Source organism: Neoroseomonas eburnea (genome assembly GCF_018129005.1).
In the GTDB taxonomy this organism is placed as follows: domain Bacteria; phylum Pseudomonadota; class Alphaproteobacteria; order Acetobacterales; family Acetobacteraceae; genus Neoroseomonas; species Neoroseomonas eburnea.
The window spans coordinates 1-54,298 of record NZ_JAAEDL010000032.1; the positions used below are offsets into that span (position 1 = coordinate 1).

The following is a 54,298-nucleotide window of genomic DNA, read 5'->3' on the forward strand; positions in this document are numbered from 1 at the left end:
AGCCGCCCGCCGCCGGCCCGAGCCGCGCCACCTCGGACGCGCCCGCCAGCGCCGCTGCCGTCAGCCCGAGCCCGCCGAGCAGACCGCAAAGCGCGAGGCCGCAGGCCATGGCCGCCTGGCGCCCCGGCACGAAGCCCGCCGCCACCGCCGCCGCGCCGGCGGGCATGAGCCAGGCCCATGCCGCGGCATCGCCGATCGTCACCACGCGCGGCGGCACGATGCGGTTCGGCGCGAACACCGCGAAGCCGAGCACCACCGGCGCCAGCACCGCGACGAGCAGCAGCGCAGCCTCCAGCGGCCCGGCGCGCAGGCGGGCCACAGTCCTCAGCGGACCAGCCCCGCCGCCACGAGATGCGCCCGCGCGACCGCCCGCGCCGGCTGCCCCTCCACCGCGATGCGCGCGTTGAGCCGTTGCAGCACCGTCAGTTCGAGCGTCCGGAAGGCCGGGGCGAGGATCTCGGCGATGCGCGGTTCGGCGCGCAGCACGGCGCCGCGGATGACCGGTGCAGGCGCATAGACCGGCTGCGCGCCCTTGGTGTCTTCGAGCACCACCAGGTCGAGCGCGGCGATGCCGCCATCCGTGCCGTAGGCCATCGCCGCGTTCACGCCGTTCAACTGCTGCGCCGCGGCGCGCATCGTCACCGCCGTGTCGCCGCCCGGCAGCACGAGCAGCCGCTCGGGCGTCAGGGTGAAGCCGTAGGCGCGCTGGAAGGCCGGCAGCGCCGCGGGGCTTTCGACGAACTCCGCCGAGCCGGCCAGCTTGAAGGGCCGCCCGGCGGCGAGGTGCGTCGCCAGGTCCTCCAGCGTGCGCAGCCGATGCGTGCGCGCGAGGTCGGCGCGCACCGCGATCGCCCAGGTGTTGTTGGCCGGTGCGGGTTGCAACCAGACGATGTCGTTGCGCTGCGCGTCGAGGTCGCGGACCTTCTCGAAGCCCGCGCCCGCATCCTTCCAGGCGGGATCCGCCTCCATCTGGAAGAAGAAGGCACCATTGCCGGTGTATTCGGGATAGAGGTCGATCTCGCCGGCGAGGATCGCGGTGCGCACGATGCGGGTCGGCCCGAGCGGCACGCGGTTCTCGACGCGCAGCCCGTTCGCTTCCAGCAGCAGCGCGATCATCTGCCCGAGCAGCCCGCCCTCGGTATCGATCTTGCTCGCCACCACGATGGGCCGGGGCTGCGCCGCCGCGCGCGCGGCGAGCAGGGTGGCGGCACCGGCAATGAGGCTCCGGCGGCCGGCTGTGCCGTTCGACACCGTCATCGCAAGCCTCCTTCATCCCTCATGCCGCGGAGACTGCCATGCCGGCGGCGCATCGCGCGACCATTTGCTCCGGCGAGGTCGCGATTCATCGCCCCGCCGGACGGCGAGCCGGGCTATGTTGCGCGCCTCCCCCTGGTGCGGCGCAGTCCGCTCTTGCCGATCGAAGCCCGACCGCCCGAGTGCCGCGCCGCGCCGACGCACCGGAGCAATGGACCATGAAGGACCGCCCCCTGATCGAGGTCGCACCGCATCGCGAGGTGGTGTGCCTGCCGCCGGACACCCCGGTGCAGGCGGCCTGCGCGCGGATGCGGGAAGCCCAGGCGAGCGCGGCGCTGGTGATCGACGCCGAGGCGCATCTCCTCGGCATCTTCACCGGGCGCGATGCCATCTGCCGGATGCTCGCCAAGGGCCGCGACGCCGCCGCGACCACGCTGGGCGAGGTGATGACGGCGCATGTCGAGGCGCTGGGCCCGCGCGACCACGCCATCGACGCGCTGCACCTGATGCATGACGGCGGCTTCCGCCACGTGCCCGTGGTCGAGCACGGACGCGTGTGCGGCCTGGTGCTGCGCAGCGATTTCCGCGCCCTCGAGCGCGCGCAGGTGGAGGTCGAGGACGAGTATTTCCAGCTCCTGCGATAGAAGCCGCCGCGCCACGCAGGTCGGGGGGGCAGCCTAGGCACCCACGCCGACGCGCCCTAGTGTCCGGGGGTCCGAGGAGGTCCCCATGCCGGAAAGCCCCACCGACCCGCGCCGCGCGACGGCGGCCACGCTGCCGCTGTCGGGCATCGTCGTGCTCGACCTGACGCTCGCCCGCGCCGGGCCGACCTGCGTGCGGCACCTGGCCGACTGGGGCGCCGAGGTCATTCGCGTCGAGCCTCCGGCCTTCAATGACGGGCTCGGCGGATCGCGCGAGGGCTACGACTTCCAGAACCTGCACCGCAACAAGCGGAGCATCGCGCTCGACCTGAAGACCGAGGAGGGCAGGAAGGCCTTCTTCAGGCTGGCCGAGACGGCCGATGTGCTGGTCGAGAACATGCGCGTGCGGGTGAAGCACCGCCTCGGCATCGCGCCGGAGCAGGTGCAGGCGGTCAATCCGCGCCTCGTCTATGCGTCCATCTCCGGCTTCGGCCAGACCGGGCCGTACAGCGAGCGCGCCGGCGTCGACCAGATCGCCCAGGGCATGGGCGGGATGATGACGATCACCGGCGAGCCGGGCCGCGGGCCGATGCGCGCCGGCATCCCCTTCGTGGACCTGACGGCGGGCAACCTGCTGGCGCTCGCGGTGATGATGGCGCTGTTCGAGCGCGAGCGCACCGGCAAGGGCCGCTACGTCCACACCTCGCTGCTGGAGAGCATGGTCTTCATGCTCGACCTGCAGGCGGCGCGCTACCTGATGGACGGCGAGGTGCCCGGCCAGGCCGGCAACGACCATCCGGTGAACATCCCGATGGGCGCCTTCCCGACCGCCGACAAGCCCGTGAACATCGCGGCGAGCAGCCCGAAGATGTGGGCGCAGTTCGCCGAGGCCGTGGGCCATCCCGAATGGCTCGAGGTCGAGCAGTGGAAGACGCTGAAGGGCCGCAGCGACGACCGCGCCAACGTCAACGCGGCGATCGCCGAGGTATTCAGGGCGAAGCCCTCGGAATACTGGATCGACCTGCTCGAGCGCATCGGCATCCCCTGCGGGCCGATCAACAAGGTGGACGAGGTCTTCGCCGACCCGCAGGTGCAGCACCTGCGCATGGCGATGCCGATCGCGCATCCGACGCGCGGCGCGACGCATCTCGTCTCCAGCGCCATCAACATGGAGGGGATCGAGAGCGAGGTGCGCCGCGTGCCGCCGCGCCTCGGCGAGCATTCGGCCGAGATCCTCAGGCAGGCCGGCTACAGCGATGACGACGTCGCGCGCCTGCGCGGCCTCGGCGTCATCAGCGAAGGGTAGGACACGCGACATGGAATTCGCCGACGGCAAGATCCTCGCCGAGATCACGGGCGGGGTCGGGCGTATCACCTTCAACCAGCCCGAGAAGCGCAACGCCATGTCGGTGACGATGTGGGCGGGCATGGGCGAGGCGCTCGACATCTTCGAGAAGGACGCCTCGGTCCGCTGCATCGTGCTGACCGGCGCGGGCGACAAGGCCTTCGTCTCCGGCGCCGACATCAGCCAGTTCGACAAGCTGCGCTCGGACGCCGACGCGCAGCGGGAGTACAGCAAGCAGACGGCCGGCGGGCGGCTGAAGCTCGCCACCTTCCCCAAGCCGGTGATCGCCGAGATCCGCGGCTTCTGCATGGGCGGCGGCCTCGGCATCGCCATGTCCTGCGACATCCGCATCGCCGCCGAGGGCAGCCAGTTCGGCATCCCGGCGGCGAAGCTCGGCATCGCCTACGGCTTCGACATGGTGCGCCACCTGGTGGACCTGGTCGGCCCGGCGCATGCCCACATGATCCTGATGACGGGCGAGCGCTTCGACGCCAGGGAAGCCGAGCGCGTCGGCCTGATCAACAAGGTCGTGCCGGCGGACCAGCTCTCGGCCGAGGTCACGAAGCTGACCGCGACGCTGGCGGCGAATGCGCCGCTCTCGCTCTACGCGAACAAGCGCACGGTGCAGGCGGTGCTGCAGGACCGTGCCGATCGCGACATGGCCGCGATCAACACCGCCATGGCGGCCTGCTTCGACAGCGAGGACTACCGGGAAGGCCGCCGCGCCTTCCTCGAGAAGCGCAAGCCGGCCTTCCAGGGCTGCTGAGGGATGCACTGAGAAGGCCGGCACCGGCCCGCGCGCCCGCGGCGGCGGCCACCCGGCGATACCATCCGGGGCGGCGGTCCGGGCCGTCACCGGCATGGGGAGTGCGCCGTTCGGCGCCTTCCGGGACGGGCACGCAGCGTTACAATGCATCGATTGCCGAAAAGACATGCGGGCAACCCTTCCCGCGACCGGCCGCCCGCGTGCTAATTGTGGCACTTGGCGGAGCGCCCGTCGGACGGGTGCCTGCCAACCCGGTCAACCGGGCTTCACAGGGACTTCGATGCACCACACGGCCAGTCTGTCCACCAGCCCGGCCGCGCGCCAAGCGCGCGCGATCCCGATCCGGTCCGCCGCCGCGGCCCGGCCCGTGCGCGGCCACGCCTGAATGCGCGACGGGCCGCTCGTGGACGACGCCATCCTTCCCGAGACGCATGCCTCGGCACCCATTTCGCGGCTGGTGGCCGAGGTCGCGGCGCAATGCCCCGGGGAACGCATCACCCTCGGCGAGATGGCGGAAGCCTTCGGGGACCGCGCCTTCGGCCTGCTGATCCTGCTGCTCTGCCTGCCCGGGTTGCTGCCCGGCATGGCGAGCGTCTTCGGCACGCCGATGCTGATCCTCGGGGTGCAGATGGGCCTGGGCTTCCATATGCCGAAGCTGCCGCGCTTCATCGCGCGCCAGTCGCTGCGGCGGACGGACCTGCTGCGGCTGTCCTCCGGGTCCTCGAAATGGATGAACCGCATCGAGCGCTGGGTGCGGCCGCGCCCCGGCCCTTTCACCAGCCCCGCCGCCGACAGGGTGGTGGGGTGGCTCACCGCCTATGCGGCGCTGATGCTGATCCTCCCCGGACCCGGCACCAACGGCCCGCCCGCCTTCGGCACCATCGTCATGGCGCTCGGCGTGGTGGAGAACGACAGCAAGGTGGTCGGCCTCGGCATGGCGCTGACCTTGATCGGCAATGTCTTCGCCACCGTGGTGCTCGGTGCGCTTCTTTGGTTCGGGATGGAGGCGCTCGGGTACGTCTTCTGATGTCCTCGAGCGCCGTGCGGCGGCGGTACGGCCGCGGCGGCGCCGCGCAGGCCTGCCGCGCCAGCGGCGGCTGATCGTCACGTGCGGTCGCGCTGCGCGCTCCCGGCCCCCGGCAGGGCCCCGGGACGAGGTGCGGCGTGCCGTCGGGCGGCGGGTCCCGGCCGGCCTCGCCGGCCGCAATGTGCCACGTCCCGTGAGGCCCGCCGGTTGCCCAGGATGGACGAGCGACACCTCCCTGGCCTAGGTTCCGGCCATGCGCCGGTGGCCCGGAAGGGCTGAAACGGGAACGCGCGACGCGGCGATGATCGCCGCCCAACCGCGGCTGCCCCCGCAACTGTAGGCGACGAGCCCGGTCCCCGAGGCCATTGCGCGACCAGCGCGAGAAGGCGGGACCGGCGGTGGGGGCGACAAGCCCTCGCCCCGTCGTGAGCCAGGAGACCGGCCGGCGCAGAGTTGTCTCGCGCGTGCCGGGCGGGGTGCACCGGCGCAACGGACCCAGGTCGCGTCCCGCTCCCCGCGGGGCGCCCCTCCGTCATGCGAGCACGACGCAAGCCCGCCCCGGGGCCGCGAGGCATCAGGGCGACACGCGGAACGTGCAAACGGAGGGACCCCCGGATGAACCGCCGGCTCCTCGCCCTATTCGTCCTCACCCCGCTGGCGCCGGCCGCCGCGCAGCAGCCTGCCAGCCTGCCCGACGTCGTGGTTTCCGCGACGCGCGTGCCGACGCCGCAGGATCGCATCCCGGCGGCGACGACCATCATCGACCGGCAGGAGATGGAGGAGCGCGGCTACGTCACGCTTGCCGATGCGCTCGCCGCCGTGCCGGGGCTGCGCGTCGTCCAGTCGGGCGGCCCCGGCCAGCAGGCCTCGGGCTTCGTGCGCGGCACCAATTCGCGCCACGTGCTGGTGCTGCGCGACGGCGTGCCGCTCAACGATTCCTCCGAGCCGAACGGCGCCTTCAACTTCGGCAACGAGCTGCTCGGCGACGTCGAGCGCATCGAGGTGGTGCGCGGGCCCGTCTCCGCCGTCTACGGCACGGCGGCGATCGGCGGCGTGGTGAACCTGATCACCCGCCGCGCCCCCGCCGACCGAGCCTTCGCGCCCTATGGCGAGATCGCCGGCGGCACGCAGCGGACGCTGCGCGGATACCTCGGCGCCGGCGGCACGGTCGGGGCCTTCGACTACGGCATCACCGGCCAGTCGCTCTCGACCGAGGGATACAACGCGACCGCCCCGCGCATCTGGACCAACCGCGGCGAGCGCGACGGGCTGCGTGCCGCGGCCGTCACCGCCCGCGCCGGCGTGACGCTGGGCGAGACGACGCCGGAAGCGATCCTCGGCGCGACCCGCATCGAAGGGCTGGTCCGCTGGCGGGAGAACACCTTCGGCCTCGACAACGTGCCGCAGGACGACCCGAACTACACGGGCGACGACCGCAACTGGTTCGGCTACCTGCGGACCGAGACCGCGCTGTTCGGCGGCGCCTGGACGACCGGGCTGCGGCTGTCCGGCAGCCAGGACCGGCGCCGCTACGTCAACCTGCCCGACGCCGACAGCGCGGCAACGGCGGACGACCTCTACCGTGGCGACCGCACCGGCCTTGCCTGGGACAACACGCTGCGCCTGCCCAGCGGCGGCATCGTCACCGACGCGAGCCTCACCTTCGGCGGCGGCTGGGAGCGGGAGGCGGCGGAAAGCGCCTCCGGCTCCCCCTTCTTCCGCACCACCGTCGATGCGCGGCAGGAGGGCACCTATGGCTATCTCGGCGCCCAGGCGCGCTTCTTCGAGCGCCTGGACGTGACCGCCGCGCTGCGCTTCGATGACGCGGAGGACTACGGCACCGAGGCGACCTGGCGGCTCGGCGCGGTGCTGGCGCTGCCGGAGATCTCCTCCCGCCTGCGCGCCTCGGGCGGCACGGCGTTCAAGGCGCCTTCGCTGTATCAGCGCTTCGGGGTCATCGGCTCCTTCTTCCGCGGCAACCCGGACCTGGAGGCGGAGCACGCGACCTCCTGGGAGGCGGGGATCGAGACCGATATCGGGCGCTGGGCGACCGTCTCGGCGCTCTATTTCGACAACCGCGTCCGCGACCTGATCAACTACGATCCGACCTTCTCGACGCTGGTCAACGTCGATCGCGCGCGCATCCGCGGGGGCGAGTTCACTCTGGTGGTGCGGCCGACCGACTGGCTGTCCGTGACCGGCGCCTGGACGGTGACCGAGGCGCGCGACACCGAAACCGACACGCCGCTGCCGCGGCGCCCGCGCAACGTCGCCAGCCTGAACGCGCGCATCGCGCCGGAGGTCGGCTGGTTCGACGTGCCGCGCTCGCGCCTGATCATCGCACCGGAGATCCTCTATGTCGGCGCCTCGCCGGAAGGCGCCTTCGCGCGCTACAGCGACGACGGGCAGGCGATCCCGACCGCCGGGAAGAACCCGGACGGGTGGCTGTTCAACCTGACGGCGTCGCTGCCGGTGACGACGCAGCTCACCGCCTTCGTCGAGGTGCGCAACATCGGCAATACGCGCTACGAGCCGGCGAACGCCTTCGTGGTGCCGGGGCGCAGCGCGATCGTGGGGATGCGGGGGGCGTTCTGAAGGAAGGTCGGGGGAGGAGAACCTCCCCCGAACCCCCTCCCTTCTTTGGTGACCTGGTGCCGGCCTCGACTGTCATACCAGCGGCACGAGTCATTGACTCGTGCCGAGTCCGCGAATGCGGCCCGCCGGCAGCCCGGCGTCCGAGGGCAGGAAAAGCCGGATACCAGCGGTCGCGCATAGCGGCCGCTGGTATCGGTCCCCAGGTTCCAAAGAAGGTTGAGGGGGGTTCGGGGGGAGAAGTTCTCTTCTCCCCCCGCCTTTCACCTCGTCGCCCCCGGCACCCACATCACATCGCCCCCGGCCGCCGCGTTGAACCGCCGCGACAGTACGAAAAGGTGATCCGACAGCCGGTTGAGGTAGCGGATCACCGCCGGGTTCACCTCCTCCACCGCTGCCAGCGCCACCACCACGCGTTCCGCGCGACGAACGATGGTGCGCGCGAGATGCGCATGCGCCGCCGCCGCGCTGCCGGCGGGCAGCACGAAGGAGGTCAGCGGCGCCAGCGCCGCGTTCATCTCCTTGATCTCGGCTTCGAGCCGGGCCGACTGCGTATCCGCCACCCGCAGCCTGGCGCCTGCCTCCCCGGGCACGCAGAGGTCGGCGCCGACATCGAACAGCTCGTTCTGGATGCGCGAAAGCATGGCGTCCTCCGCGCCATGCAACCGCACCAGGCCGAGCGCGGCGTTGGCCTCGTCCACGGCGCCGATGGCTTCGATGCGCAGCGCATCCTTGCGCACGCGGCGCCCGTCGCCGAGGGAGGTCTCCCCCCCGTCGCCGCCGCGCGTCGTGATGATGTCGAGCTTCACCACGGCGGGACCTCCTGGAATGGTGGCGGGCCTGCCGCCGCGGAGGCGGTCGGGAAGGCCCGCCGGGTTATCGTGGGTCGCCCCGTGTATGGCGCGGTGCCGGACCCGGAAACGTGCCGCGAGGCGCGCTTCCAAACGGGCTCTCAGCGCCGGCGCTCATCGGTCAGGCGGAAATGGACAGCGGTGGTGAGCGTGGCGGCGACGCTGAGCCCGCCCTGCATCGCCGGACGGAAGCGCCAGCGCCGCGTCGCCTCCTGCGCCGCGCGGTCCAGCGCCGGGTAGCCGGACGATTCCAGGACCTCCACGCCTTCGACGCGGCCGTCGCTGCCGATGCGCAGCGACAGGCGGACGACCCCTTCCTCGCCACGGCGCCGGCTCTCCGCGGGGTATTCGGGCGGCGCGTTGCGTTCGCCCGGGGCGACGGAGGGCGGCACGACGGCGCCCATGGCGCGCGCGCCGCTGGAGGGGTCCGGCAATGCGGCGCTGCCGGCATGCAGCCGGATGCCATCGGTGGCGGGGCGCGCCGGCGATGGGCGCGGTGCGGGCGCCGGGGCCGGGTCGGGCGGCAGCGGAGGAAGCGGCAGCGCCTGCGCCGTCTCGGTCGCCGGCTGCGGTTCGGGTTGCGGTTCGGGTTGCGGCTCGGGCTGCGTCGGCACCGGCGCAGTCTCGGCGATGGGCGGGGCAGGTCCGGGCTCGACGGCGGGCGCGTCGGAGGGCGCCGGCGGGGCGGATGGATCGGCCTGTGCGACAGGCGCGGGGGGGCCAGGTGGCGGCGAAGGATCAGCCTGCGGCGGCAAGGCGGGGGGCGCCGCCGTGACGTCTGGCGTGGCCGGCATCGCCTGCTGCGATACGGCGGGCGGCGCAGCCGCGGCGTTCGGTGCGGCCGGCGGTGGCGGTGGTGCGACCGGTGCCGGCGGCGGCGCGGGCGGCTCGGCCATTTCGGCCGGCAGTGGCGACGGCGTGGGCGGGGCGGCCGCCGGCCCACCGCCGCGCGCCTCCGAATCCTCGAAGACCAGCGCCACGCCTTCCGGCTCGCCCGGCTCCTGCGGAGCTTCCCGCGTCGGCCAGAGCAGCAGGGCGGCCAGAGCGGCCGCGTGCAGCGCGGCAGACCCGCCCAGCGCGACGACCCAGAGGCCGGACCGCGCCGGGGCGCGGCAGGCCGGGTGCCGGGGCGGCGCCCTCACAGCACGGGGACACCCTTGTGCTTGGCCTTGCCCTCGGGCTCCACATGGATCGTGATGACGGCGTTCTGCAATTCGGCCTTGAGCCCCGCTTCGATGCGGTCGCAGATGTCGTGCGATTCGCGCACCGTCATCGCGCCCGGCACCACCAGGTGGAATTCGAGGAAGGTGAAGCGGCCGGCATGGCGGGAACGCAGGTCATGGGCCTCGATCGCACCCTCGGCCTCGCTCGCGACGATGCGGCGGATGCGTTCCAGCGTCGGCGGCGGCACCGCCTCGTCCATCAGCCCGCCGACGCTCTCGCGCAGCAGGCGGCCACCGGAGAACAGGATGTTCGCCGCCGTCAGCGCGGCGAGCAGCGGGTCCAGCCACAGGATGCCGGTCAGCGCCACCAGGCCGACACCGACCAGCACGCCGACCGAGGTGACGACATCCGACCACAGGTGGCGGGCATCCGCGACCAGCGCGGGGGATCGAAGGGCCTTGCCGCGCCGCATCAGCAGCGTCGCCCAGGCGGCGTTCACGGCGCTCGCCACCGCGGAGATGGCGAGGCCGAGCCGCGCCTGCTCCGGGGCGTGCGGATTGGCCAGCGCGCCCCAGGCCTCGTTGAGGATCAGCAGCGCCGCGACGATGATCAGCGCGCCTTCCAGCACGGCGGAAAAGTACTCCGCCTTGGCATGGCCATAGGGGTGGTTGGCGTCCGCCGGCATCGACGAATAGCGGATGGCGACGAGCGCGGCCGTCGCGGCGGCCACGTTCACGATGCTCTCCAGCGCATCCGCCATCAGCGCGACGCTGCCCGTCAGCCGCCAGGCGACCGCCTTCAGCGCCAGCACCGCGAGCGCCACCGCCACGCTGCCGATCGCCAGCGTCGTCGCGCTGCCTGTCCTGCCTTCCGTCATGGCCGGGGTTTAGCCGGCCGGACCTAGACGGAGAAGTACTTCGCCCGCCTGTGGTGCAGCACGATGGCGCTGGTGGATTGTTCCGGATGGAGCTGCCACTCGTCGCTGATCGAGACGCCGATGCGCTCGGCGCCGAGCAGGCGCAGCAGCGGCACCTGGTCCTCCAGCCGCGGGCAGGCCGGGTAGCCGAAGGAATAGCGGCCGCCCCGGTAGCCCTGCTGCAGCATGCGGTCGATGTCGCGATCGTCCTCGGCAGCGAAGCCCCATTCGGCGCGGATGCGCTTGTGGACGTATTCCGCCATCGCCTCCGCCATCTCGACGCTGAGGCCGTGCAGGTAGAGATAGTCCTGGTAGCGGTTCTCCTCGAACCATTCCCGCGCGACGTCGGAGGCCTTCTGCCCGACGGTGACCACCTGCAACCCGATCACGTCGCGCCTCTCCGGCCCGTCGCCGATGTCGCGCACGAAATCGGCGATGCACTCGCCGTCCTCCTTGGGCTGGCGCGGCAGGGTGAAGCGGCAGGCCTCGGTGACGCCGTCCTCCTCGAACAGGATGAGGTCGTTCCCCTGCCCGGCGCATTTCCAGTAGCCGTAGATCGCCTGCGGCTTGAGGATGTCCTGCTCGCCCGTGAGGCGCAGCATGCGCTGGAGCACCGGGCGCAGTTCCTGCTTCGCCCAGCCGAGGAAATCATCGAGCGATCGGCCCTGCTTCCGGAAGCCCCACTGGAACTGATAGAGGCTGCGCTCGTTGATGAAGGGCACGATCGCCTTGGGCGCGGCCTCCATCACGCGCGGGCCCCAGAAGGGCGGAATGGGCGTGGGTTCGTCCGCCGTCACGCGGCGGCGGCGGGCCTCGGCATAGTTCACGTCCACCGGCGCGAAGCCGCGCGGGTCGGCCTGGCCGAGCACGCGCTTCTCGTTGCGCGCCTTGCCGGCGCGCTTCGCCTGCATCGCGGCCAGGTAGTCGTCGAAGCCGTTGCCGACCACCTTGTCCATCAGGTGCAGCCCGTCGAAGGCATCCCGCGCATAGGCCACGCGGCCGCAGGCATAGGCGCGGACGCAGTCATCCTCCACGTAGTTGCGCGTCAGCGCCGCGCCGCCGAGCATCACCGGAATGTCGAGGCTCTGGCGCGCCATCTCCTCGAGGTTCTCGCGCATCACCACGGTGGACTTCACCAGCAGCCCGGACATGCCGATCGCGTGCGCGCGGTGCTCCTTCGCCGCGGCGATCATGTCCGCCAGCGGCACCTTGATGCCGAGGTTGACGACGCGATAGCCGTTGTTGGTCAGGATGATGTCGACCAGGTTCTTGCCGATGTCGTGCACGTCGCCCTTCACGGTGGCGAGCACGATGGTCCCCTTCTCCTGCCCCTCGATCCGCTCCATGTGCGGTTCGAGGTAGGCGACGGCGGCCTTCATCGTCTCCGCGGATTGCAGCACGAAGGGAAGCTGCATCTTGCCCGCGCCGAACAGCTCGCCGACCACCTTCATGCCATCCAGCAGGATGTCGTTGATGATGCTCAGCGGGGCGATGCCCTTCGCCAGCGCGTCGGCCAGTTCCTCGTCCAGCCCCTTGCGGTCGCCGTCCACGATGCGGTCCTTGAGCCGGCCCTCGACCGTGTCCGCCTTCTTCTTGGCGGCGGTGTCGGCGGCCTTACGGCCGGCGAAGATCTCCAGCATCTTCTGCAGCGGGTCGTAGCCTTCCGCGCGGCGGTCGAAGATCAGGTCCTCGGCGACCTTCACTTCCTCGGCCGGGATCAGGTGCAGCGGCTTGATCTTGCTGACATGCACGATCGCGCCCGTCATGCCGGCCTTCACCGCGTGATCGAGGAAGACCGAATTCAGCACGTGCCGAGCGGCCGGGTTCAGGCCGAAGGAGATGTTGGAGAGCCCGAGGATGATCTGGATCTCCGGGAATTCCTCCCGGATCATGCGGATGCCTTCCAGCGTCCAGAGGCCGAGCTTGCGGTCGTCCTCGTTGCCCGTGGCGATGGTGAAGGTGAGCGGGTCGATCATCAGGTCCGACTGCGGCAGCCCGTGGCGGTTGCAGGCGAAGTCCACCAGCCGCCGCGCGATGCGCAGCTTGTCCTCCGCCGTCTTGGCCATGCCGACCTCGTCGATGGTCAGCGCGATGACCGCGGTGCCGAACTTCTTCGCGAGCCTCATGCGGTCCGTCGCGTGGCCCTCGCCGTCCTCGAAGTTGATCGAGTTGATGATCGGCTTGCCGCCATGCAGCTTCAGCGCGGCCTCGATCACCGGCGTCTCGGTGGAGTCGATGACGAGCGGCGCGTTCACGCTGGAGGTGAAGCGCGTGATGACCTCGTTCATCTCGGCCATCTCGTCGCGGCCGACGAAGGCGGTGCAGATGTCGAGGGAATTCGATCCCTCCCCAACCTGCTCCCGCCCCATGGCGACGCAGCCATCCCAATCATGCGCCGCCTGGCGTTCGCGCCAGGCCTTGGAGCCGTTCGCGTTGCAGCGCTCGCCGATGGAGAAGTAGGCGTTCTCCTGCCGCAGCGGCACGGAGGTGTAGAGCGAGGCCACCGACGGTACCCAGACCGGCCTGCGCGGCACCGGCGCGGGCCGGTGGTTCGCCCCGCCCAGCCTGCGCAGCATCGCGTCCAGCGCCTGGATATGCGGCGTCGACGTGCCGCAGCAGCCGCCGATCAGGTTCAGCCCGTCCTCGGTGACGAAGCGCTCCATCCAGGTCGCGAGCTCCGCCGCGCCCAGGGGGTAGTGCGTCTTGCCGTCGACCAGCTCGGGCAGGCCGGCATTGGGCTGGCAGGAGATCAACCCGGGCCAGTTCTGCGCCAGCCAGCGCACGTGCTCCGCCATTTCCTGCGGACCCGTGGCGCAGTTCAGCCCCATCAGCGGCACGTCGAGCGAATGGATCACCGCCGCCGCCGCGCCGATATCGGGGCCGACCAGCAGCGTGCCGGTGGTCTCGACCGTCACCTGCACGAAGACGGGGATGTCGGATTTCGCCTCGGCGCGCGCGATCTTCGCCGCATTCACCGCGGCCTTGATGAACAGCGTGTCCTGGTTGGTCTCGGTCAGCAGCGCATCGGCGCCGCCGGCGATCAGGCCGCGGCACTGCGTGACCAACGCCGCTTCCAGCGCGTCATAGGCGATGTTGCCGAGCGAAGGCAGCTTGGTCCCGGGCCCGATGTCGCCGATCACCCAGCGATGGCGGCCGTCGGCGAAGGATTCCGCCGCCTCTCGCGCGATCTCCACCGCCGCCTTGTTCAGCTCGAAGGCGCGGTCCTCGAGTTCGAACTCCCCGAGCGTCACCGGCGATCCGCCGAAGGAATTGGTCAGCACCATGTCGGCGCCGGCCTCGTAGTAGCCGCGATGGATCTCCCGCACGACGTCCGGGCGCGACAGGCACAGCACGTCGGTGCAGTTCTCCTTGCCCCAGAAGTCGCGCTCCACGTCGAGGTCCATCACCTGCACGCGGCTGCCCATGCCACCGTCGCACAGCAGGACCCGGTCACGGAGGGCGTCGAGGAGATGCGGGCGGGACATGGCCGTAGCTTTCAGAAGGTCAGGACGGAGACAGGCCGGGTCTTGCGTTCGGCGACCCAGAGGCGGACGGGCAATGCGCCCGGGATGGTTTCGCTGCGCGCGGCGGCGCAGCCTGTGGCGCCGAGCCAGCCGGCGATCTCGGCATCGTCGAAGCCCGGCCAGCGATGCGCATGCGCGCCGAGCAGGTCGGCCCGCTGATGCGGCGCGAGATCGACGATCAGCAGCACACCGCCCGGCTTCAGCACGCGCCCGGCCTCGGCGAGCGCCGCGGCGGGATCCTCGGCGTAATGCAGCACCATCTGCAGCGTGACGGCGTCGAAGGAGGCATCGGCCAGCGGCAGCCGGTACATGTCCGCCTGCCGCACCGCGATGTGCGACAGCCCGCGCTCGGCGAGCCTGGTCCGCGCCAGCGCCAGCATGTCGCGGGAGGCATCGACGCCGACCCCTTCCTCGATGCGCGAGGCGAGCCGTTCCAGCAGCCCGCCCGTGCCGCAGCCGATATCGAGCAGCCGCCCGACCCGCGCCGGCAGGGCGCCGAGCAGCGCCGCCTCGATCTCCGCCCCCGGCAGGCCGAGGGCGCGTATCTCGTCCCAGTCCGCGCCATGGCGGCGGAAGGAGTCCGAGGCCACGCGGGCGCGCTCGGCCGCCAGCCGCGCGGCGGCGCGCCGGTCGGCGGCGAGCAGCGGGTCGTCCTCCGGCAGGCGGGCGAGGATCTGGCGCGCGAGGTCGGCCTCGGTCGGCACCTGGAACCAGGCATTGGCCCCTTCGGGCGTGCGCAGCAGCAGCCCGGCCTCGACCAGCAGCTTCAGGTGGCGCGACAGCCGCGGCTGTGACTGGCCGAGGATCGCCACCAGGTCCGACACGCACCACGCCCCGCGCGCGCAGAGCGCGAGCAGGCGCAGCCGCGTGGGCTCGGCGGCGGCCCGGAGTTGGGTGAGGAGTTCGTCCATGGGCTGGACATAGTCATAAAGATATCCTTATGTCCAGCACGCGATGCCCTCCGACGCCCGCATTCCGGTGACCATCCTCGCCGACTCGGACAACTTGGCAGCTTGGCTCGGCGCCGGCGGCCCGGCGGCGCTGCTGACCGATGCGCCGCAGCTCGGCCCGGGTTTCGTCGCGACGGAACGCCTTGCGCCCCGCCCCGCGCACCGTTTCGGCTGCGCCTGCTGTGCCGGGCGTTCGGCGGCGGCGATGGCGCTCGACCGGCTGTTCCAGGGACGGGCGCGGAACCGGACCGGGTGGTTCGACCGCGTGGCGGTGGTGGCGGTTTCGGCAACAGCGCGCGAGGAGGTCGCCGCCGCGCTGCGGGAAGACGCCCTCGCGCTCGCCCGCTTCCGGCCGGGCTGACCGGGCCGGCGGCGCTCAGGCCTTCGGCGTGACCGCGGCGCGCGGCAGCCCGTGCTGCTTGCTGGGCCCGGTCCGGTCAAGATCGAGCGGCCCGGCGAGTTGCTGCAAGGCGAGGGTAATGCGCCGCAGCAGCGTCTCATCGCCGCCGGGCATGCCCTCCTCGATCGCCACGGCCACGTCGGCGGCATCATATTCCCAGCGCCGCAGGATCTCGATCTTCTCCTCCGGCGTGAGCGCGGGGTGGGCGAGGACCGCCTCGGGGGTACCGAACACCGCCGGCGGGTCGAGAAGAGCCCGTTCAAGGTCGGGGCGGGTCGTCGGGTCGCCTGCAGTCATGGCTGCGCCTTCCCTCGGTTCCGCGGCGGCCCCCGGACGGGCCGCCTGACATCCATGACCGGGCAGATGGGGCGCGACGCCGCACAGCGCAACGCCTCATGCCGGCCAGGCCCTCGGCTGACCCGGCCTGAGGGTCCTGGTCCGGCGCGCGGCCGCCACACGCACCCTGCGCGCGATACCGTTCGCCTTGCCGTTGACGACGTCATCAGCAAGGCTCGGCGGCATCAATCCGGCAGCGTGCGCTCCCCCGCCCCCAGCGCGCGCTGCATTTGCACGACATCGACCCAGCGGCCGAACTTCATCCCCACTGCCTTCAGCACGCCGGCCTGCCTGAAGCCGAGCGAGATGTGCAGCCCGATCGAGCCGACATTCTCCGAATCCCCGATCACCGCGATCATCTGGCGGATCCCCTTCGCCTCGGCCCGTGCCAGCAGTTCCGCCACCAGCGCCTTGCCCACGCCCTGGCCGCGGATGTCATTGCGGACATAAACCGAATCCTCGGCGGTGAAGCGATAGGCGGAACGCGGCCGGAACGGCGCGAAATAGCCGTAGCCGAGCACTTCGCCCCGATCGTCCTCGGCCACCAGCCAGGCGCAGCCTTCGCCCTGCACCCTGGCCATGCGGGCCGCCATCTCGGCCTCGGTGGGCGGCTCCTCCTCGAAGGTGCCGGTGCCGTGCAGCACATGGTGGCCGTAGATGGCGGTGATGGCCGGAAGGTCGCCAGGGCCGGCGTCGCGGATCGTGATCATCAGACCGGCAGCCCCGCCATGGCAGCGACACGTTCGGCAAGTTCCAGCAGCGCGCGGTCTCGGCCCGGCGCCGCCACCAGGGAAAGCCCGACCGGCGCGCCGCCGACACGCCCCGCCGGGATGGTCACCTCCGCCAGGCCGCAGAGCCCGGCGATCGCCGTCACGCCCATGCTCCTCTCACGCACCGCGTTCTGTTCCGACAGGGACGCCGTCAGCAGCGGCGCCGGCGCCGGGGAGGTCGGGTAGACCAGCACCGCGCCGCCGCCGAGCAGCCCGCGCAGCCGCGCCTGGACGACGCGGCGGAAGGCGCGGCCGGCCTCGCCCTTGGCCGGGTCCATCGCCTTGGCCGCGGCGAAGCGTTCCTTCACCCCCGGGCCGAAGGACGGGTCGGTCGCCTCGATCCAGGGGCCGAGGCTGGTCCAGGCCTCGACCGCCTGGGCGCAGCGGAAATGCTCGTAGAAGGCGCCGAGCCCTTCCGGGGAGACCTGGGCGGACAGCGCCTTGCCCAGCACCGATTCCGTCGCCGCCAAGCCGTCGGAAAGCGCCGCGGCCGTCGCCGGGTCGGCATTCACCCAGGCCTCCTGCACCTTCAGCAGCGGGCCGAGCGGCCCCTCCCCGCCCGGCGGCAGGAGAATCTCTCCCGCGCGGCGCAGCAGGGAGGCGCGGGCGGCGAACCACCCGGCCGTATCGTAGGCCGGACCGAGCGGGCAGGCCCCCGTCAGGCTCACCGATCCCCAAGAAGGCCGGATGCCGTAGATGCCGCAATAGGAGGCCGGGATGCGCACCGATCCGCCCGTGTCCGAACCCATGGCGATGTCGCAGAGCCCCGCCGCCACCGCGGCCGCCGACCCGCAGGAGGATCCGCCCGGGAAACGGTCCGGCGCCGCGGGGTTGATTGGCGTGCCGTACCAGACGTTCTCGCCGGTCAGGCCGTAGGCGAGCTCGACCGTCTTGGTCTTGCCGACCAGCCGCGCGCCGGCCTCGAGCAGCGCCGTCACCACGGCGGCGTCGGAGGTCGCCGGCGGATGGCTGCGCGCCCAATCGGGGTTGCCGTAGCCGGTGACGATTCCGGCGACGTCGTAGAGATCCTTCACCGCGAAGGTCAGGCCGGCGAGCGGGCCCTCGCCAGCGCCGGCGCGTTCAACCCGCGCCCCTGGCACAAAGGCCCCTACTCGATCCTCGGCCATCTCGTCCGCTCCGGCTCCGTGAGCGGCCAAGGTTGGACCCGCGGCGGCGGCGTGACAACCACGCGCGCCGCCGCAGGCGGGCTCAACGCGCCCGCAGGAACTCCGGCACGCGCAGCAGCATGAGCTCGTTGTCGTCCGCCCGCGTCAGGTGGCGCCCGGCGCTGAAGGGCAGGTTGTTGTCGTTGCCGACGATGATGTGATCGGCATCGACCATCGCCACGTCCTCGATGGTGAAGAAGGGGAAGGTGAAGTGGTCGTTCGGCGCGCCCTGCGGCCGGTCGCCGCGCTGGCGGGCGACGCCGTTGGGATCGCGGATCGCCATCAGGTCGATATGGCCGATCTTGCGCACGAAGCCTTCCGCATCGGCGGCGCCGAGGTCGATCAGGTAGATGCGCTTGAAGCGGGCGGGCAGCGGGAAGCAGGGGCGCTCGGCCGTGCTCTGCTGCCCTTGCGCGCAGGCGAGGCCGGGGTCGCCCTCGCCGTTGTCGCGCTCGATCACCAGGGCGCGGCGGTCGTCGATCATGTTGAAGTCGCCGATCGCGGTGGCCCCTTCCTCCAGCCGGTAGCGCAGGACACGGCCGGTCCACTCGGCACGCGCGGTATCGAATTCCAGGATGCGCAGGTAGCGGCCCTCGGCCTGGTCCGAATTCGGTGCGAACAGCGGCTGCTCGAGCAGCGCGTAGAGGCGCGATCCGTCCGGCGCCGCGGCCATGCCCTCATAGCCGCCCGAGCGGCGCACGCGGTAGGCGACCGTGCCCGTAGGCGTCGCCGGCACGGCATGGGCGGGGTTGTCGGGGGACATCAGCACCTGGCCGTCCATCCGCGTCTCGACCACGCGCTGCACGCGGCCCTGCGCGTCGACATGGATCAGGAAGGGCCCGAACTCGTCGCCGATCCAGAAGGAGCCGTCCGGCATCGGCTGGATGCTCTCGATGTCGAAATCCGCCCCGGTCAGGAAGCGCGTCGGCGAGGGGTCGGTCGCGATCACGAAGGGCACGCGCCGCTCAGGGTCGGAGAGGAAGATCGTCTGCAGCACCGCCACCTGGCCGGTGGCGAAATCCGGCCGCACCTTGTGCACCATCAGCAGCGCGTCGTGGCTGTTGCGGCGGTTGCCGAAGCCGTTGTCGGTCAGCACCCAATAGGCGCCGGGCTCGCCGGCGACCGGCTTGATGCCGGAGAAGCCCTGCACCGGCTGGCCGCGGAAGGGCAGCGAGAGGCCGGTCGGACGGCGCCCGTGCATCGCGCCGGTGTCGCCCGGCATGCTGCCGACCTGCTCGTTGCGCAGGTTGCCCGGGCCGGTGAAGCGGCCGGAGACGGCGAAACCCGGCGGGGCGCCCTCGGGCGGCGCGACGAAGGTCGCGGCCGGCAGGATGGCGTGGCCGGCGAGCGTCGCCTCGAAGCGCTGGTCGGCGAATGCCGGGCTGGCGGCGATCAGGGCGGTGGCGAGCAGAAGACGGCGCATGGAACCCCCGTTCGGAATGGAACGGGCGCGCTCTACAGGTGCCGCGTTGCATGCGCGTGACGGCGCCGTGGCGCCTGGGCGACAGCTCCCCGGTCAGTGACCGATTGAGGATGCTGGCGCCGGCCTGCACGCCACCTGGCCACCCAACGACAGCATCCTGGATGGGTGGCCCGGTGGGTGTGCCGGCCGGTGCCGGCATCGAGAATGCGCCATCCGGCGCATGCCCGAAGGGTCTCTCACCCCCGGAATGCCGAGAGGCTCCGCTTCGGCCGGCCATCCGGCCCCCAGTTGGCGTCGTCCAGCCAGGCGGCGATGGCATCGCGCCTGCCCGGCCATTCATCCTCGAGGATCGAGAACCACGCGGTGTCCCGCCGCCTTCCCTTCACCACCAGCACGTTGCGCAGCGTGCCCTCATAGGTGAAGCCGAGCCGCTCCGCCGCCCGGCGGGAGGGCATGTTGAGCGCGTTGCACTTCCAGGTCAGACGCCGGTAGCCGAGCTCGTCCATGGCGTGGCGCATCAGCAGGAACATCGCCTCGCTCGCCGCGCGCGTGCGCTGCATGCGCGGCGAGAACCAGATGTGGCCGATCTCGATGTGCGCGTGCGCCGGATGGATCTCCATGAGCGTCAGCCAGCCATCGGCCGTGCCGGTGGCGTGCGGGCGGACCGCCCAGGCCATCGGGTCGTGGGTGGCGGCGAAGGCGCCGACATGGGCGCGCATCGCGGCTTCCGAGGCGAAGGGCCCGTAGCCGAGATAGGCCCAGGATGCCTCCGCCGGCTGGCCCTGCGCGGCGCGCCAGAGTTCGGGCGCGTGGCGGACATGCAGCGGCTCGAGGTCCACGGCGCGGCCGCGGTGCGGGATGCGGGCGGGCAATGGCCGCGGCGTGGCATCCACCCGCGGGCCCACCGGCGGGTCGGTCTCGGGGTCGAAGGGAACACCCTGGGGCAGGTCGGTCATGCGCGCAGGAGAGACCGTGGGCCGTAGAAGCGCAAGGACAGCGGTGCTTTCCTGTTGCACCCGCTGCGGCAGCGCAGCACAAGGCTTGCCGCCATGAACGACGCCCCTGCCCCCGCCGCCCCCGTGATCCCCGCCGCCTATTTCGGCGAGCGCGTGACCTGGGTCCATCACTGGACCGATCGGCTGTTCTCCTTCCGCTGCACGCGGGATGCGACCTTCCGCTTCCGCGCCGGGGAATTCGCCATGATCGGGCTGATGGTGAACGGCAAGCCGCTGGTGCGCGCCTATTCCATGGCCAGCCCGCCCTGGGAGGAGGAGCTCGAATTCCTCTCGATCAAGGTGCAGGACGGCCCGCTGACCTCACGCCTGCAGCACATCAGGGCGGGCGACACGGTGCTGATCGGCAGGAAGCCGACCGGCACGCTGGTGACGGACAATCTGAAGCCCGGGCGGACGCTGTGGCTGCTGGCGACCGGCACCGGCCTCGCCCCCTTCCTCAGCCTGACGCGCGAACCCGAGGTCTATGACCGCTTCGAGCACGTGGTGGTGGCGCATACCGTCCGCGAGGTCGCGGAGCTTGCCCATCGGGAGCTGTTCGAGAGGGACCTGCCGGCGCACGATTTCCTCGGCGAGATGGTCCGCGGCAAGCTGCTCTACTACCCCTCCGTCACGCGGGAGCCGTTCCGCACCCAGGGCCGCATCACCGCGCTGATCGAAAGCGGCAGGATCTTCGCCGATCTCGGCCTGCCGGAACTGAGCCCCGAGCATGACCGCGTGATGCTCTGCGGCTCCGAGGCGATGAACCGGGACTGCAAGGAAATGCTGGAGGCGCGCGGCTTCGAGGAGGGCGCCAACAACGCCCCCGGAACCTATGTGGTCGAAAAGGCGTTCGTGACGAAGTAGTTCGGGCGCGAAGCACCGATACACCTTCGAAAGTATTTCGCGTTCGATAGAACCATTGCAGGATGCCGCACCGTCACATATTTGGATTTCCAGGGTTAACGTGCCGGAATCGGCCACTGCCGAATCGGCAACCCGGGAGGAACGAATGACGGACGAGAAGGCGCCGCGGCCAGCGCGGCGAGGTTTCCTGAAGGCCGCCGCGGCGGGCGGCGTCGGCGCCGCGGTGCTGGCGAAGCCGAATGTCAGCCGGGCGCAGACCGTGACGCTGCGCTTCCAGTCCACTTGGCCGCAACGCGACATCTTCCACGAATTCGCCGGCGATTTCGTCAAGCGCGTGAACGAGATGGGCGGCGGACGGCTGCGGCTCGAACTGCTCGCCGCCGGCGCCGTGGTGCCGGCCTTCCAGCTTCTGGACGCGGTTTCGGCCGGCACGCTCGATGGCGGTCACGGGGTGCCCGCCTACTGGTTCGGCAAGAACAAGGCCTTCAGCCTGTTCGGCACCTCGCCGCCCTGGTTCGGCGACGCCAACCAGCTCCTCGGCTGGTACCACTACGGCGGCGGCGAGGCGCTCTACACCGAGCTGCTGAACGACATCGTCAAGGTCAACGTCGTCGCCTTCATGACCGGGCCGATGCCGACCCAGCCGCTCGGCTGGTTCAAGAACCCGATCGAGCGCGCCGACCAACTCCGCGGCCTGAAGTACCGCACCGTCGGCCTGGCGGCGGATCTCTTCGCGGAACTCGGCGCCGCTGTCGTCTCCCTGCCCGGCGGCGAGATCGTGCCGGCGCTGGAGCGCGGCGTGATCGACGGCGCCGAGTTCAACAACCCCTCCTCCGACCGTGTCCTCGGCTTCCCGGACGTGGCGAAGGTCTACATGATCCAGTCCTTCCACCAGCGGACGGAAAGCTTCGAGGTCCTGTTCAACAAGGCCAAGTTCGAGGCCCTGCCGGCCGAGTTGAAGGCGGTGATCAAATACGCCTCGGAAAGCGCCTCGGCGGACATGTCCTGGAAGCAGCAGGACCGCTACTCGAAGGACCTCGCCGAGATGGTCGCGCGCCAAGGCGTGCAGGTGCGCCAGACGCCGCGGCCGGTGCTCGACGCCCAGCTCCAGGCCTGGAACCGCGTGGTGGCGCGGCTGGAGGGCGACGCTTCCTCCCCCGCCGCCGGCGCCTTCTTCAAGAAGGTCTGCGACAGCCAGCGCGAATGGTGCCGCCGCGTCGGCAGCTTCTACCTGCGCTACGAGGCGAGCCCGGTGATCGCCTACAACCACTTCTTCGCGCGCCAGGGCTGACCTGACGCAGCGAGGCCGCCGCCCCGAACCTTGCGGGGCGGCGGCTTTTTCATGGCCCGCCGTCACGGGACACGACCCATGCAGCGCCTGCTTCTCGGCATCGACCGGTTGAGCACCGTCATCGGCCAGGTCTTCGCCTGGTCGGTCGTCGTGCTCACCTTCGCCGTGGTCTACGAGGTCGTCGCCCGCTACGCCTTCCGCGCGCCGACCTCCTGGGCCTACGACGTCTCCTACATGCTCTACGGCACGCTGTTCATGATGGCGGGCGCCTACACGCTGAGCCGCAACGGCCATGTGCGCGGGGATTTCCTCTACCGCAACTTCCGCCCGACGCTGCAGGCGAAGTTCGACCTGGTGCTGTACCTGCTGTTCTTCTTCCCCGGCATCATCGCCTTCATGATCTCCGGCTGGACCTTCGCCATGCAGTCCTACGGGCAGCACGAGCGCAGCATGTTCAGCCCGACCGGTCCGGTGATCTGGCCCTTCAAGTTCCTCATCCCGATCGTCGGCTTCCTGCTGCTGCTGCAGGGCCTGGTGGAAGTCGTGCGCTGCATCCGCTGCATCCGCGAAGGCGAATGGCCGCAACGGCTCTCCGACGTGGAGGAGCTCGAACAGCAGATCCTCGCCGCCGCGGCGGAACACGACCCCGAAGAACTGGCGCGCGAGCTCGCCGCCGGCCACATCCCCGGCGAGCACGCCGGGGACGAGACCTCCGGACGCTGAAGGCGGCATCGCAATGAGTGACGGCGCGCTGGGGCTGCTGCAGCTCTTCCTCTTCCTCTTCTTCATCATGCTGGGCTTCCCGATCGCCTTCACGCTGATGGCGATGGGGCTGTTCTTCGGCTACCTCGGCATGGGGGACCGCATCTTCGACCTGCTGGTGCAGCGCACCTATTCGGTGATGTCGAACGACGTGCTGATCTCCGTCCCGCTCTTCGTGCTGATGGGCTACATCATCGAGCGGGCGAACATCCTCGACCGGCTGTTCCGCTCGCTGCAGATGGCCTCGGGCAATATCCCCGGATCGCTCGCCGTCGCCACGCTCGCCACCTGCGCGCTGTTCGCCACCGCCACGGGCATCGTCGGCGCGGTGGTCACGCTGATGGGGCTGCTCGCCTTCCCGGCCATGCTGCGCGCCGGCTACGACGTGAAGCTCGCCTCCGGCGTGGTGGCGGCGGGCGGCTGCCTCGGCATCCTCATCCCGCCGTCCATCATGCTGATCCTCTACGGCGCGACGGCCGGCGTCTCGGTGGTGCAGCTCTACGCCGCGGCCTTCATTCCGGGTGTGATGCTGGCGGGGCTCTATATCGTCTATGCGATGGGCATCGCCATCGTGAAGCCCTCCGTCGCGCCGCGCCTGCCGCCGGGGGAGGCGAAAGTCCCCTTCGGCAGGATCCTGGTGGCGCTCGTCACCTCCTTCTTTCCGCTGGCGCTGCTCATCGCCGCGGTGCTCGGCGCCATCCTGATGGGCCTCGCGACCCCCTCGGAGGCGGCGGCGATGGGCAGCCTCGGCTCCATCGTCCTCGCCATCGCCTACCGCTCCTTCTCCATCGCCAAGCTGAAGGAGAGCGTGTTCCTCACCGCCCGCACCTCGGCCATGGTGTGCTGGCTGTTCGTCGGCTCGGCGATCTTCTCCTCGGTCTTCGGCTATCTCGGCGGGCAGGAACTGGTGGAGCAGTTCTTCAAGTCTCTGCCGCTCAACACCTTCACCTTCATGCTGCTGGCCCAGGCGCTGATCTTCGTGCTCGGCTGGCCGCTCGAATGGACCGAGATCATCGTCATCTTCGTGCCGATCTTCCTGCCGCTGCTGGATGATTTCGGCGTCGACCCGCTGTTCTTCGGCATCCTGATCGCGCTGAACCTGCAGACCTCCTTCCTCTCCCCGCCCGTCGCCATGGCCGCCTTCTACCTCAAGGGCGTGGCGCCGAAGCACGTGAAGCTCGAGGACATCTTCCGCGGCTGCATGCCCTTCATCTACATCGTCGTCTTCACGATGTTCTGCGTCTATTTCTTCCCCGGCATCGTCACCTGGCTGCCCGAGCAGCTCTACGGCGGCGGCGGGGACGCCGGCGCCCCCGTGCAGATGGAAGGCACACCGCCGGGCGGCTTCCAGGAGGAGGAGACGATCCGCGTCGACTGATGCGGCACCGCCCATGGACCACGAAGCAATCGCACGCGCCGCCGCCTACCTGGCGGAGGCCTTCGAGAAGGGCAATCCGCTCGCCCCGCTGCCCGACTGGCTGCGCCCGGAGGATCCCGGGACGGGCGCGGAGATCGCCGGCGCCGTGCTCGAGGCCCTCGGCGTCGCCCCCTGTGGCCTGCGGCTCGCGCCTGGGCCGCTCGGGGAGCCCGTGGCCGGTCCGATGCTGGAGGCCAGACTGCTGCGCAGCGGCACGCCCATCGCGCTCGGCACCCTACGCCATGGCAGGCTGAGCGCGGCGGCAATCGGCGTGCTGGCCGAGGCGCTGGAGCCCGGCACGGCCGGCGCGCCCGTGCTGGCGGCGGTGCATGCCGCGCTGGATGTCTCCGCCAGCCGCTTCCGCGATGGCCCGGTGGACGGCAATGCCTGCGCCGCCGACCTCGCCGGGCTCGGCCTGGTCGTCGCGGGGCCGGCGGCGGTGCTGCCGGACGGGCCGGTGACAGTCGCCTGCGCGGCGGAACCGCGGCGCCCGCGCGGCGCACCCACGAACCTGCGGGACGCCTTCGCATCGGCGGCCGCGGCGGCGAGGGCGCTCGGCGGCCTGCCCGCGGGCGCGCTGCTGGTGGTGGCGGGCCTTTCCCCGACGGCAGCGCCACAGGCGGGGGAAACCTGGACCGCGCGCCTCGGCGAAATCGGCCGAGCGCAGGCGCCCTTCAGCGGAGGCGGCTGAAGGGCGGATCGTACCGCGTTCCGCGACGCGGGCGACCGCCCCGCCGACCCTTCGCGCCATGATTCGCGCGAAGGGCCCAGCCGATGGCGGCCCGGCGTCATTCGCCGAGAAGATGGTCCACCAGCGCGGCCCCCCCCGCGCAGATCCACATGGCGAGCGCCGCCAGCGCGACGCGTTCGGCGTGCCAGGACAGCCGCTCGCGCAGCACGCGCGCTGCGCGCGCCTCAAGGCGCGCGGCATGCGTCCCCGAGGACGGGAGGTGCAGGCCTTCGGCGACGACCATCGACCAGAGTTCCGTCCTGCGCACGTCCCAGTGCGGCGCCCGCCAGGCGCACAGCCAGATCACGCCGAAGGTCAGCGATGTCAGCACGGCCCCCGAACGCAGCGCCAGCGCCAGATCGTAGGAGAGGGCGAGCATGACGGTCCCGATGCCCAGGGCGGCGAAGCCGCAGGCCCGGCGGATCGAGATGTCGGCGAATGTCCGAAGGATCTCCATGACAGGCCCTGGAGCGAAGCCTGCCGAGCATGCCCCGAAGCCTCGCGCAGCGGGAGTGGAATCCGACCGGCGGCTTCAAAACCTGGCCAGGATGCCAAGGCCCGCCAGGGCCGCCGCCGCCGCCAGCCAGATCCGCATGGCGGTCGCGAGGCTCGCACCCAGCCGCTCGGCCACGGCCGCCGGGATCGCCGCGGCGAGCAAGGTCGCGGTCGCGACGATGAGGCTGGCACCGTAGAAGACAACCTCGGTCGTCCGCGGGAAGATCTCCGGCAGCCAGAGCGGATAGAGCGCGAAGACGAGCGCGAGCGCCGGGCTCGAAAGGCCCGCGAGCAGGCTGACGGCGACCGTCAGGGTGAACAGCGTCTGCGGCGGCACCGGGTCAGCCCCCCGCCGGACTGACGCGCGGGGCGAGGCCGGCCGACAGCATGGCGAGGCCGAAGCCCATGCGCAGGATGAAGACCCAGAAGGCCGCGACCAGCGGCAGGAAGAACGGCCCGACATAGGAGGGCACCATCAGCCGCGCGACTGCCACGGGCCCGGCCGACAGCGCCCGGAAGGCCCGCCAGATGTAATTGGTGCTGTCGGGCGCGACCACGAACTGCATCATGAAGCGACCGATGCAGCTCCAGCCCATGACGGCCAGCGCATAGGTGACGATCCAGAACGGTAGGTAGGAAACAAGGAAATCATCACCCATCGGCACCTCTCATGAAAGAAGGGCGGAACCCTGGCAAGGGTCCCGCCCCGTTCCCGCGCGGCAGGAAGCCAGACGCTCAGTCGAGCGCCTTCTCCCCCGCGACCAGCCGCACGCCGCCGCGCGGGGTGCGGATGCTCTCGACGAACTCCTGCATGTCCTTCGACGGTGCCGCCGTCATAAGGCTGACCGCCCAGGTCACGACGAACGCCGCCGGGATGCCGAAGAGGCCGCAGGAGATGTTGCGCACCCCGAACCAGAGCGGCATCGCATAGTATTGCGTGCCGATCAGGTAGAAGAGGCAGACGCCGTAGCCGACGATCATGCCCGCGATGGCGCCCGCCGAGGTGGTGCGCTTCCACCACACGCCCATCACCAGTGCCGGGAACAGCCCGGAGGCGGCGATGGAGAAGGCCCAGGCCACCATGGCAAGGATGCCGGCGGGCCGTGTGCTCGCGACATAGGCCGCGACGATCGCCACCACCACCAGCAGGGCACGCGCAACCACCAGCCGCCGCTGGGTGTTCGCCTTCGGATCGAGCATCCGGTAGTAGATGTCGTGGCTGAGCGCGTTGGCGATCGCGAGCAGCAGGCCGTCGGCGGTGGACAGCGCCGCGGCGAGTCCGCCCGCTGCCACCAGGCCGGCGATCACGTAGGGCAGGCCGGCGATCTCCGGCGTCGCCAGGACGATGGCGTCGGCGTTGATGGTGAACTCGCGGAACTGCAGGATGCCGTCGCTGTTGGCATCGCGCACGGCGACGAGGCCGATGTCGCTCCAGATGCGCACCCAGTCGGGCAGGCTCGCGATCGGCGCGCCGATCACGTTGGTGAACACCTCCAGCTTGGCGAAGGCGGCGTAGGCCGGCGCCGTGAAGTAGAGCAGGAAGATGAAGAACAGCGACCAGGCGACGGATTGCCGCGCGTCGCGCACTGACGGCGTCGTGAAATAGCGCATCAGGATGTGCGGCAGGGATGCCGTGCCGACCATCAGGCAGAAGATGAGCCCGAAGAAGTTGAGCACGTCGTAGGTCTGGAAGGGCGTGATGTGGGATGGTGCGCCCGTCAGTGCCTCCTTGGTCACGCGCAGCAGCTCGATCTGCTCGATCGCCTGCCCGTACATGATCTGCGGCAGGGGCACGCCCGTCACCTTGGCCGACAGCAGCACGACCGGGATCAGGTAGGCGATGATCAGGATGATGTACTGCGCCACCTGGGTCCAGGTGACCGCCCGCATGCCGCCGAGCATCGAGCAGACCAAGATGCCGGCGAGGCCCACGAACACCGCGACCTCGAAGGAGATGCCAAGGAAGCGGGAGGCGATGATGCCGGTGCCGAAGATCTGCGCGACGACATAGGTGAAGGAGGCGGACATCAGCACGACCACGCCGCAGAAGCGGGCGATGTTGCCGCCGTAGCGGGCGCCCAGGAAGTCCGGGACCGTGTAGGCGCCGAACTTGCGCAGATAGGGCGCGAGCAGGATCGCCACCAGCACGTACCCGCCCGTCCAGCCGAGGACGAACGCAAGCCCGTCATAGCCGAGCAGGTAGAGCGTGCCCGCCATGCCGATGAAGGAAGCGGCGGACATCCAGTCCGAGCCGGTCGCCATGCCGTTGTAGAAGGCCGGCACGCGGCGCCCCGCGACGTAGTATTCCGACACTTGCGCCGTGCGCGAGAGATAGCCGATCAGCGCATAGACGCCGATGGTGAGGAAGACGAAGAGGTAGCCGATGATGCGGTTCGGCACCCCGACCCGTTCAAGGATGGCGAGGAACACGACGAAGGCGGCGAAGCCGCCCGTGTACCACGAGTAGATCCTGCCGAGGTTCGAGAGGAAGTCGCCCTTCCGGGCGGAGGGATCGGCCATCGGTCAGTCCTCCGTCACGCCGAATTCGGCGTCGATGGCGTTCTGCCGGCGGGCGAACCAGAACAGCATGACGACGAAGATGATCAGGCTGCCTTGCGCCGCCATGTAGAAGCCGAGCGGAAAACCCAGGAACCTGTATTCATTGAGCATCGAGGCGAAGAAGTGGATGCCGAAGCTCGCGATGGCCCAGATGATCAGCATCGTCCACATCAGGCCTGACGTCTTCGACCAGTAGGCGGCGGCCGTGGCCGCATCGACGGCCGGCTCGGAACTGGTCGGCCGGCCGGATCCCGGTTCAGCAAGTGGCATGATGTTCAGTCCCCCCATTTTTTCATTGTGCCGATGCCTGCATTCGCGGCCCGGCCTGTTGCGGCGCCCCTCGGTTCGGCCCGATCGATTGGTCGGCTCGCAGGGATTCCTGTTAGAAGGTTGCCATGGCCCCTCGGCCGCGCGCAACAAGGTTACTTGACGGATGATAACGGTACTTCGGGCTGCCCTGCTGCGCCTGCACAGCCGCGCCAAGGTGTCGGACCCGGCCAGGCTGGGGGAATTCCTCCATGCCCAGGGCGCCTACGTCGCCCAGAAGACCGTACTCGACTATTGCCGCGTGAAGTCGGGCCGGCACGAGCAGCGGCTCTTCGCCGAGGCCGAGTTCCAGGCCGCCCTGCAGCATTGCCGCTGGCAGGTCTTCTTCGGCGCCATCGCGGATGTGACCGCCATGGCCGAGGCCTGGCTCCGGCCCCACGCGCCCGGCCGGGAGGTCGCGCTCATCGAAGCGCTGGCGCGCCTGCACGACGCGGCCCTGACGGTTGAGCCGCCGCCGCCGGAGGAGCTCGGGACCGCCACAACCTTCTCGATCCGCAGCCATCTCGCGGGCCTCCAGCTATCGCCGCCGCAGCCCTCCCACACCATGCCGCTGCTCGCCGAGGCGCCGCTGTTCGCGACCCTGCCGATCCACCCGGAGAACCGCGTCGGGGAAGCACCGTCGATCCGCGGGGCGCTCCGCTTCCACTTCGTCTCCGCCCGGCAGGAGATCGAGCGGCGCTTCGACCCGGCGGGGCTCGCCGAGCGGCTGGCGCCGGCCGAATAGCGCATCGCGGCGGCCGCGCCTCTTCGCCATACTCGCCCGGTTGCACCGGGGACAGGCGGACAGCACGGCATGCGGCATTCCCTTTCCGCTTCCCATCCTTCCCCCGCCGCCGCGCTGACCGGCGGCGTCACCGGGGCCATGGCGCCGCCGCCACCCGCCTTCCCGCCCGAGGCCCCGCTCGGGGAAACATTGGCGGCCATGGCGGAGGCGCGCGCCTCCGCGGTGCTCGCGGTGGACGCGGATGGCCGCCCGATCGGCATCCTCACCGAGCAGGACGTCGCCCGCCGCATCGCCTTCCGCCTGCCGCCCGAGGCGCCGCTCGCCGCCGCCATGACCGCGCCGGTCATCAGTTGCACCGAGGATGCCGGCCTGTGGCGGGCGGTCGCACTGCTGCGCGCGGGGCACCTGCGGCACCTGCCGGTGCTGGACCCGGACGGCCGCTGCTGCGGCATGCTGCATCGGTCGGAGACGCTCGCTGCCGTCTCGGGCCGGCTGCTCGGCCACCTCGACGCGCTCGCGGGCGACGACGTGGCGGTGAAGCGCGCGCAGGCCGGCGTCGCCACCGCTCTGCTCGGGGAGGGCGTCCCGGCCCGCGACCTGGTGGGCCTGGTCAGCGGCATCAACGTCGAACTGCATCGCCGCGTGCTCGACCGGGTCCTGGCGGCGCACGCCCCCCCGCCCCTGCGCTTCACCCTGCTGGTGATGGGAAGCGCCGGCCGGGGGGAGAGCCTCTTGCGACCCGACCAGGACAACGGCCTGATACTGGAGGACTACCCCGACGCCGAACACGACCGCGTGGACGCCTGGTTCCGCGCCTTCGCCGAGGATTTCAACCGCCGGCTGGAACAGGCAGGCTTCCCGCTCTGCCCCGGCGGGATCATGGCGATGAACCCGCTATGGCGGAAAACCCTGCCTCAGTGGCGGCGGCAATTCGAGCACTGGGCGATGAAGCGAACCGGCGCCGCGCTGCTGTTCTCCGACATCGCCTTCGACTTCCGCGCCGCCGCCGGCGACCCGGCACCCGCCGAGGCGCTGCGCGCCCATCTTGGCCGCGTGCTGGGCGCGAGCCCCGCGCTGCTTGCGGCCATGGCGGCGCAGAACCAGTCGCTGACCGTCGGGCTGACGCTCTGGGGCGGCTTCGCCGACAACGAGCCCGGCCCCGGCACGCGCACCGACTTCAAATTGCATGGGCTGATGCCGCTGGTCGCCGCGGCGCGGCTGATGGCGCTGCGCGACGGCATCGCCGCCACCGGCACGCTCGATCGCCTCGCCGCGCTGGCCGCGCGGGGCACGCTGTCCGCCCGCGAGGCCGCGGACCTCACGGAAGCCTTCGACCTGCTGCTCGACACCGTGCTGCGCCAGCAGCTCGCGGACCACGCAGCCGGCCTGGAGCCGGGCAACCTGGTGGACACGGCCCCCCTGCCGCGGGCCGAGCGAGCGCAGTTGCGCGATGCGCTCAAGGCGGTGCGCTCCTTCAGCCGCGGCTCCTTCGGCAGTTTCACGGGCCAGATCTGGTAGCGGGTCGCAGCCCGATCAGAAATGCTCGGCGGACTGCGCCATGGCATGCAGCATGCGGCTGCGGCGGAGGAGGTCCTGCAGATCCTCTACCCCGCGCGCAGCGGCGCGGGCCAGCAGGTGCACCCAGAGTTCCGCCGTCGCCTCGGCATCGCCGAGCGCGTCGTGCCGCCCCTCGATGACGATGCCCGCACGGCCGCAGAGCCCGTCCAGCGAATGGTCGGGCTCCTCGGGATCGAGCCAGCGGGAGGTGGCCATGCTGCACAGCAGGGGGTTCGGCACTGCCGGCGCGCCGCGGTACTCCTCCATGAACAGCAGCGTGCGGTCGAAGGCGCAGTTGTGGGCGACCAGCACGTCATCCTTCGCGAAGTCGAGGAAGGCGCCGATCGCTTCCGGCGCGCGCGGGGCGCCGCGCACGCGGTCATCCGTGATGCCGTGGTAGCGAATGCCCTCCGGCGGGATCGGGCGGCCGGGGTCGATCAGCGTCTCGAACCGATCCGCCGGCTCCGTGTCGTGCAGCCTGACCGCACCGATGGCCAGAAGCGCGTCGCCGTTGGTCGGCTTGAGGCCGGTCGATTCCAGGTCGAAGACGACGTAGCGCTGGAAGGGCAGCGGGCCGGGGGGCAGGGCGGCGTGGAAATGCGCGCGCGCGCGGATGAATTCGCGTGGCGAGGGCCTCAAACCCCTGGCGACGGCGCCGACGGCGCGGCGGATGAAGCCGCTCATGCGCGCAAGGCTGCCATGGGCCGGCCGGGGAGCGCCAGCGCCGTCGGGTGGCCCGAGAGGGGCGCCGTCCCTTCTCGGGCTCTCCCCGCCAAAGGCCGCGGAGGCCTTGGAAACCAGTACTTGAGCCACCGCGGGTGCCGCGAACCGTGTCCCCTGCCTGGGGAGTTCGAGGGGGCAGCGCGCCGTCGCTTCAGGCCCCGAGCGGTGCCGCGGTCGCCTCGCGCCGCCTCTCCAGCCGAAGCCTCTGCCCACGCGCCTGCAGGTCGCGCAACTGCACCCACATCATCGCCGCCATCACGGCATCGGCCAGCGCGTCATGCTGCCCGAGATCGGGGATCCCGAGTTCCGTCCGAATGCTGGCGAAGCGCAGGTCGACCGCCGTGCCCGGCGGCGCCTTGCCGTACTTCCGGTCGTAGTAGAGCGACGAGACCTCGATGCGCCGGTTCGGCAGCCGCGTGCCGATCTGGTGCAGCGCGTAGCGGTCCACCATCCGCACATCGAAGTCGATGTAGTAGCCCACCAGCGGCCGCGGGCCGATGAAACGCAGGAGTTCCGGCAGCACCTCGGACATCGGCCGGCCCGCTGCGACATCGCGCTGGCGAAGCCCGTGCACCTTGATCGAGCCGGCCTCCGGCATGCGGGTCGGCCGCACCACGGCCTCGAAGCGGCTGCTCGTCAGGATGCGGTTGCCGACCACCGGCACCGCCGCGACGGCGACGATCTCGTCCACCCAGGGATCGAGGCCCGTGGTCTCACAGTCGAGCGACACCGCCTCCCCCTCCGGCGGCGGGTCGAGCAGGAACAGGAAATCCGGGTCCGCGAGCGCGGCGCGCCAGAGACGGCGGCGGATCCAGCCCATCATCGTCAGAACACCGAGGTCTTGAACCGGGTGCCTATCACCTCGCGGAAGTGGCGCACGACGCGCAGTGAATCCCGCAGGATATCGCGGTCGGCCGAGGTCAGGGCGCTGGGGCGCACCAGCGCCTCCGCGGCGACGTTGCCGCGCCGCACGGCGTCGATCTGGGAGGCTATGCGATAGGCCATGAAGACGCGCAGCGCGCCGAGCAGTTCCCGGCCGAGCCCCTCCTCCAGCGCGCCGCCGGCGACCAGCGCGTCGATGCGCCCGGAAGTCGCGGTCGCCGCGATGCCGCGGTCGAGCGCCATGGTCCGCACGCCGTGCACGATCGGGAAGATGCCGGCCTTCTTGATATCGATCGCGTCCTCGCCGACGCCGACGCTCGCCATGATGGTGCCGAGCACACCGAGGCTCGGCGTCGCGAAGCTCTCGATCAGGTAGGCGAAATGCGCCATCAGCGCCGCCTCCCCGCGCATCATGCCGAACAGCGCGGCCTTCGCCTCGTCGAGCAGGGCGAGGCGGCCCGTCAGCGCCACGGCATCGAGGAAGATGGCGATGTTCATCGCCGCCTCCGGCGTCCTCTCCTGGATCCAGCCGCGCAATTGCCGCGTCATGCCCTCGAGCGTCTGCGACCACAGCGGGTTGCGCACCATCACATTGCCCGGGCAGGGCGGGAAGCCGTAGGAATCCAGCGCGCCGGAGAAGGCCTCGCGGAATGCGGCGAGCTCGGCCTCGGGCACCGGGCCGGCGAGCAGCAGGCCGTTGTCCTGGTCGGTGCGGACGGTCTGCTCGCCGCGGCCCTCGCTGCCCATCAGGATCAGGCAGCCCTGCTCGCGGATGGATGGCGGCGCGACCAGCTCGAACAAGCGCACGAGGAGACGGCGGTTGAGGTCGGAGGTGATCTCCGCGATCGCCTCCACCTTCACGCCCTGGCGCCAGAGCCGTTCCACCTGGTCCTGGATGGCGCGGGCCGGCGCGGCCAGCTCCTCCACGCTCCGCGCGCCGTCGATGCGCCCGGGAATGAGCTGCGAATTGCCGGCGAACTGCCCGAGAAGGTCGATGTCCTCGAGGAAGCCTACCCAGGCATCGCCGTCGCGCACGCCGAGGCGCCGCTTGCTGTGCCGCGTCATGGCGAGCAGCGCGTCGAACAGGAAATCGTCGGCCTCCACGGAGACGACGTCGAAATGCGTCACCTCGGCGACCGGCGTGTCGAGCGGCAGGCCGCGCAGCACCGCCGCCTTGCCGAGGTTCATGCCGGTGACGACACCGACCCGCCCGTCGGAACGGACGAACAGGGCGTTGACATCAGCCTCCCTCATCGCCTGGCCGGCCTCGGCGATGGTCGCGCTGCCCGGGATCGTCACCGCGCGGTGGCGCATGGCGTCGCGCACGCGCGCGCGCAGCACGCCTTCCATGCCGCCCTCGGGCCTGCGGGCCTCCGCGAAGGCCTCCAGCTTGCGCGAGACATCGGCGTAGAAGAAGGCGGCGAAGGCCGGGTTGCGGGCGATCAGTGCGCGCACCAGGGCGCCCGGGAGCAGGAAGCAGAGCGTCTCCTCGGCGGCGATAAAGTCCTCGCCGGCGGCGCGATGGACGAGGGCGCGGCTGTCGAAGCTGTCGCGCGGGCCGAGCACGCCCTGCAGCGCCTCCCCCTCGCGCGCCTCCACCGCGCCCTTGATGACGACATGCAGCACGTCGGAAGCGCGGCCGCGGGCGATGATGGTCTCGCCCGGCGTGAAATAGCCGATATCCGCCGCGGCGCGCAGTTCCTCGACCTCCTGCTGGGTCAGGCGATCGAAGGGCGGGTTCTGGGCGTCGAAGCCGGTCGCCATGGCGGGTGCGGCGGCGCGGCCCCGCGAAGGGCCGCGCCGTGCGGGTCAGTGGATATGGGCCGAGGCGGCGCCGATGCCGGTCTCGGACCGCACGTACTGCGCGTCGAAGCTGGCCTGTTCCGACTTCGCCTGGGCGCTGCTGTCCATCTTCGAGAACAGCCAGATGCCGACGAAGGCGATGGTCATCGAGAACAACGCCGGGTTGTCGTAGGGGAAAAGCGCCTCGCCGAAGCCAAGGGTCTGCACCCAGACGGCCTTGGACAGCACCACCATCACCACCGCGCTGAGCAGCCCGAGGAAGCCGCCGATCAGCGAACCCCGCGTGGTGGTCCCCTTCCAGAACACCGACATCAGCAGCACCGGGAAGTTGCAGGATGCCGCCACCGCGAAGGCCAGGCCCACCATGAAGGCGACGTTCTGGTTCTCGAAGACGTAGCCGAGGATGATGGCGACGATGCCGATGACGACCGCCGTCATCTTCGAGATCCGCACCTCCCTCTGCTCGTTGGCGCGGCCGCGCGCGATCACCTCGGCATAGAGGTCGTGCGACACCGCCGAGGCCCCGGCGAGCGTCAGCCCCGCCACCACCGCGAGGATGGTCGCGAAGGCCACCGCCGAGATGAAGCCGAGGAAGAGCGACCCGCCCACCGCATTGGCCAGGTGGATCGCCGCCATGTTGGTGCCGCCGATCAGCCCGCCCACGCGGTTGATCACGCCCCCGGGACCGGCATGGTAGAAGCTGTCGTCGGTCATCAGGAAGGTGATGGCGCCGAAGCCGATGATGAAGGTGAGGATGTAGAAATAGGCGATGAAGCCGGTGGCGTAGAACACCGACTTCCGCGCCGCCTGGGCGTCGGAGACCGTGAAGAAGCGCATCAGGATGTGCGGCAGGCCGGCGGTGCCGAACATCAGCGCAAGACCGAGCGAGATCGCAGAGACCGGGTCGGAGACCAGCGCGCCCGGCGCCATGATCGCATCCCCGCGCGGGTGGATGCGCACCGCATCGGCGAACATCGCCTCCGGGCTGAAGCCGTAGCGGACCAGCACCATGATGGCCATGAAGGATGCGCCGGCCAGCAGCAGGCAGGCCTTGATGATCTGCACCCAGGTGGTCGCCTTCATGCCGCCGAAGGCGACATAGACGATCATCAGCACGCCGACGATCACCACCGCGTAGAGATACTGCAGCCCGAACAGCAGTTCGATCAGCTTGCCCGCGCCCACCATCTGCGCGATCAGGTAGAAGGCCACCACCACCAGCGTGCCGGTGGCCGAGAGGATGCGGATCGAGGTCGGCTCCAGCCTGAAGGAGGCGACGTCGGCGAAGGTGAACTTGCCGAGGTTGCGCAGCCGCTCCGCGATCAGGAACAGGATCACCGGCCAGCCCACCAGGAAGCCGATCGAGTAGATCAGCCCATCGAATCCCGAGGCGAAGACCAGGCCGGAGATCCCCAGGAAGGATGCCGCCGACATGTAGTCCCCGGCGATGGCGAGCCCGTTCTGGAAGCCGGTGATGCCGCCGCCGGCCGCATAGAAATCCGCCGCCGAGCGCGTCTGCATCGCGGCGCGGTAGGTGATGCCGAGCGTGCCGATGACGAACAGGAAGAACATGACGATCGCGGCCAGGTTCAGGGCCTGCCGGTCCACTTGCCCTTCCAGGGCACCGGCCGCGTGCGCCAGCCCGACATGCGCCGCCGTGCCGGCCAACGCCGCCAGGGCGGAAACCCAAAGGATGCGCCGCATCACTGCACCTCTTCCTTCAGGCGGTCGGTCAGCGCGTCGAACTCGCTGTTGGCGCGCCGCACATAGACCCCGGTCAGCACGAAGGCCGCGACGATCACGAACAGGCCGAGCACGATGCCGAGGGAAGTGACGCCGCCCCCGACCTTCATGCCCAGCAGCGGCTTGGCGAAGGCCACCAGCAGGATGAAGCCGAAATAGATCACCAGCATGATGGCCGAGAGCGTCCAGGCGAAGCCTGATCGCCGCCGGACGAGTTCCTGGAATCTCGGACTGTTCAGCACGCGCAGATGCGCATCTTCGGCCATCGCCTGTCTCCCTGGGCCTGTATCCCGGTCCGCCGCCGGGTGCCCGCGACCCATAGGCTCCGGCGAGGGGCGGAATGTTGATCTGGCGCAACATCGATGCCCCGCGCCGGGCCTTGCATGGCCCCTGCGCGGCGGTCCAGGCTCGCGGCAAGGACGGGAGGAAGCCCAGGCATGAACGAAGCCGCCGGCGCGACGCGTTATGACGAGACCTACGCCCGCTGGCGCCGCGACCCGGCGGCCTATTGGTCCGAAGCCGCCAAGGGCATCGCCTGGGACGCGCCGCCGCGCGCGGCCTTCGATCCTGCCCTCGGCGTCTATGGGCGCTGGTTCCCGGGCGGGCGGCTCAACACCTGCTTCAACGCGGTGGACCGCCATGTCGCCGCCGGCCGGGGCGCACAGCCCGCCATCATCTGGGACAGCCCGATGACCGGGCGGATCGAGGCGATGTCATACGCCCGGCTGCAGGACCGCGTGGCGCGGGTGGCCGGGGCGCTCGCCGCGCGCGGGGTGGCGAAGGGCGACCGCGTCATCGTCTACATGCCGATGGTGCCGGAAGCGGCGATCGCCATGCTCGCCTGCGCGCGGCTCGGCGCGGTGCATTCGGTGGTCTTCGGCGGCTTCGCCGCGGCCGAACTCGCCACGCGCATCGCCGATGCGAAGCCGAAGGCGATCGTCTCCGCAAGCTGCGGGCTCGAGCCCGGGCGCGTGGTGAAGTACAAGCCCCTGCTCGATGCCGCGATCGGCCTCAGCCCGCACAAGCCCGCGAGCGTGCTGATCCTCCAGCGTCCCGAATCCCCCTGCGAGCTGACGCCCGGCCGCGACGAGGATCTGCTCGCGGCGGAGACTGCCGCCTCCCCGCATGCCTGCGTCAGCGTGGAGAGCACCGATCCGCTCTACATCCTCTACACTTCCGGCACGACGGGCGCGCCCAAGGGCATCGTGCGCGACAATGGCGGCCACGCGGTCGCGCTGCACAATTCCATGTCCATGGTCTACGGCGCGAACCCGGGCGACGTGTACTGGGCGGCCTCGGATGTCGGCTGGGTCGTGGGGCATTCCTACATCGTCTACGCCCCGCTGCTCGCGGGCTGCACCACGGTCCTGTTCGAGGGCAAGCCGGTCGGCACGCCGGATGCCGGCACCTTCTGGCGCGTCTGTGCGCAGCATGGCGTGAAGGTGCTGTTCACCGCGCCCACCGCGATCCGCGCCATCAAGAAGGAGGACCCGGAGGGCCTGCTGCTGAAGCGGCACGACCTGTCGAGGCTGGAGGCGCTCTACCTCGCCGGCGAGCGCTGCGACCCCGACACCGTCACCTGGTCCGAGCGCCTGCTGGGCAAGCCCGTGGTGGACCATTGGTGGCAGACGGAAACCGGCTGGACCATCACGGGCAATTTCCGCGGCCTTGGGCTGTTCCCGACGAGGCCCGGCTCCGGCGGCAAGCCCGCGCCCGGATATGATGTCGTGGCGCTGGACGAGGCAAACAGGGAACTGCCGCGCGGGCAGATCGGCAGCCTCGCCGTCCGGCTGCCGCTGCCGCCCTCCTGCCTGCCGACCCTGTTCAACGCCGACCAGCGCTTCCGCGACGCCTACCTCTCGGCGCATCCGGGCTTCTACAGCACGGCGGATGCCGGAATGATCGACGAGGACGGCTATGTCTGGGTGATGTCCCGCACCGACGACATCATCAATGTCGCCGGCCATCGTCTGTCCACCGGCGCGATGGAGGAAGTGCTGGCTTCGCACCCCGATGTCGCCGAATGTGCCGTGGTCGGCGTGCGGGACACGCTGAAGGGCCAGGTGCCGCTCGGCCTGGTGGTGCTCAAGGCCGGCGTGACGCGGGGTGAAGCCGCGATCGGGCAGGAACTGGTGGCGATGGTGCGCGACCGCATCGGCCCCGTTGCCGCCTTCAAGGATGCCCGTGTCGTGGCCCGCCTGCCGAAGACGCGCAGCGGCAAGATCCTGCGCGCCACCCTGCGCAAGATCGCCGATGGCGAGGACTACGTCGTGCCGCCGACCATCGACGACCCTGCGATCCTGGACGAGGTCGGCGACGTGCTGAAGGCCGCGATGCGGTAGAGCGCATGGCCTCCTACGTCGCGCTGCTGCGCGCCATCAATGTCGGCGGGTCCGGCACGCTGCCCATGGCCGAGCTGAAGGCGATATGCGTCGCGACGGGCCTCGCCCGGGTCCGGACCTACATCGCCAGCGGCAATGTCGTCTTCGAGAGCGCGCAGCCGGTCGCCACGATCAAGGCGGCGATCGAGGCGCGGCTGCACGCGGATGCCGGCAAGCCGATCGGCGTCACGCTCCGCTCCGCGGCGGAGATGGCCGCGGTGCTGGCCGGCAATCCCTTCGGGGAGGCGCCGCCCAACCGCTGCTTCGCCGTCTTCCTCGATGAGCCTCCGCCGGCGGACGCGCTCGAAGGCGCCCGTGGCCGCGTCGATGAGGAGCTGCGCCTCGGCAGGCGGGAGATCTACGTGCGCTGCCCCACGGGGATCGGGCGCTCGAAGCTGCGCATCCCGGCCGCGCAGGCAGGCACGGCGCGGAACATGAACACCGTCGCGAAGCTCGCCGAACTCGCCGCTGCGTATGGGTGAGGCTCAGGGTTCCGTGGCTCGACCGTGATGCTCAGGGGACCGCGCGCCGGGGCAGCCGCACGCCAAGCCCAAACCCGGATGCCAACCGCACGGGCATTCGCCCTGTGTGTGGCTAGTGCGAGTCATACCCGCAACATGAGTCACTGACTCATGCCGAGGCCGCGAATACGGCCCGCCGGTGATCCGGCGACGCCAAGCAAACCGGAGGTTTGCGCCCGGCGCCCGAGAGCACGGAAAGGCGGATACCTGCGGTCGCGAATGGCGGCCGATGGTATCACCCCAGCGCGATCCGCTCGATCAGCAGCACCAGCTCGCGACCCGACCCCGGTTCCCGCACCGCGCCGGCAAAACCGAGCCGCAATTCGTTCGCCCCGGGCCGCAGGGCGAGATCGAGCACCATCTCGCCGCTCTCCCGCAGCCCGGCCGCGGTGGTCTCCAGCGACGCCTCGGGCCCGCCATTGAGCGCGACGCGGATGCTCTGGCGCGGCAGCAGGCTGCGATAGCCGAGGGTCAACGGCAGCGCGCCCTCGGCCGCCGCCTCGACCACCAGCCGCGCCTCCCGTGCGACGATCCAGCGCACCCCGGCGGGCAGGCCGAGATCGGGGAAGGGCCCCTCCTCCGGCCCGATGCCGGCGCAAAGGTCCCAGCGGATGCGGGGTTCCACCAGGGCCGCGGGTTCGGCCACCGGCTGCGGGCCTTCCGGCGACGGTGCCTGCACCGGGGCCGTGTCCGCTGCGTCCTCGGGCGCCGCTTCCGCCTCCTCTACCGCGCCCGCCATTGGCTCGGCCTCCGCCTGGGCGGACAGCGCCTCCTCCGCCGGCGCCACCAGCGTCAGCGTGCCTGCCGCGCCGGCCGCGCCGACCGAGAGCAGCACCGGCGCCGGTCCCGTGCCGCCGCCCTCCTGCACCAGGTCCCAGGCGGCGACGCCAGCCCGCCGCAGCAGCGCCGGCGGCAGGGTCGCGGTGGCGAGCCAGCTCCCGCCCGGCTCGGCAGAGACGGTCAGCGGCAGCGGCGCGCCGTTGACGAAGAGCGACAGCCCCCGCGCCGCCGGCACCGAGCCCGCGCGCAGGCGGAAGGCGAGCACGCAGGGCACGTCCGCCTCGGCCAGCACCTCCCCGCTCAGTGCCGGCGCCACGGGCCAGCCGCCGGCCTCGGCCGGCGCGGCGAGCACGCGGGCGAAGGGCCGTTCGGCCGCCGTCACCGCCTCGCCGGCCGTCGGGCCGACGCGCAAGCCCGCCACCAGCACGCCGAGGTCGCGCGCATCATTGGCCGGGCGGTAGGTGTAGGGCAGCCGCAGGCGCAGCTCCACGCGCGGCCGCGCGCGCCCCGCGCCGGGCCCGCGCAGCACCAGCCGGCCGCCGCGCCCATCGCGCGACCAGTCGAGGGCAACCGGCGCCTCACCGACCGTCGCCGTCACCTTCTGCAACTGCTCGGTGCCGAAGAAGGAGAGCAGCGTCAGCTCCGCCTCCCAGGGCTCGTCGAAGGGCCAGTCGAAGGCGATGACGGGCTCCTGCGCGGTCCAGCGGACCTGGCGGCCCTCGACCGTCTCCGGCCGGTGCCAGCCGGCCTCCAGGCGCGTGAGATCGAGCGCCATGCTGCGCGGCCGCGTCACCAGGGAGGACACCGCCTTGTGGCGCACCCACAGCGCGGCGATCTGGTCCATCAATGCCGCCGCGCCATTGGCCGCACGGTAGCGTTCGCCGGCGACGGCGGAGGCCTGTTCCAGTTCCTCGATGCGCGGCAGCGCCGCCTCGAAGGCGGCGGCGATGGCGGCGGGGTCATGCGCGCGATAGGCGACATGGCCGGCGCCCCAGTGCCGCGCCTCGTATTCGAGCCAGGTGCCTTCCGGCACCACCACCGGCACGCCGAGGCTGATCGCCTCCCACAGCACGCCCGAGGATTTCCGCCGGTACAGCGCGGGGTCGTAGGGGAACAGCGCGATCCGCACGCCCTGCAGCAGCGCGAGATACGCCTGTGGCGAAAGCCGCCCGCCGGCGACTTCCAGGTTCGTGAAGTCCTCGGCCAGCGCGGCGAGCCGTTCCCCCGCCGCCTTGGCCTCGCCCCAGGCCGCTTCGGTATTGGCGTGGGCGACGAAGGTCCAGTCCGGATGGGCTGTGGCCAGCGCGGGGCCGAGGTCCGGCAGCAGCGCGATGCCCTTGTCGGTGCGCACGTCGCCGGCGAACAGCAGCGCGCGGCGCGGAGGCTCGCCGGCTCGCGGCGCCGGCTCGGGGCGGATCGGCACCGGATGCGGCGGAATCGTGCGGCCGAGCAGCGCGCCGTACTCCGCCGCATGCTGCCCGCCGCTGGCGAAGAGGTGGACCTCCGGCCCCGGTTCCTGCGCCGCGCGGTCGGCGAGGCGATAGAACAGCGCCCGCAGCCTGTCCTCGACCGCCTGCCGCCCGTGCCCCTCCACCGCATAGCCCGAAGGCAGCATGAGGTGGACGAGGAAGAGCGGCGCCTCCAGGGGGTCGAATCCCTTCATCCAGCCGACATAGCCGGCGAGGTGGTTCTCGGTGACGGTCGGCACCAGCACGCAGTCGGAGGGGCGGAACTCGCCGCGCGGCAGCGTCGCCAGTTCCGCCTGCAGCAGGTCGTTGAAGTGGCGGAAATCGTCGAAGGCGCCGGTGACCGGGTCCTGATGGCGGACCGCGTAGCAGGTCTCGGTGAAGTGGGGCAGGACGCGCACGCCCTCGATGGTGCGGGCGCCGAAGCGGCGGTTGGCGATGATCGTCGCCGGCTCCCCGCGCGCCAGCGCCTCCTTCGCGATCGCCAGGTCGTAGGCGAGGTGGTGCCCCGCCTCGCCTTCGAGATTGGGGTCGAGGATGATCAGGGCCATGGCGGGGCCTTACTCGGTCAGGGCCGCGGCGAAGGCGCCGAGGCCCAGGCTGCGGCAGAGCGGATGGCGCGCGAGATGCGCGAGCAGCGCGGCGACCGCATCGCGCGTCGCCGGCGCATCCCGCGCGAGGATCAGCAGGTCGGCGAGCGCGGCCAGCGCGCCGTCGAGATCCTGCCCGGCCAGCGCCGCATCCATGCGCGCGCGCGCCGCCGGCAGATCGGGCGCCGGCCGCGTCGCCGGACGCGCGAGGGCGCGCGGCAGGAAGGCATCGAGCGTCGGCGAATGGCGCGGCGCCGGCAGGCCGATCACCACGCAGCGGCGCGCCGGCGTCAGCGCGTGCAGGCGGAACACCTCCCGCGCAAGGGTGCTGCCGGTGGCGAAGGCGGTTCCACCCAGGCGCAGGAAGGGCAGTTCCGGGCCGGAATGCGGCACCAGGCTCGCCGCTTCCGTGTCGAGGCCCTCCGCCCAGACGGCCAGCCGGCCGGTGAGCGGGGCCGCGAAGACCGCCGCGTAGCCGCCGGTCGGCTGCGGCATCCAGGCGGCGGCGGGCAGCAGCAGGACGCGGCTCATGTCGCCTGCCCGGCGAGCGCCGCGTAGAGCGCCGCATGGCGCGCGCCGATCCGGCGCCAGTCGAGCGCCTCGGCCCGCGCCCGCGCCGCGCGGCCAAGCGCCGCGGCCGCCATCGGGTCACGCGCGAGCGCCGCGACCGCCTCGGCCAGCGCCTGCGGATCACCGGGCGGCACCAGCCGCGCCGCGCCCTCCGTCATCTCCGCCACGCCGCCGACATCGGTGCTGACGACGGGGCGGCCGCAGGCCATGGCCTCCAGGATCGCGTTGTTGGCGGTGGCGTCGGTCAAGGGCAGCAGCAGCAGGTCCGCGTCGCGATAGGCCTGGCGCAACGCCTCGTCGGTCAGCCCGCTCTCCACTGTCACGCCCGCCGGCACGCCGGGGGGGGGCTGCGGGGTGACGAGGCGGAGGCTCGGGCGCAACCCCGCCTCGCGCAGCAGCTTCAGCGCGGCGAAGGTGGTGGCGTGGTCGCGCAGCCAATGGCCGACCGAGAGCAGCCGCAGCCCCTTCCCTTCCGCGCGCGGACCGGGGGCGAAGAAGTCGCTGTCGATGCCATGCGGGATCACGTGGATGCGCTCCGCCGGCAGATGCGGCGCGAAGGCCGGGCGCTGCGCCTCGCAGAGCAGGATCGCCGCATCGAGCCGCCCGAGCAGCCTGCTATTCACCATGCCGGCCAGCAGCGGCGCCGGCTGGTGGAAGGTCGCGACCATGCGCGGCCGCCGCCCGCCGGCGAAGAGCGCCGCCGGCAGCCGCGGCAGCAGCCACAGCGCGAGCTCCCCGTCGATGGCGTGGACGATGTCGGCGCCCTCGGTCGCGCAGGCGGCCAGCACTTCCGCCTCGGCCAGCCAGGCATTGCCCTGCTGGCCGAAGGGCACGGTGCCGAGCAGCCGGCCCCAGGCGCGGAACTCCGCCGCCTTCTCCCCGGCCAGCGCGGCGCCGAGCGGCGTGGCGCGGGCATCCACGCGCATGCCTTGCGGCAGGTGCCGCAGGAACTGATAGGGGCCGGAACGCGCGCCGTGATGCACGTGATGCGTCCGCAGCGCGACGATTCGTGGGCCGTCCGCGGCCGGCGGAGGCAGCGGCGCGGGAGTGATCTCCGCCGCCGCGGCGCCGGCCACCTGCCGCAGCAGCAGGTTGGCGGGGAAGCGCAGGAAGGGCGCGGCCGGGACGGCGGCGACCTCCACCGGCGCGCGGGCGAAGGCGCGCAGGGCGCGGGCATGGGCCGCCGGCTCCGCGCCGGGGCGCGGTCCGGCGATGTCCTGGTACAGCGCGGCCAGGCGCGCGCCGATCACCGGCAGCGCGTTCTCCGCCTCCGCCTGGGCGCGCGCGGCGGCGCGCATCCCGGCATCGCCACGATGGCGGGCGACGAAGCGCAGCAGCGCCTCGGCCAGGGCTTCCGCCCCGGCGGCTTCGGCGAGCACGCCGGAGCTCCCTTCCCGCACCAGGTCCGGCAGGCCGCCGACCGATGTCGCGAGGCAGGGCGTGCCGCAGGCCAGCGCCTCCAGCGCGACGTTCGGGTAGTTGTCCTCGATCGAGGGAATGCAGGCGAGATCGGCCGCCGAGAGGATGTCGGCCAGCACCTCGTCCTCCGCCACCTCCCCGAAGGCGAGCGTCCTCAGCCCCGGCCATGACGGCAAGGCCGACTTGCCGAAGCCCGCCACCGCCAGCCGCCCGCCCGGCGGCAGCAGCGCGGCGAGGCGCCCGTCCTCGCTCACCCGCCGCAGGGCTTCCATCAGCAGCGCGCCGCCCTTGCGGTGTTCCCGGTTGTCGTGCGCGCCGGCGACCAGCAGCAGGTCGTCCGGCCCGATCCCCCAGCCGGCGCGCAGCGCCTCGCGGTCCGGGCGCGGGGCGAAGACCTCGGTCTCGACCGGATTGGGGATGACCTCGATGCGGCAGCCGCCGAGGATGGCACTCTCCGCCGCGCGCGCCGCGATCCAGCGGGAGGGCGCGACGACCACCGGCCCAGGGGCGGACCAGGCGGCACGCTTCTCCTCGAAGGCGTTCGGCACCAGCGACCAGGCATCGGCGAGCTGCGGGCATTGCAGGCAGGCGCTGCGGTACTGCCCGCAGCCCGCCGGATAGTGGCAGCCGCCCGTCATCGGCCAGAGGTCGTGCAGCGTCCACACCACGCGCCGCCCTTCCGCGAGCCAGCCGCGCAGCGTCGCCGGCGGCACCGCCCAGGAGGTCCAGTGCAGGTGCAGGATATCCGCCGCGGCGAACAGCGCCTGGCGTTCCAGCGCGAGGCCGGGATGGGCGATCGAGAACAGCGTGTTGGTCTCGGCGCTGCGCGCCGACTGCACCACGCCCCACTGCACCTTGTCGTGCAGCGCGGTGGCGAGGGCGGCGGCACCGGCATCCCCGGGCGGCACGGCGCGCAGCAGGATGTCGCCCGGCGCGCCGGTCTCGCCCTCGGCGAAGGCGAAGGCGGACAGCATCCCCGCTTCGCGCGCCGCCATGTGCGCCCGCCGTCCGGCGCGGCCGGCGCCGCCCCCGGCACCATGCGACACATGCATGACAGTCAGTGCCAAACGCGCGCCCCCCGCGGCGCCACCGAGGAAAGCGGCGTACTTCGCCGTATACCGTGCCCATGAAGTGGTTCAAGGCGCATACGAGGCCTTCTTCGCCACAATGACACGGCTGTCATATGATGATGGCCGGCCACGCCAGGCCCCACTCGCAACCGGGGGACACATCACACCGTGCCGGAGCCCAGGAACCTCATCGCCATGGCGGAAGACCGCGTTGTCTGACGAACGGCCCCCCTTTCTCGTCACCATCGCGACGCAGCGCAGCGGGACCAAGTTCCTCGGGACGTCATTGTCGGCCGGCAGCATCGCGCGTTCGCTGGGCGAGGTGTTCCAGCCAGGCGCCGGCGGTTCCGATTTCCGCGGCTTCTTCGCCGGCTTCGTCGCCTCCCGCGGCGGCTTCGGCTTCGAGGCGGAGGAGATGGGCAGCGCGCTCGACCTCTTCGTCGAGCAGCTCCGCGCCAAGGTCGCGCCGGCGGTGCTGCACTTCGACCTGATGTACAACAACCTCGGCTCCTTCGCGCCGATCTGGACGATGCCGGTCGGCGCGCCCGGATCGAACTTCCTGACCAACTGGCTGAAGTCCCGCCGCGCGGCAGTGATCCACCTGGTCCGTCCCGACCTCGCGGAATGCTTCGCCAGCCACGTCATCGCCGAGGCGCGCGGCATCTACCACACCGGCAACGACAAGGACGCCGCGCGCGACATGAGCGTGACGCTGAGCGCGGAACAGGCCCTCGCCTACATGCTGCCGATCCTGAAGACGCGGCGCTTCGTGCAGCGCGCCTTCGGCGGGTATTCGCGCTACCTTGAGATCACCTACCCGGACTACGTCGCCGGGCAGAGCGTGGCGCCGGACACCGCCGAGCGGATCGCACGGCTCACGGGCATCCCGGCGGCGGATGCGCCGCGGCTCTTCGGCGCGTCGCCGCTGCGGCAGACGGCGAAGGACAAGCGGGCGCTGGTGACGAATTTCGATGATATCGACCGGATGGCGCGGAATCTTCAGCGCCAGGTGAACGACGGCTGAGGGCGGGGGAGTGAACTCCCCCGCACCCCTTCCCTTTTTCTGTCTGTCACCGGCGTGCACCGACGCCACGGTCACGCCCCAGCGCAAATGACCAAGGAGGGGGGCTCGGGGGGAGTTCCCTCCCCCCGACCTTCCTACCGCGCCGCCGCGCTCGCGTCGCTGCGCGTCGCACCCACGCGCTGCGCCAGCGCCGCCGCCATGAACTCGTCCAGTTCCCCGTCCAGCACGGCGTCGGGATTCCCCTTCTCCACGCTGGTCCGCAGGTCCTTCACCATCTGGTAGGGCTGCAGCACGTAGGATCGGATCTGGTGGCCCCAGCCGATGTCGGTCTTCCCGGCCTCGACCGCGTCGCTGATCGCCTCCCGCTTGCGCAGCTCCAGCTCGTACAGGCGTGCGCGCAGCATCTCCATCGCGATGGCGCGGTTGCGGTGCTGGCTGCGGTCCTGGGTGGACGCCACCACGATGCCGGTCGGGATATGCGTGAAGCGCACGCCGGATTCCGTCTTGTTGACGTGCTGCCCGCCGGCGCCGGAGGCGCGGAAGGTGTCGGTCTTGAGGTCGGCCGGGTTGATCTCGATCTCGATGCGGTCGTCGATCACCGGATAGACGTAGACGGAGGCGAATGACGTCTGCCGCCGCGCCGCCGCGTCGAAGGGGCTGATGCGCACCAGCCGGTGCACGCCGCTTTCGGTCTTGAGCCAGCCATAGGCGTTGGGGCCGCTCACCTGGATGGTGGCGGACTTCACGCCGGCCTGCTCGCCGTCCGAGCGTTCGGTGACCGTCACCTTGTAGCCGCGCTTCTCCGCCCAGCGGACATACATGCGCAGCAGCATCTCGGCCCAGTCCTGGGCCTCGGTGCCGCCGGCGCCGGCGTTCACCTCGACGTAGCAGTCGTTGGCGTCGGCCTCGCCCGAGAGCAGGCTCTCGATCTCGCGACGCTTCGCTTCCTCGGCCAGGCGCTCGAGGTCGGCGACGGCGGCATCGGCGGTGGCGTCGTCGCCTTCCGCTTCGGCAAGTTCGATCAGCCCGAGCGCATCGGCGACGTCACGTTCGAGGCGACGCACGCCCTCGATCTGCTCGGCCAGCCGCCCGCGTTCGCGCATCACGCGGCCGGCTTCGGCGGCATCGTTCCAGAGGGTGGGATCCTCGGCGCGAGCGTTCAGCTCTTCGAGGCGGCGGACGGCGGCATCCCAGTCAAAGATGCCTCCTCAGCAGGGACACCGAGGCGGTGATCTGCTCGTTCAGGGATTCTGCTTCAGCACGCATGGGAGGCGCTCAATAGAGCCCGCCCAGGTTGCTGTCGAGGCCGGAGGCCGTGCCCCCGCCGCTGCCGCTGCCGTCGCCCCAGCGCCTGGCGGCATTCTCCGTCCCCGGGCGGAAGGCTTCGAGGATCGAGCCATTGCCGACATTGATGCGTACCAGCGCGACGCCCGGCGGGGCGCGGAAGGGCACCGGCGGGCTGTCGCGCAGCGCCGCGGACACCACCTCGCGGAAGATCGGCGCGGCATTGCCGCCGCCCGTCTCGCCGTTGCCGAGGCTGCGCGGGTCGTCGTAGCCCAGCCAGACCGCCACCACGATGTCGGGGGTGAAGCCGACGAACCAGTTGTCCTTGTAGTCGTCCGTGGTGCCGGTCTTGCCCGCGACCGGGCGGCCGAGGCGGTCGCCGATGGCGTTGGCGCCGGTGCCGCGCTGCACCACGCCCTGCAGCAGGCTGACCATCTGGTAGGCGGCGATCGGGTCGGTCACCTGGCGGCGCTGCGGGTCCACCAGTTCAGGCGGCCCTGCCTCCGGCCCGCCGGACGAACAGGTCGCGCAGGTCCGGCGGTCGGCGCGCCACACCACGCGGCCGCGGCGGTCCTGCACGGAATCGATCAGCGTCGGCGTCACTTCCTGCCCGCCGTTCACGAAGGCGGCATAACCGGCGGCCATGCGCATCACCGTCGTCTCGCCGGCACCGAGGGACAGCGCCAGGTAGCGGGGCATGTTCGGGATGACGCCGAAGCGCGCGGCCGCGTCGGCCACCGCGTCGATGCCCACCTGCTGCGCGAGCCGCACGGTGACGAGGTTGAGGCTGCGCTCCATCGCCTGGCGCATCGTCACCCAGCCATAGGTGCGGCCGGCGGTGTAGTTCTGCGGCCGCCAGACGCGCCCGCCCGACATCACCTCGATCGGCTCGTCGAGCAGTTCCTGGTTCGGCGGGATGCCCTGCTCCAGCGCCGTAATGTAGACGAAGGGCTTGAAGGAGGAACCGGGCTGGCGCATCGCCTGCGTGGCCCGGTTGAACCAGGAGCGTTCGAAGGACCAGCCGCCGGCCATCGCCAGCACGCGGCCGGTCTGGGGATCGAGCGCGACGACGGCGCCTTCCACCTGCGGCATCTGGCGCAGTTCCAGCCGTTCCGGGCGCGCCGCGCGGCCCTGCGCCGCGGGCTGGGAAGCCTGCGGCTCGACGAAGACCACGTCGCCGACGCTGACCACCTGCTGCATGCGCGACGGCTGCCCGCCGACGCGCCCGTCCCGCGCCGGCCGCGCCCAGGAGAGGTCCGAGAGGTACATAAGGCCGGTGCGCGGCTGCGGCGCCGCGCGGCCGTCGCCGCGTTCGACCCAGCCGAGCCGCGCCTCGGTGTTGCGGACCTCGAGCACCACCGCGAGGCGCCATTCCGGCAGCCCCCCCGGCGGGCGCTGATAGGCCTCCAGCGCCGGCATCCATTCGGTCGGGCCGGCGGCGATCTGACCGAAGGCGCCGCGCCACCCGCCGCGCCGGCGGTCGTAGGACATCAGCCCGTCGCGCAGCGCCCGCTCCGTCGCCGCCTGCAGCGTCGGGTCGAGGCTGGTGCGCACAACGAGGCCGCCCATCGTCGTCTGCTCCGCGCCGAAGCGCTGGATCAGCTCGCGCCGCACCTCCTCGGTGAAGTGCTGGCCGACGGGGACGACCTCCGGCCGGCGCGACGGCCGCGGGACGATCGGCTCGGCCTTGGCGTAGCGGGCTTCCTCCCGCGTGATGTAGCCGTCCTCGGCCATGCGATCGAGCACCCAGTCGCGCCGGGCGCGCGCGGCCTCGGGGAAGCGCAGCGGATTGTAGTTGTTCGGCGCCTTGGGCAGGGCGGCGAGGAAGGCCGCCTCGGCCACGGTCAGCTCGTCGAGGCCCTTGTTGAAGTAGGCCTGCGCGGCGGCGGCGACGCCGTAGGCGCTCTGCCCGAGGAAGATCTCGTTGAGGTAGAGTTCGAGGATGCGGTCCTTCGACAGCGCCTGCTCGATGCGCACGGCGAGGATCGCCTCGCGCACCTTGCGCATCAGGGAGCGTTCGCTGCCCACCAGCATGTTCTTGGCGACCTGCTGGGTGATGGTCGAGGCGCCGCCCATGCGCCGGCCGGAGCCGTAGTTCTCGGCCGCGGTGAGCAGCGCGCGGCCGATGCCGAGCGGATCGACGCCGCCATGTTCCCAGAAGCGCTGGTCCTCGGCCGAGACGAAGGCCTGCTGCACGCGGCGCGGGATGGCCTCGATCGGGACGAAGACGCGCCGTTCGGTCGCCAGTTCCGCGGTCAGCCGGGAATCCGCCGCGTAGATCCGGCTCATCTGCGGAGGGTCGTAGTCCGCGAGCCAGCGATAATCCGGCAGGTCCTCGGAGACCTGGCGATAGACCCCGTAGCCGCCGACGGCACCGACCACGCCGCCGGCCAGCAGCAGGACGAAGAGGGTGCGGAAAAGGCCGAGGCCGCGACGCCGGCGCCTCGCCTTGGCGGGCCTTTCATGCCGCCTGCGATCCCGCGGCCGCGCTTCGTCGGCCTGCGGCCCGGGCTCGGTATTGTCGGCGGGCGCGGCCGGTCCCGCCCCGCGCCGCTTCCGGCGTGTGGGATCGAGAGGTGCGTCGGCACGGAGTTCGGGGGGAGTCATCGTCGACTAGATACACCTCTGCGCGGGCCGGCGCGACACGCACCGCGGTCCTGCCGCCCGATGAGGAACGGCCGCCCGCCAGGGACCCGCGGCCTCTTGCGGTCCCGCAGGCGCGATCGCGCCCGCATCAGCCCACCTGTGCCCGGACCGGCGCCGATTCAAGCCAGCCCTTGACCGCGCGGGCGAGCGCACCGGCCAGCCGCGCCCGGTGATCGGCGCGCTGCAGCGCCGCCTCGTCCCGCGGGTCGGAGAGGAAGCCGAGTTCGACCAGGGCGGAGGGGATCTCGGGCGCCTTCAGCACCACGAAGCCGGCCTCCCGATGGGTGTTGGGCAGCAGCGGCACCTCCTCCCCCAGCTCCCGCACCGCGAGGCGGGCGAGGCGGGCGGAGCCGGCCCGCGTCTCCTGCCGCATCAGGCTGATCAGGATGCGCTGCACGTCCGGCGAGACGGAGGGCAGGCGCAGCCCGCCGGCGATGTCCGCGCGGTTCTCGCGCCGGGCGAGCGCCTCGGACATCGCGTCGGTGGCCGTCTCGGCCAGGGTGTAGACCGAGGCGCCCCGGGCTCCGGGGGCCGAATCCGCGTGAAGCGAGACGAACAGCGCCGCCTCCCGCCGGCGGGCAAATTCCACCCGGTCGGCAAGCGGCACGAAGACGTCGCGCGTGCGCGTCAGCAGCACGCGGCAGGCGCCCGTCGCCTCCAGCCGCCGGCGCGTCTCCAGCGCGGCGGCGAGGACGATGCGCTTCTCGTAGGTGCCGGAGGCGCCGATCGCGCCGGGGTCCCGCCCACCATGGCCGGGGTCGAACACCACCAGCGGCAGCGGCGCCGCGCCGCGCGCCAGGCCCGAGGCGAGGTCGCGCCCGGCGCGCGCGGCGGCGGCAAAGCGCGCGGCCGCCGCCGGGCGGATGTCGATGACGATGTGCCCCGCCCGCGCCGGGCCGGGCACGCCGAGGGCGGGTCTTGCGAGTTCCAGCACCAGCATGTCCTCGGCGGCTGCGAAGTGCGCCGCGCGCACCGGGCCGGCGCCGCGCAGGGAGGCAGCCATGCGCCAGGCAGCGCCGGGCAGGTGCAGCACAAGCCGCGCCGGATCGGCATCCGGACGCAACGACCAGCGCTGCTCGCCCTGCACGGCGAGGGTCAGGCGCGCGCCGCCGCCCGCCGGCGCCAAGGCGCCTTCGCCGATACTGCCCGCCCGCGCGGGCGAAGCCGCCGTCGCGGCGAGCAGCCCGAGCCCCAGAAAGGGGCGCCGACCGAAGCCGAGCATCGCGAAATCCCCTTGCCGCCAAGACCCCCTCTCGGGCGGCGCGACAATATGCCATGATTTCCAGGGGCTTGCCACGGTTGAATGAAAGTGTTGCCTCAACACCGCGGGACCCGCCCGCCGGGGTTGTGACACGCACCTGCCCCGACTATGGTGCCTTGCCCCGGCGGCTGCCGCTGCGGGCGGAGTCCCGGGCGGGTTCGTCCGGCGCGCGACCCCAGGGCTCGAGGCGGGGCGCGACGCCGGAGCGGATGACCGGGTGCCCGGCCTGGAGCCGGGGCGGCATCCTGCCAGCCCCTTGGTTCCGTGGCTTCGCCGGGCGCCCCCCTGCCACCTCCGCCGGCGCGGAACCCGGTGCGCGCATGGCCCGTCCTGCCCCTTCCGCCGGCACCGGGCAAGCCGCATCGCATCGCCGGCCCGCCTGCGCCTGTGACCGCCGTCGCCGACGGCCGTCCGAGGGTGTCCGGGGCAGAGACCAGGCGCGCCCACCCAGGGCCCGCACCGCGCCGCGCGCGGCGCCGGGTCCGCCGAGCGAGGACGACCGCCGCCGCATGCCAGAGGACGCAGCGCCGCGATTCCGTCTCCGCCCGGGCCTCGCCATTCCAGTGCGCCGCCGGCTTCGCCGCGGCGTGGAGCACGACGTGCCATGACCAAGCGCATGCTGATCGACGCATCCCACCCCGAAGAAACCAGGGTGGTGGTGCTGGACGGCAACCGCGTCGAGGAATTCGACCTCGAGACTGCCACCCGCAAGCCGCTCAAGGGCAACATCTACCTGGCCAAGGTGGTCCGGGTGGAACCCAGCCTGCAGGCCGCCTTCGTCGAATACGGCGGCAACCGCCACGGCTTCCTGGCCTTCGGCGAGATCCACCCCGACTACTACCAGATCCCCGTCGCCGACCGGCAGCGCCTGATCGAGATGCAGGCCGAGGAAGCCCGCGCCGAGGACGAGGCCGACCTGCCGCCGGAATCGGCGATGGACCGCGCCGCCTGGAACGGCGAAGGCTCCGAGGCCTGGACCAATGGCGAGGAGGCCGGCACCGCCGAGGCCGCCTCCGCCGAGGAGGCCGGCGAGCCCGTTGCCGAGGCCTCCGCGGAGACGGCGGCCGACGTCGAGGCGCCGGCCACCGATGCGTCCGCGGCAGCCGAAGCACCCGCCGACGACGAAGGCACTGCCGGGGCTGCGGAGGTGCCGGAGGCCCCCCGGCCCGCCGCCCAGGCCCTCGACATGGCGGATGACCGCATCACCGGCACGCCCGACGCCGGCATGCCGGTCGAACCCGGTGCCGCCGCCGAACTCCCGGCGGGCGAAGGCGAGGCCGTCGAGGCCGAGTACGCCGGCCGCGTCGAAAGCGTTCCCGCCGACGAGCCCCCGCCCCCGCCCGAGACCATCGGCGGCGAGGACCTGCCCCCCGAGGCCGAGGAGGAGCGCCGCGAGCGCCGCATCCCGCCCCGCTTCCTGCGCCACTACAAGATCCAGGAAGTGATCAAGCGCCGGCAGATCATGCTGGTGCAGGTCGTGAAGGAGGAACGCGGCGGCAAGGGCGCCGCGCTGACCACCTACATCTCGCTCGCCGGCCGCTTCTCGGTGCTGATGCCCAACAGCCCGCGCGGCGGCGGCGTCTCCCGCAAGATCACCTCGGCCGCCGACCGCAAGCGGCTGCGCGAGGTGGTGGAGGAGATGAACCTCCCCGACGGCATGTCGCTGATCGTGCGCACCGCCGGGGCGCAGCGGCCCAAGCCCGAGATCAAGCGCGACTGCGAATACCTCCTCCGCCTGTGGGACAACATCCGCGAGCGCACGCTGGCCTCCACCGCGCCGGCGCTGATCTACGAGGAAGCGGACCTGATCAAGCGCTCGATCCGCGACGTCTTCGGCCGCGACATCGAGGAGGTGATTGTCGAGGGCGACGAGGCCTACAGCCAGGCGCGCGAGTTCATGCGCATGCTGATGCCGGCCAATGCCTCCAAGGTGCGGCTGCACCGGGAAGTGGTGCCGCTCTTCGCGCGCTACGGCGTCGACCAGCACCTCGATGCGATGCATTCGCCGGTGGTGCAGCTGAAGTCCGGCGGCTACATCGTCATCAACCAGACCGAGGCGCTGGTCGCCATCGACGTGAACTCGGGCCGCGCCACGCGCGACCGGCACATCGAGGACACCGCGCTGCGCACCAACCTCGAGGCCTCGGACGAGATCGCGCGGCAGTTGCGCCTGCGCGACCTCGCGGGCCTGATCGTCATCGACTTCATCGACATGGAGTCGTCCAAGCACGACGGCATGGTCGAGCGCCGCCTGAAGGAGGCGCTGAAGCAGGACCGCGCCCGCATCCAGGTCGGCCGCATCAGCCATTTCGGCCTGCTGGAGATGAGCCGCCAGCGGCTGCGCCCGTCCATCGCCGAGCAGACCTTCATCACCTGCCCGCACTGCATGGGCCGCGGCACCGTCCGCAGCGTCGAGAGCAGCGCGCTCCAGGTGCTGCGCGCCATCGAGGAGGAGGGTGCGAAGCGCCGCGCCGCCGAGATCATGGTGCGCGTCGCCGCCCCCGTGGCGTTGTGGCTGCTGAACCGCAAGCGCGATCGCCTGGCCGAGCTCGAGGCGCGCTTCGGCATGGCGGTGATGTTCGAGCCGGATGATTCGCTCATCCCGCCGGCGCTGAAGATCGAGCGCCTGCGCGCCGCCGAGCCGGGCGCGATGCCCGCCGCCCCCTCCGCCCTGCGCATGGACTACGCGCCGGAGCCGATCGAAGTCGAGGACGAGGCCGAGGAAGCCGAGGCCGCGGAGGAGAGCGAGGACACCCAGCGCAGCGACGAGGAACGCGCCGAGACGGCCGAGGAAGGCGAGCGCCGCCGCCGTCGCCGCCGCCGTCGTCGTGGCGGCCGCCGCGAGGATGGCCGCGAGGGCCAGCCCGGCGCCGAGGGCGAGGCCCTCGCTGCCGGCGAAGGCGAGACCGAGGCCGAGGCTGAAGGCGCGGAGCCGCCCGAGGCCGGCACCGAGGCCACCGAGGCGGCCGAAGCCGCGGAAGGCGGCGAGGTGTCGTCCGCCGAGAGCGGTGCCGAAGCCGATGCACGCCGCCGTCGCCGCGGCCGTCGCGGCGGGCGCCGTCGGCGCGAGGAGGGCGGCGCGCCCGAATCCGCTGCCGCCGAGGGCGAGGAGGAGGCCGCGCCGGTCGCCGCCGCGCCGCGCCCGGCGCGCTACACCGGCCCGACCCCGGCCGACCCCTTCGCCGGACAGATCGACGACATCTTCGAGGCGCTCGAGGCCGCCGAGGCGGCGGCCGAGCGCGCCGCGACCGCGCGCCCGGCGCGCGCCCCGGCCGCACCCGCCGCCGAG

Annotated in this window: 44 protein-coding genes, 1 pseudogene and 1 riboswitch; of the genes and pseudogenes, 17 read left to right on the top strand and 28 right to left on the bottom strand. The window is 71.7% G+C overall.

Annotated elements, in window-relative coordinates:
* Both GXW74_RS23200 and osmF read right to left on the bottom strand, forming a co-directional pair.
* Nucleotides 1–319: pseudogene (locus tag GXW74_RS23200) on the bottom strand (hypothetical protein); the annotation flags it as partial.
* A 5-nt stretch (nucleotides 320–324) separates the two neighbouring features.
* The gene (gene osmF / locus GXW74_RS23205) at nucleotides 325–1,257 is read right to left on the bottom strand and encodes a glycine betaine ABC transporter substrate-binding protein OsmF (RefSeq protein ID WP_211848975.1); all 933 of its coding nucleotides are present in this window, start codon (nucleotides 1,255–1,257) and stop codon (nucleotides 325–327) included.
* 215 nt (nucleotides 1,258–1,472) lie between these two features.
* On the opposite strand from osmF, the gene GXW74_RS23210 reads away from it, so the two are divergent.
* From GXW74_RS23210 to GXW74_RS23230, 5 genes are all read left to right on the top strand, one after another.
* Nucleotides 1,473–1,898, top strand: a complete 426-nt coding sequence (locus tag GXW74_RS23210; RefSeq protein ID WP_211848976.1) for a CBS domain-containing protein — start codon at nucleotides 1,473–1,475, stop codon at nucleotides 1,896–1,898.
* Between the two features lie 85 nt (nucleotides 1,899–1,983).
* A complete protein-coding gene (locus tag GXW74_RS23215) occupies nucleotides 1,984–3,201 on the top strand; it encodes a CaiB/BaiF CoA transferase family protein (RefSeq protein ID WP_211848977.1) in 1,218 nt (405 codons plus the stop codon).
* A 10-nt stretch (nucleotides 3,202–3,211) separates the two neighbouring features.
* Nucleotides 3,212–4,006 carry an enoyl-CoA hydratase gene (locus GXW74_RS23220; RefSeq protein ID WP_211848978.1) on the top strand — a complete coding sequence of 265 codons (795 nt, stop codon included), beginning with the start codon at nucleotides 3,212–3,214 and terminating at the stop codon, nucleotides 4,004–4,006.
* A 385-nt stretch (nucleotides 4,007–4,391) separates the two neighbouring features.
* Nucleotides 4,392–5,033 carry an exopolysaccharide biosynthesis protein gene (locus tag GXW74_RS23225; RefSeq protein WP_211848979.1) on the top strand — a complete coding sequence of 214 codons (642 nt, stop codon included), beginning with the start codon at nucleotides 4,392–4,394 and terminating at the stop codon, nucleotides 5,031–5,033.
* A 242-nt stretch (nucleotides 5,034–5,275) separates the two neighbouring features.
* Nucleotides 5,276–5,494: riboswitch (cobalamin riboswitch) on the top strand.
* A 154-nt stretch (nucleotides 5,495–5,648) separates the two neighbouring features.
* Complete coding sequence (locus GXW74_RS23230; RefSeq protein WP_211848980.1) at nucleotides 5,649–7,628, top strand: TonB-dependent receptor plug domain-containing protein; 1,980 nt, start codon at nucleotides 5,649–5,651, stop codon at nucleotides 7,626–7,628.
* A 260-nt stretch (nucleotides 7,629–7,888) separates the two neighbouring features.
* Here the strand turns inward: GXW74_RS23230 and GXW74_RS23235 are convergent, their stop codons facing one another.
* From GXW74_RS23235 to GXW74_RS23255, 5 genes are all read right to left on the bottom strand, one after another.
* Nucleotides 7,889–8,437: a cob(I)yrinic acid a,c-diamide adenosyltransferase gene (locus tag GXW74_RS23235; RefSeq protein ID WP_211848981.1), complete on the bottom strand. Its 549-nt coding sequence runs from the start codon at nucleotides 8,435–8,437 to the stop codon at nucleotides 7,889–7,891.
* Between the two features lie 140 nt (nucleotides 8,438–8,577).
* Nucleotides 8,578–9,618 (bottom strand): energy transducer TonB, encoded by a 1,041-nt coding sequence (locus GXW74_RS28690; RefSeq protein ID WP_211848982.1) that lies wholly within the window; start codon nucleotides 9,616–9,618, stop codon nucleotides 8,578–8,580.
* A complete protein-coding gene (locus tag GXW74_RS23245; RefSeq protein WP_211848983.1) occupies nucleotides 9,615–10,517 on the bottom strand; it encodes a cation diffusion facilitator family transporter in 903 nt (300 codons plus the stop codon). Before GXW74_RS23245 ends, GXW74_RS28690 begins: the two co-directional genes overlap by 4 nt.
* A gap of 23 nt (nucleotides 10,518–10,540) precedes the next feature.
* Nucleotides 10,541–14,041 carry a methionine synthase gene (gene metH / locus GXW74_RS23250; RefSeq protein ID WP_211848984.1) on the bottom strand — a complete coding sequence of 1,167 codons (3,501 nt, stop codon included), beginning with the start codon at nucleotides 14,039–14,041 and terminating at the stop codon, nucleotides 10,541–10,543.
* An 11-nt stretch (nucleotides 14,042–14,052) separates the two neighbouring features.
* Nucleotides 14,053–14,991 carry an ArsR/SmtB family transcription factor gene (locus GXW74_RS23255; protein WP_211848985.1) on the bottom strand — a complete coding sequence of 313 codons (939 nt, stop codon included), beginning with the start codon at nucleotides 14,989–14,991 and terminating at the stop codon, nucleotides 14,053–14,055.
* Nucleotides 14,992–15,034: 43 nt separating this feature from the next.
* Between GXW74_RS23255 and GXW74_RS23260 the strand changes: the two genes are divergently transcribed.
* Nucleotides 15,035–15,391 (top strand): hypothetical protein, encoded by a 357-nt coding sequence (locus tag GXW74_RS23260; protein ID WP_211848986.1) that lies wholly within the window; start codon nucleotides 15,035–15,037, stop codon nucleotides 15,389–15,391.
* Between the two features lie 15 nt (nucleotides 15,392–15,406).
* Here the strand turns inward: GXW74_RS23260 and GXW74_RS23265 are convergent, their stop codons facing one another.
* The 5 genes from GXW74_RS23265 to GXW74_RS23285 all read right to left on the bottom strand — a co-directional run bounded on the left by GXW74_RS23265 (nucleotide 15,407) and on the right by GXW74_RS23285 (nucleotide 20,081).
* The gene (locus GXW74_RS23265) at nucleotides 15,407–15,727 is read right to left on the bottom strand and encodes a hypothetical protein (RefSeq protein ID WP_211848987.1); all 321 of its coding nucleotides are present in this window, start codon (nucleotides 15,725–15,727) and stop codon (nucleotides 15,407–15,409) included.
* 224 nt (nucleotides 15,728–15,951) lie between these two features.
* Nucleotides 15,952–16,476: a GNAT family N-acetyltransferase gene (locus GXW74_RS23270; RefSeq protein WP_246523955.1), complete on the bottom strand. Its 525-nt coding sequence runs from the start codon at nucleotides 16,474–16,476 to the stop codon at nucleotides 15,952–15,954.
* Entirely contained in the window at nucleotides 16,476–17,663 is a 1,188-nt protein-coding gene (locus tag GXW74_RS23275; RefSeq protein ID WP_211848988.1) for an amidase, read from the bottom strand. Before GXW74_RS23275 ends, GXW74_RS23270 begins: the two co-directional genes overlap by 1 nt.
* Nucleotides 17,664–17,745: 82 nt before the next feature.
* On the bottom strand, nucleotides 17,746–19,125 hold the full coding sequence (locus tag GXW74_RS23280; RefSeq protein ID WP_211848989.1) for an esterase-like activity of phytase family protein: 1,380 nt from the start codon (nucleotides 19,123–19,125) through the stop codon (nucleotides 17,746–17,748).
* Between the two features lie 236 nt (nucleotides 19,126–19,361).
* Entirely contained in the window at nucleotides 19,362–20,081 is a 720-nt protein-coding gene (locus GXW74_RS23285) for a GNAT family N-acetyltransferase (protein WP_211848990.1), read from the bottom strand.
* Between the two features lie 93 nt (nucleotides 20,082–20,174).
* Between GXW74_RS23285 and GXW74_RS23290 the strand changes: the two genes are divergently transcribed.
* The 5 genes from GXW74_RS23290 to GXW74_RS23310 all read left to right on the top strand — a co-directional run bounded on the left by GXW74_RS23290 (nucleotide 20,175) and on the right by GXW74_RS23310 (nucleotide 25,145).
* A complete protein-coding gene (locus GXW74_RS23290) occupies nucleotides 20,175–20,984 on the top strand; it encodes a ferredoxin--NADP reductase (RefSeq protein WP_211848991.1) in 810 nt (269 codons plus the stop codon).
* 145 nt (nucleotides 20,985–21,129) lie between these two features.
* Nucleotides 21,130–22,275, top strand: a complete 1,146-nt coding sequence (locus tag GXW74_RS23295; protein WP_211848992.1) for a TRAP transporter substrate-binding protein — start codon at nucleotides 21,130–21,132, stop codon at nucleotides 22,273–22,275.
* Between the two features lie 78 nt (nucleotides 22,276–22,353).
* Nucleotides 22,354–22,998: a TRAP transporter small permease subunit gene (locus GXW74_RS23300; RefSeq protein ID WP_211848993.1), complete on the top strand. Its 645-nt coding sequence runs from the start codon at nucleotides 22,354–22,356 to the stop codon at nucleotides 22,996–22,998.
* 13 nt (nucleotides 22,999–23,011) lie between these two features.
* On the top strand, nucleotides 23,012–24,415 hold the full coding sequence (locus GXW74_RS23305; protein ID WP_211848994.1) for a TRAP transporter large permease: 1,404 nt from the start codon (nucleotides 23,012–23,014) through the stop codon (nucleotides 24,413–24,415).
* A 13-nt stretch (nucleotides 24,416–24,428) separates the two neighbouring features.
* A complete protein-coding gene (locus tag GXW74_RS23310) occupies nucleotides 24,429–25,145 on the top strand; it encodes a hypothetical protein (protein WP_211848995.1) in 717 nt (238 codons plus the stop codon).
* Nucleotides 25,146–25,242: 97 nt separating this feature from the next.
* Here the strand turns inward: GXW74_RS23310 and GXW74_RS23315 are convergent, their stop codons facing one another.
* The 5 genes from GXW74_RS23315 to GXW74_RS23335 all read right to left on the bottom strand — a co-directional run bounded on the left by GXW74_RS23315 (nucleotide 25,243) and on the right by GXW74_RS23335 (nucleotide 28,508).
* The gene (locus GXW74_RS23315; protein WP_211848996.1) at nucleotides 25,243–25,641 is read right to left on the bottom strand and encodes a hypothetical protein; all 399 of its coding nucleotides are present in this window, start codon (nucleotides 25,639–25,641) and stop codon (nucleotides 25,243–25,245) included.
* Between the two features lie 75 nt (nucleotides 25,642–25,716).
* Nucleotides 25,717–26,016 (bottom strand): hypothetical protein, encoded by a 300-nt coding sequence (locus GXW74_RS23320; RefSeq protein ID WP_211848997.1) that lies wholly within the window; start codon nucleotides 26,014–26,016, stop codon nucleotides 25,717–25,719.
* A 4-nt stretch (nucleotides 26,017–26,020) separates the two neighbouring features.
* Nucleotides 26,021–26,338: a hypothetical protein gene (locus GXW74_RS23325; protein WP_211848998.1), complete on the bottom strand. Its 318-nt coding sequence runs from the start codon at nucleotides 26,336–26,338 to the stop codon at nucleotides 26,021–26,023.
* A 76-nt stretch (nucleotides 26,339–26,414) separates the two neighbouring features.
* Nucleotides 26,415–28,199: a sodium:solute symporter family protein gene (locus GXW74_RS23330; protein ID WP_211848999.1), complete on the bottom strand. Its 1,785-nt coding sequence runs from the start codon at nucleotides 28,197–28,199 to the stop codon at nucleotides 26,415–26,417.
* Nucleotides 28,200–28,202: 3 nt separating this feature from the next.
* The gene (locus tag GXW74_RS23335; protein WP_211849000.1) at nucleotides 28,203–28,508 is read right to left on the bottom strand and encodes a DUF4212 domain-containing protein; all 306 of its coding nucleotides are present in this window, start codon (nucleotides 28,506–28,508) and stop codon (nucleotides 28,203–28,205) included.
* Between the two features lie 163 nt (nucleotides 28,509–28,671).
* Here GXW74_RS23335 and GXW74_RS23340 point away from each other — a divergent pair, with 163 nt between their 5' ends.
* Together GXW74_RS23340 and GXW74_RS23345 are read left to right on the top strand one after the other, a co-directional pair.
* Entirely contained in the window at nucleotides 28,672–29,289 is a 618-nt protein-coding gene (locus GXW74_RS23340) for a hypothetical protein (RefSeq protein WP_211849001.1), read from the top strand.
* A 69-nt stretch (nucleotides 29,290–29,358) separates the two neighbouring features.
* Nucleotides 29,359–30,807, top strand: a complete 1,449-nt coding sequence (locus GXW74_RS23345; protein WP_211849002.1) for a DUF294 nucleotidyltransferase-like domain-containing protein — start codon at nucleotides 29,359–29,361, stop codon at nucleotides 30,805–30,807.
* Nucleotides 30,808–30,822: 15 nt separating this feature from the next.
* Here GXW74_RS23345 and GXW74_RS23350 read toward each other — a convergent pair whose 3' ends face one another.
* The 5 genes from GXW74_RS23350 to GXW74_RS23370 all read right to left on the bottom strand — a co-directional run bounded on the left by GXW74_RS23350 (nucleotide 30,823) and on the right by GXW74_RS23370 (nucleotide 36,263).
* Nucleotides 30,823–31,530 carry a 3'-5' exonuclease gene (locus GXW74_RS23350; RefSeq protein ID WP_211849003.1) on the bottom strand — a complete coding sequence of 236 codons (708 nt, stop codon included), beginning with the start codon at nucleotides 31,528–31,530 and terminating at the stop codon, nucleotides 30,823–30,825.
* 190 nt (nucleotides 31,531–31,720) lie between these two features.
* Complete coding sequence (locus tag GXW74_RS23355) at nucleotides 31,721–32,392, bottom strand: 3'-5' exonuclease (RefSeq protein ID WP_211849004.1); 672 nt, start codon at nucleotides 32,390–32,392, stop codon at nucleotides 31,721–31,723.
* Between the two features lie 2 nt (nucleotides 32,393–32,394).
* Entirely contained in the window at nucleotides 32,395–34,215 is a 1,821-nt protein-coding gene (locus GXW74_RS23360; protein WP_211849005.1) for a DUF294 nucleotidyltransferase-like domain-containing protein, read from the bottom strand.
* 45 nt (nucleotides 34,216–34,260) lie between these two features.
* The gene (locus tag GXW74_RS23365; protein WP_211849006.1) at nucleotides 34,261–35,958 is read right to left on the bottom strand and encodes a cation acetate symporter; all 1,698 of its coding nucleotides are present in this window, start codon (nucleotides 35,956–35,958) and stop codon (nucleotides 34,261–34,263) included.
* Nucleotides 35,958–36,263 carry a DUF485 domain-containing protein gene (locus GXW74_RS23370; RefSeq protein WP_211849007.1) on the bottom strand — a complete coding sequence of 102 codons (306 nt, stop codon included), beginning with the start codon at nucleotides 36,261–36,263 and terminating at the stop codon, nucleotides 35,958–35,960. The genes GXW74_RS23365 and GXW74_RS23370 overlap by 1 nt, the downstream gene beginning before the upstream one ends.
* A 171-nt stretch (nucleotides 36,264–36,434) precedes the next feature.
* Here GXW74_RS23370 and GXW74_RS23375 point away from each other — a divergent pair, with 171 nt between their 5' ends.
* Nucleotides 36,435–38,339, top strand: coding sequence for a propionyl-CoA synthetase (locus GXW74_RS23375; RefSeq protein ID WP_211849008.1), 1,905 nt, complete (start codon nucleotides 36,435–36,437; stop codon nucleotides 38,337–38,339).
* Nucleotides 38,340–38,344: 5 nt separating this feature from the next.
* Entirely contained in the window at nucleotides 38,345–38,860 is a 516-nt protein-coding gene (locus GXW74_RS23380) for a DUF1697 domain-containing protein (protein ID WP_211849009.1), read from the top strand.
* 274 nt (nucleotides 38,861–39,134) lie between these two features.
* Here GXW74_RS23380 and GXW74_RS23385 read toward each other — a convergent pair whose 3' ends face one another.
* From GXW74_RS23385 to GXW74_RS23395, 3 genes are read right to left on the bottom strand one after another with little or no spacing between them, the layout of a single operon-like run.
* Nucleotides 39,135–41,696: a hypothetical protein gene (locus GXW74_RS23385; protein WP_211849010.1), complete on the bottom strand. Its 2,562-nt coding sequence runs from the start codon at nucleotides 41,694–41,696 to the stop codon at nucleotides 39,135–39,137.
* A gap of 9 nt (nucleotides 41,697–41,705) precedes the next feature.
* On the bottom strand, nucleotides 41,706–42,266 hold the full coding sequence (locus tag GXW74_RS23390) for a hypothetical protein (RefSeq protein ID WP_211849011.1): 561 nt from the start codon (nucleotides 42,264–42,266) through the stop codon (nucleotides 41,706–41,708).
* Entirely contained in the window at nucleotides 42,263–44,719 is a 2,457-nt protein-coding gene (locus GXW74_RS23395; RefSeq protein WP_211849012.1) for a glycosyltransferase, read from the bottom strand. Before GXW74_RS23395 ends, GXW74_RS23390 begins: the two co-directional genes overlap by 4 nt.
* Before the next feature lie 286 nt (nucleotides 44,720–45,005).
* Between GXW74_RS23395 and GXW74_RS23400 the strand changes: the two genes are divergently transcribed.
* The gene (locus GXW74_RS23400) at nucleotides 45,006–45,818 is read left to right on the top strand and encodes a hypothetical protein (RefSeq protein ID WP_211849013.1); all 813 of its coding nucleotides are present in this window, start codon (nucleotides 45,006–45,008) and stop codon (nucleotides 45,816–45,818) included.
* 134 nt (nucleotides 45,819–45,952) lie between these two features.
* Here the strand turns inward: GXW74_RS23400 and prfB are convergent.
* The 3 genes from prfB to GXW74_RS23415 all read right to left on the bottom strand — a co-directional run bounded on the left by prfB (nucleotide 45,953) and on the right by GXW74_RS23415 (nucleotide 50,970).
* A protein-coding gene (gene prfB, locus GXW74_RS23405) for a peptide chain release factor 2 (RefSeq protein WP_211849014.1) occupies nucleotides 45,953–47,084 on the bottom strand; the annotation gives its coding sequence in 2 pieces (ribosomal slippage) (nucleotides 45,953–47,014 and nucleotides 47,016–47,084; 1,131 coding nt in all).
* A 9-nt stretch (nucleotides 47,085–47,093) separates the two neighbouring features.
* Nucleotides 47,094–49,709 carry a penicillin-binding protein 1A gene (locus tag GXW74_RS23410; protein ID WP_211849015.1) on the bottom strand — a complete coding sequence of 872 codons (2,616 nt, stop codon included), beginning with the start codon at nucleotides 49,707–49,709 and terminating at the stop codon, nucleotides 47,094–47,096.
* Nucleotides 49,710–49,836: 127 nt separating this feature from the next.
* Nucleotides 49,837–50,970 carry an N-acetylmuramoyl-L-alanine amidase family protein gene (locus GXW74_RS23415; protein ID WP_211849016.1) on the bottom strand — a complete coding sequence of 378 codons (1,134 nt, stop codon included), beginning with the start codon at nucleotides 50,968–50,970 and terminating at the stop codon, nucleotides 49,837–49,839.
* A gap of 643 nt (nucleotides 50,971–51,613) precedes the next feature.
* Here GXW74_RS23415 and GXW74_RS23420 point away from each other — a divergent pair.
* Nucleotides 51,614–54,298: Rne/Rng family ribonuclease (locus GXW74_RS23420; RefSeq protein WP_211849017.1), on the top strand; the 2,685-nt coding region annotated here is incomplete at its 3' end.

Coding starts and splice junctions, on each gene's coding strand:
- GXW74_RS23415 (WP_211849016.1), bottom strand. CDS start 50,970: ATGCTCGGCTTCGGTCGGCGCCCCTTTCTGGGGCTCGGGCTGCTCGCC.
- GXW74_RS23325 (WP_211848998.1), bottom strand. CDS start 26,338: ATGGGTGATGATTTCCTTGTTTCCTACCTACCGTTCTGGATCGTCACC.
- GXW74_RS23255 (WP_211848985.1), bottom strand. CDS start 14,991: ATGGACGAACTCCTCACCCAACTCCGGGCCGCCGCCGAGCCCACGCGG.
- GXW74_RS23230 (WP_211848980.1), top strand. CDS start 5,649: ATGAACCGCCGGCTCCTCGCCCTATTCGTCCTCACCCCGCTGGCGCCG.
- GXW74_RS23370 (WP_211849007.1), bottom strand. CDS start 36,263: ATGGCCGAAGATGCGCATCTGCGCGTGCTGAACAGTCCGAGATTCCAG.
- GXW74_RS23315 (WP_211848996.1), bottom strand. CDS start 25,641: ATGGAGATCCTTCGGACATTCGCCGACATCTCGATCCGCCGGGCCTGC.
- GXW74_RS23395 (WP_211849012.1), bottom strand. CDS start 44,719: ATGGCGGCGCGCGAAGCGGGGATGCTGTCCGCCTTCGCCTTCGCCGAG.
- GXW74_RS23290 (WP_211848991.1), top strand. CDS start 20,175: ATGAACGACGCCCCTGCCCCCGCCGCCCCCGTGATCCCCGCCGCCTAT.
- GXW74_RS23280 (WP_211848989.1), bottom strand. CDS start 19,125: ATGCGCCGTCTTCTGCTCGCCACCGCCCTGATCGCCGCCAGCCCGGCA.
- metH (WP_211848984.1), bottom strand. CDS start 14,041: ATGTCCCGCCCGCATCTCCTCGACGCCCTCCGTGACCGGGTCCTGCTG.
- GXW74_RS23360 (WP_211849005.1), bottom strand. CDS start 34,215: ATGGCGACCGGCTTCGACGCCCAGAACCCGCCCTTCGATCGCCTGACC.
- GXW74_RS23300 (WP_211848993.1), top strand. CDS start 22,354: ATGCAGCGCCTGCTTCTCGGCATCGACCGGTTGAGCACCGTCATCGGC.
- GXW74_RS23410 (WP_211849015.1), bottom strand. CDS start 49,709: ATGACTCCCCCCGAACTCCGTGCCGACGCACCTCTCGATCCCACACGC.
- GXW74_RS23295 (WP_211848992.1), top strand. CDS start 21,130: ATGACGGACGAGAAGGCGCCGCGGCCAGCGCGGCGAGGTTTCCTGAAG.
- GXW74_RS23305 (WP_211848994.1), top strand. CDS start 23,012: ATGAGTGACGGCGCGCTGGGGCTGCTGCAGCTCTTCCTCTTCCTCTTC.
- GXW74_RS23365 (WP_211849006.1), bottom strand. CDS start 35,958: ATGCGGCGCATCCTTTGGGTTTCCGCCCTGGCGGCGTTGGCCGGCACG.
- GXW74_RS23350 (WP_211849003.1), bottom strand. CDS start 31,530: ATGAGCGGCTTCATCCGCCGCGCCGTCGGCGCCGTCGCCAGGGGTTTG.
- GXW74_RS23340 (WP_211849001.1), top strand. CDS start 28,672: ATGATAACGGTACTTCGGGCTGCCCTGCTGCGCCTGCACAGCCGCGCC.
- GXW74_RS23355 (WP_211849004.1), bottom strand. CDS start 32,392: ATGATGGGCTGGATCCGCCGCCGTCTCTGGCGCGCCGCGCTCGCGGAC.
- GXW74_RS23380 (WP_211849009.1), top strand. CDS start 38,345: ATGGCCTCCTACGTCGCGCTGCTGCGCGCCATCAATGTCGGCGGGTCC.
- GXW74_RS23270 (WP_246523955.1), bottom strand. CDS start 16,476: ATGATCACGATCCGCGACGCCGGCCCTGGCGACCTTCCGGCCATCACC.
- GXW74_RS23390 (WP_211849011.1), bottom strand. CDS start 42,266: ATGAGCCGCGTCCTGCTGCTGCCCGCCGCCGCCTGGATGCCGCAGCCG.
- GXW74_RS23310 (WP_211848995.1), top strand. CDS start 24,429: ATGGACCACGAAGCAATCGCACGCGCCGCCGCCTACCTGGCGGAGGCC.
- GXW74_RS23335 (WP_211849000.1), bottom strand. CDS start 28,508: ATGCCACTTGCTGAACCGGGATCCGGCCGGCCGACCAGTTCCGAGCCG.
- GXW74_RS23275 (WP_211848988.1), bottom strand. CDS start 17,663: ATGGCCGAGGATCGAGTAGGGGCCTTTGTGCCAGGGGCGCGGGTTGAA.
- GXW74_RS23245 (WP_211848983.1), bottom strand. CDS start 10,517: ATGACGGAAGGCAGGACAGGCAGCGCGACGACGCTGGCGATCGGCAGC.
- GXW74_RS23285 (WP_211848990.1), bottom strand. CDS start 20,081: ATGACCGACCTGCCCCAGGGTGTTCCCTTCGACCCCGAGACCGACCCG.
- GXW74_RS23375 (WP_211849008.1), top strand. CDS start 36,435: ATGAACGAAGCCGCCGGCGCGACGCGTTATGACGAGACCTACGCCCGC.
- GXW74_RS23345 (WP_211849002.1), top strand. CDS start 29,359: ATGCGGCATTCCCTTTCCGCTTCCCATCCTTCCCCCGCCGCCGCGCTG.
- GXW74_RS23260 (WP_211848986.1), top strand. CDS start 15,035: ATGCCCTCCGACGCCCGCATTCCGGTGACCATCCTCGCCGACTCGGAC.
- GXW74_RS23385 (WP_211849010.1), bottom strand. CDS start 41,696: ATGGCCCTGATCATCCTCGACCCCAATCTCGAAGGCGAGGCGGGGCAC.
- GXW74_RS23330 (WP_211848999.1), bottom strand. CDS start 28,199: ATGGCCGATCCCTCCGCCCGGAAGGGCGACTTCCTCTCGAACCTCGGC.
- osmF (WP_211848975.1), bottom strand. CDS start 1,257: ATGACGGTGTCGAACGGCACAGCCGGCCGCCGGAGCCTCATTGCCGGT.
- GXW74_RS23265 (WP_211848987.1), bottom strand. CDS start 15,727: ATGACTGCAGGCGACCCGACGACCCGCCCCGACCTTGAACGGGCTCTT.
- GXW74_RS23220 (WP_211848978.1), top strand. CDS start 3,212: ATGGAATTCGCCGACGGCAAGATCCTCGCCGAGATCACGGGCGGGGTC.
- GXW74_RS23215 (WP_211848977.1), top strand. CDS start 1,984: ATGCCGGAAAGCCCCACCGACCCGCGCCGCGCGACGGCGGCCACGCTG.
- GXW74_RS23225 (WP_211848979.1), top strand. CDS start 4,392: ATGCGCGACGGGCCGCTCGTGGACGACGCCATCCTTCCCGAGACGCAT.
- GXW74_RS23210 (WP_211848976.1), top strand. CDS start 1,473: ATGAAGGACCGCCCCCTGATCGAGGTCGCACCGCATCGCGAGGTGGTG.